This window comes from Agreia sp. Leaf335, assembly GCF_001423605.1.
Taxonomy (GTDB): domain Bacteria; phylum Actinomycetota; class Actinomycetes; order Actinomycetales; family Microbacteriaceae; genus Agreia.
The window spans coordinates 56,936-113,316 of sequence record NZ_LMOQ01000002.1; the positions used below are offsets into that span (position 1 = coordinate 56,936).

Here is a 56,381-nt window from a genome sequence, read left to right on the forward strand (position 1 = left end):
GCGAGCACACTCAAGACGGCGACCAAGTGACGGTGGCAGGTCTGATCACGAGCGTGCAGCACCGCACGGCGCGCAACAGCGGCAACCAATACGGCATGATCCAGATCGAGGACTTCGGCGGCGAGGTCACGGCCATGTTCATGGGCAAGTCCTACCAGGAGTTCGCGCCCGCACTCACGAACGACGCGATCGTCGTCGTTCGTGGTCGCGTCAGCATGCGCGACGACGGTCTCAATCTGCACGCGTTCAGCCTGTTCTCACCCGATCTGGGTCAGGCCGGCGGTTTCGGGCCTGTCGAGATCTCGATGACAGAGGCCAGGGCGACGACAGATACAGTGCAGGCGCTCAACGACGTCCTGATCCGGCATTCCGGAGACACCGAGGTGCGCCTGAAGCTCGTCAAGGGGCAGACGGCGCGCGTCTTCGAGATTCCGTATCCGGTGCGGGTCTCGGCTGATCTCTACGGAGAGTTGAAGTCACTGCTCGGACCGAACTGTCTGGCGTGACGCACGCGCCTGCGGTCTGATCCGCGCTCAGGCGTGATCGCCGAGCAGGCGGTACGCGCGCTCGTGGTAGAGGAGTGCCTCGTCGTCGTCACCGAGGCCACCCTGCTCCACCTGCACGGCGACGACGGCGTTGTTGTGCAGCGGCATCCGTCCGATGATGCGGCCCACCATCCACGCGGTCACGTCGTTCAATACGGCAAGCCCGTGCGGGCCGACGTGCCAGTGGTCGCCCGAGAAACGAAGCGCGTGGTCGCCGGACATGATCTCGGCCACGGGCCTGTTTCGCGCTCCGAGCATGTGGATCGCCACGTAGTCGGTCTCGGCGATCGCTCGCCATGCGCTGGCCGAGCGGGCCATGTTGAAGGTCGCCATCGGAGGCACGGCAGAGAGCGACGACAACGACGTGGCCGTGAAACCGACCGGCGAACCCTCAGGCGAGAGCGCAGTGACGACGGCGACCCCTGCGGCGTGCCGTCGAAACGCCTGTTTGAACGCGAGAAGATCGTCGGGGGTCTGCGGCTGAGAAGATGTGCCCTCGGGGGCGTCCGGCTGCGTTGTATCGGTCACACTGTCCTCCAACTCGACACTGCGTGTGAGCTATTCCCGACGGCGGCCGCCGATGATGATCGGCCAATACAATAGACAGGCCATGATTCAGACGATCGACCTTCGGGGTCACAAGCCTAGCCCTTCAGAACTCATCGACCTCGTGCCTCGGTCGCTTACCGACGTATCGGTAGCGCGGGTCGCAGCGCAGCAGCTGATCGATGACGTCATCGAGAGGGGAGAGCAGGCGATCCTCGACCAGGCCCAGAAATTCGACGGTGTCGCACCGCAGTCGATCCGCGTCGCGCAGTCGGAGATAGACGAGGCGGTGGCCCAGCTCGATCCCGATGTACGCAGTGCCCTCGAGGAGGCGATCGAGCGTGTGCGTCAGGCGACCCGCGCTCAGGTTCCGCCGGCCACGACCACGACCCTGGGCGAGGGTGCCGTCGTCGAGCAGCGCTGGCACCCTGTCGAGCGGGTCGGTCTCTACGTGCCCGGAGGCAAGGCCGTCTATCCGTCGAGCGTGGTGATGAACGTCGTTCCCGCTCAGGTGGCCGGCGTCGCATCGATCGCCCTGGTGTCGCCCGCGCAGAAGGAATTCGGCGGTTCGGTGCATCCGACGATTCTCGGCGCCGCCGGACTCCTGGGCATCACCGAGGTCTACGCGATGGGCGGAGCTGGCGCCATCGGTGCACTCGCCTACGGCATCCCGGCCCTCGACCTCCACCCCGTGCAGGTGATCACCGGTCCGGGCAACGTCTACGTCGCCGCGGCGAAACGCATCGTCGGCGCACGAACGGGAATCGACTCCGAAGCGGGCCCCACAGAAATCCTGGTCATCGCCGATGCGAGCGCCGATGCCGCATTCGTCACGGCCGACCTGGTGAGCCAGGCGGAGCACGACGAACTCGCCGCAGCGGTGCTCGTGACCGATTCTGCCGATCTCGCAGATCAGGTGCGCTCGCTCCTCGACCAGGTCGCACGGTCGACCAGGCACGCCACGAGGGTCGCTGTCGCGCTCGACGGAGTGCAGTCGGCGATCGTGCTCGTCGACGACCTGTCGGCGGCCGCCGAGTTCAGCAACGCCTACGGTCCCGAGCACCTCGAGATCCAGACGACCGATCCCGATACGGTCGTGTCGAACATCCACAACGCCGGAGCCATCTTCATCGGGGCGTATTCGCCGGTGAGTCTCGGCGACTATCTGGCGGGTTCCAACCACGTGCTTCCGACAGGGGGCCAGTCGCGATTCTCCTCCGGCCTCGGTGCGTACACCTTCCTGCGTCCCCAGCAGCTCATCCGCTACGACCGTGCCGCCCTCGGCGAGGTCAAGGATCGTATCCACGCTCTCGCCGAGTCAGAGAACCTCCCGGCGCACGCCGAGGCCGTGGCGGTACGCTTCACCACTCCCGACCGTTAGGCCAGAGACATGTACTGCCCATACTGCCGCTATCCGGATTCGCGAGTCGTCGATTCCCGGACGACCGACGACGGCCTCGCCATCAGGCGACGCCGCCAGTGCCCCGAGTGCGGTCGACGGTTCAGTACGACGGAGACCGCGAGCCTGAACGTCATCAAGCGCAGCGGCGTCGTGGTTCCGTTCAGCCGCGACAAGATCGTGAGCGGAGTCCGCAAGGCGTGTCAGGGGCGACCGGTCACGGATTCCGATCTGGCGATTCTGGCCCAGCGCGTCGAAGAGACCGTGCGGCTCAGTGGGGCTGCCCAGATCGAGGCGAACGACATCGGTCTCGCCATCCTCCAGCCACTTCGTGAACTCGATGAAGTGGCGTATCTGCGCTTCGCCAGTGTCTATCAGGGCTTCGATTCGCTCGAAGACTTCGAAGAAGCCATCACTCTTCTGCGCGTCGAGCACCAGGCGGCCCGGTCGAACGACGACAGCGAAGCCACGGTCGAGTGAGAATGTATGCGCTCCTCTTCGCCCATGTCCTGACCCGGATCGATCCGGAGCGGGCGCATCACCTCGCGTTCACGGTGATCCGCCTCATTCCGCGACTCGGTCTCGGCGGCATTGTCGGTCGTCTCACCGCGTCACGGTCGTCCCACTCGGTACACGCGCTCGGTCTCGAATTCCCCACGCCGTTCGGTCTCGCCGCCGGTTTCGATAAGGACGCCCGCGGCATCCAGGGGCTGGGCGTGCTCGGCTTCGGACACGTGGAGGTGGGCACGATCACGGCCCGTCCTCAGCCCGGCAACGACCGGCCCCGCCTGTTCCGTCTCGTCGCGGATCGCGCGGTCGTCAATCGCATGGGGTTCAACAACGGGGGAGCGGCGGAGGCGTCGCTTCGCGTCGCCCAGGCCACCGGCATCCGCAAGCGGCCCGTCATCGGTGTCAACATCGGAAAGAGCCGCATCGTCGCGGTCGACGATGCGATCGGCGACTACATCTCGAGCACGCGTGCCCTCGCGCCCGTGGCCGATTACCTTGTCGTCAACGTCAGCTCGCCGAACACGCCCGGCCTGCGTGGACTGCAGGAGATCGACAAGCTCGAGCCGCTACTCAGAGCGGTGAAGACAGAGGCCGGTTCGACCCCGCTTCTCGTGAAGATCGCGCCCGACCTCACCGACGACGAGGTGCAGAGAGTCTCGCGACTCGCCGTCGAGCTGGATCTCGATGGCATCATCGCGACGAATACGACGCTGTCTCGGGAGGGCCTTCGAACCACGGAGAAGACCGTCGTCGCAGCGGGAGCCGGGGGACTGTCAGGGGCACCGCTCGCGGCGAGATCGATCGACGTCCTGCGCATCATCCGCTCTGTCGTCCCGGCCGAGCTCTGCGTGATCTCGGTCGGCGGAGTGGAGACGGCCGACGACGTGGTCGAGCGACTGCGCGCCGGTGCGACGTTGGTGCAGGGGTACACGGCATTTCTCTACCGCGGGCCGCTCTGGGCGCGACAGATCAACCGTGGCCTGGATCGGCTGCTGGCAGTCGAGCGGGTCTAGCGGAGTTCGGCTAGCGCAGCGTCGACGCGTCGCAGCCGAGTGGAGTCTGTCTTGGCGGACTCGATCGACAGCGCGATGCGATTCTGGTTCGTGTACGAGAGCGCCTCGAACCGCGCCTTCGTGTCGGGTTCGTCGATGAACACGCGAGCGAGGTCTGCCGGAACGGTCACGGTTCGAGGGGTCGTATCGCGCTCGATCTCGACCTCGACCTGATCGCCCCCAGCAACGTTCGCCGCGGATCGGTTGGCCGCACTCAGCGAGATCATCAAGCGACCTCTGTACGGCGCGACGCTGCTGCGGTACGAGTGCGACCCGAGCGTGACCACGACCGGGATACGTTTCTCCGACCCCAGGGCCGACATGATGTCGGCCGGAACCTCTATGCCGGCGTTGTTGCCGTCTTGGACGATGGTCGTGGTGAACCTCATGGGTTCAGTGTCTGACGTCGGATACCGACCGTCAATGTTCACACGGGATATTTGCCGCGCTTCACCTGAGGCTTGGGCAGGCGCAGGGGACGCAGCTGCAGCGCGCGCATGGCCGCGTACCAGCGAACACCCTTCTCGACCTTTTCTTCGCCGAACTTCGCTTTGAGCTTGCGGGTGACGAGCCAGCCCAGCAGGAGGCTGTCGACGACGACCAGAACGACGAACGCGTACAGGGCCAGCATCAACGCCGTCTGCACCGTGGGGTTCGGCACGAGCGTCGCGAGGATCACGGCGAACATGACGGGGATCATGACCTCGCCGAGGCTGAACCGCGCATCGACGTAATCGCGGACGTAGCGGCGCTGCGGCCCCTTGTCTCGGATCGGCAGGAATTTCTCCTCGCCGTTCGCCATGCCGACGCGGGCTCGGTCGCGGGACTCCTGCAGTTTCGCTCGCGAGGCCTTGCGGGCCTCTTTGTTATCGCCGGCGACGAGGGGACGCTTGTTCGCCGCTTCGCGTTCTTTGCGCGTGGGCGTCGCGTGGCCTTTGCCGCTGAGAGGGGCGTCTTCGAGCGGTGCTTCGAGAGCGGGGGCTTTGTCTTTGGCCACGATGTACGTCCTTGCCGAGAAGTGCAGAAGTATAAAGTTTACCTCTATGACTGAGAACACGGGCACGACGCATTCTGACGAGACCGATCTGCAGGCGGAGGTCCGGCGCATCGTCGAACAGAACATGCCGGGGTCCGTCGCGACTCTGACCGATCTGGTGCGAATCCCGTCGGTGTCATGGGACGCGTTCGATCGTGCCTTCGTCGCCCAGAGTGCTGACGCCGTCGCCTCGCTGCTCGAAGAGACGGGTGCCTTCGACTCGGTGATCGTGTCGCAGGCAGAGACCCCGGAGGGCGCTCTCGGCCAGCCCGCCGTGCTGGCGTCACGCGCGGCGAAGAACGGCCGGCCCACGGTGCTGCTCTACGCTCACCACGACGTCCAGCCTCCCGGCGACGACGCCGATTGGGAGTCCGCCCCGTACGAACCGACCATCCGCGGCGACCGTCTCTACGGTCGCGGCGCATCCGACGACAAAGCGGGCGTCGTGTCGCATATCGCGTCCGTCCGCGCGCTCGTCGAGGCCACGGCGAACGAATTCGACGTGGGACTGGTCGTCTTCATCGAGGGCGAGGAGGAATTCGGTTCACGGTCGTTCTCCGCGTTCCTCGACAAGCACCGCGATCAGCTCGAGGCCGACGTTATCGTCGTCGCGGACTCCGACAACTGGAACATCGACACCCCGGCCATCACGATCAGCCTTCGTGGCAACGTCACCTTCAAGCTCACCGTGCGAACGCTCGAGCACGCGTCGCACTCGGGCATGTTCGGCGGCGCCGCTCCGGATGCGATGCTCGCGACCGTCCGGCTCCTCGCGTCGCTGCATGGCGACGACGGCTCCGTCGCCGTCGATGGACTCGTCGGCACACAGGACGTGACGCCGGACTATCCCGAAAGCCAGCTGGCGCACGAGGCGGGATTCGTGGACGGCGTCACGAGCATCGGCCATGGTTCGATCCTGTCGCGTCTGTGGTTTCAGCCGGCCATCACCGTCACCGGAATCGATGCACCCAGCGTCGCCAACGCATCCAATACGCTCTTGCCGCAGGTGGCCGTGCGCATCAGCTCTCGCATCGCACCGGGTCAAAAGGCGAGCGATGCGTTCGACGCGATCGAGAAGCACCTGCGCGACAACGCCCCCTTCGGGGCCGCGATCGAGATCAGCGATGTCGACCTCGGTGATGCGTTCCTCGTCGATACGAGCGGCTGGGCCGTGCGCGAAGCGAAGACGGCCATGAGAAACGGGTGGGGCGTCGAAGCCGTAGAGACGGGGATCGGTGGATCCATTCCGTTCATCTCCGATCTCGCCCGCGTGTTTCCTGCGGCGCAGATTCTCGTAACAGGAGTCGAAGACCCCGACACCCGGGCGCACAGCCCCAACGAATCCCAGCACCTGGGCGTGCTGAAGCGCGCGATCGTGAGCGAAGCGCTTCTGCTCGCGCGTCTGAACGAGCGAACTCTCGAGCAGCTGGCGGAATGAATTCCGCCCGTGCAGGGTTTGCGTGTTTAGACTGACGAGTAGCGACGTGCGTGTGCGATACATCGCGCATCACGGCGCACGTGCTTTCCCGACTTACTAGGAGCAGCCATGAGCGACACCGTATTGACCCAGACCGAGGCTCCCAGCCACCGCGTGGGCGTCACCGACGCCGCAGCAGAGAAGGTGCGCAGCCTCCTCATTCAGGAGGGTCGTGAAGACCTCCGGCTGCGCGTCGCCGTGCAGCCCGGCGGATGCTCGGGCCTCATCTACCAGCTGTACTTCGACGAACGCCAGCTCGATGGCGATGCCGTCGTCGACTACAACGGTGTCGAGGTGATCGTCGATGAGATGAGCGTTCCCTACCTCGATGGCGCGACCATCGACTTCGAAGACACCATCCAGAAGCAGGGCTTCACGATCGACAACCCCAACGCCGGCGGAAGCTGCGCCTGCGGCGATTCGTTCCACTGATTCTTCGGGCCCGCAGAGGCCCGGAATTACGCTGTTCCGCAAGGGAGTCGCTGTCAAGCGGCTCCCTTTGTGGATTCAGGCGCGCGTGTTATGTCGAGTAGGCTAGAGCACGGTTCTCTACACTTGTCGGTAGTTCCTCCGACAGTCTTCCGAAAGGTAACTGGTGCGCTCTCGACGTCTCCGCCTGGCTGCAATTCCCATTGCTGCCACCCTTGCACTCCTCCTCGCAGGCTGCACTCAGCAGCAGCTGCAGGGATGGCTGCCCACCGAACCCGGCACGACGAACAACGTCGACCGCGTGATCGGACTCTGGGTCACGTCGTGGATCGTGCTCCTCATCGTCGGAGTCATCACCTGGGGCCTGACGCTCTGGGCCGTGATCGTCTACCGTCGTCGCCGCGGACAGACCGGTCTTCCCGCTCAGCTGCGCTACAACATGCCGATCGAGATCTTCTACACGGTCGTCCCTCTTATCCTGGTGCTGGGCTTCTTCGCCTTCACCGCTCGTGACCAGTCGGCCATCGAGGCCAAGTACGACGACCCCGATGTGACGATCGCCGTCTACGGCAAGCAGTGGGCGTGGGACTTCAACTACGTCGACGAAGACGTCTACTCCGCAGGCATCCAGGGCCAGGAAGACCCCGACGACGCCAAGGGCACGCTTGTCGAGTCCGAGATCCCCACGCTCTACCTGCCCGTCGGCAAGAAGATCGAGATCCAGCTCGAGGCTCGCGACGTCATCCACTCCTTCTGGGTCATCGACTTCCTCTACAAGAAAGACATGATCCCCGGCAAGACGAACTACATGTACGTCACGCCGGAGCGAGAGGGAACGTACAGCGGTAAGTGCGCCGAGCTCTGTGGCGAGTATCACTCGCTCATGCTCTTCAACGTCAAGGTCGTCTCTCAAGACGAATACGACGCGTATATCAAGTCTCTGAAGGACGCCGGCTTCAACGGCCAGCTCGGACACGAGTACGACAGAAATCAGAACCTCCCCGGCACGACGTCGCCCCGGGTAGCGGAGTAGGGGAACGCACATGACGACCACAGCCGTAGCGCCGACCACCGGTCAGGCCCTCAACGACGGACAGTCCCGCAGCGCTGAGCGCAAGGGCAACGTCCTGGTCAAGTGGATCACCTCCACCGACCACAAGACCATCGGGTACATGTACCTGATCTCCTCGTTCATCTACTTCTGCCTCGGTGGAGTGATGGCGCTGGTCATCCGTGCTCAGCTCTTCGAGCCCGGGCTCGAGATCCTGCAGACCAAGGACCAGTACAACCAGCTGTTCACCATGCACGGCACGATCATGCTGCTGATGTTCGCGACCCCGCTGTTCGCGGGTTTCGCAAACGTCCTCATGCCGCTGCAGATCGGAGCGCCCGACGTCGCCTTCCCGCGACTGAACGCCTTCGCATACTGGCTCTACAGCTTTGGCAGCCTCATTGCCGTCGCAGGCTTCCTCACCCCCCAGGGTGCGGCCTCGTTCGGATGGTTCGCGTACGCTCCTCTCTCGAGCGAGACGTTCACGCCGGGTGACGGTGGAAACCTCTGGGTCATAGGCCTGGGAATCTCGGGATTCGGAACGATTCTCGGAGCGGTGAACTTCATCACCACCATCATCACGATGCGTGCGCCGGGTATGACCATGTTCCGCATGCCGATCTTCACCTGGAACATCCTCGTAACGTCCATCCTCGTGCTGATGGCGTTCCCGGTTCTCGCGGCCGCTCTGTTCGCTCTCGGTGCCGACCGCATCCTCGGTGCGCATGTCTACGACGCTGCCAACGGGGGAGTGCTGCTCTGGCAGCACCTCTTCTGGTTCTTCGGTCACCCCGAGGTCTACATCATCGCGCTGCCGTTCTTCGGCATCGTGTCGGAAGTGTTCCCAGTCTTCAGTCGCAAGCCGATCTTCGGCTACAAGACGCTGATCTACGCGACGATCTCCATCGCAGCGCTCTCGGTCACCGTCTGGGCTCACCACATGTATGTCACGGGCTCGGTGCTGCTGCCCTTCTTCGCCCTGATGACCATGCTGATCGCGGTTCCCACGGGTGTGAAGATCTTCAACTGGATCGGCACGATGTGGCGAGGTTCCGTCACCTTCGAGACGCCCATGCTGTGGGCCATCGGCTTCCTCATCACGTTCACGTTCGGTGGACTCACCGGCGTCATCCTGGCGTCGCCGCCGCTCGACTTCCATGTCTCGGACTCGTATTTCGTCGTGGCCCACTTCCACTACGTCGTCTTCGGTACCGTCGTCTTCGCCATGTTCAGCGGGTTCTACTTCTGGTGGCCCAAGTGGACCGGCAAGATGCTCAACGAGACCCTGGGCAAGTGGCACTTCTGGATGCTGTTCATCGGCTTCCACACCACATTCCTGATTCAGCACTGGCTCGGCGTTGTGGGTATGCCTCGTCGTTACGCCACGTACTCGCCGCAGGACGGATTCACCTCGATGAACCAGGTCTCGACAGTCGGCGCGTTCCTGCTGGCCGCGTCCCTGGTGCCGTTCTTCCTGAACGTGTACATCACGGCTCGCCGGGCTCCGAAGGTCACGGTCAACGACCCGTGGGGATACTCGCGATCTCTCGAATGGGCCACCTCGTGCCCGCCGCCGCGGCACAACTTCACGTCGATTCCGCGCATCCGCAGCGAGTCTCCCGCATTCGACCTCAACCACCCCGAGGCGGGCATCCCGTTCGGAGTGGGGCCGGCCAAGGACGCGCCAGACGCTCCCACGTATGACACAGCATCCGAGAAGGTGAAGTAACCCATGAGAGCGAACAAGAATCTCTTCTGGATCCTGGCGGTCTTCTGTCTGCTGCTCTCAGCGGTGTACATCTTTTGGCACATCCTCGACCAGGGCAACGTCGAGTGGGTGGGAGCCCTGGGCATCGGCCTCGCGGGTGTTCTCTCCGCCTTCCTCGCGTTCTACCTGGGCCGCGTCTTCAGCGCCCAGGGTGGCGATCTGCCCGAAGACCGACTCGACTCCGACATCGACGATGGTGACCCCGAGATGGGCTTCTACAGCCCCTGGAGCTGGTGGCCTGTCATCCTCGCCGGATCGGCCTCGCTCATGCTGCTGGGCTTCGCGGTGGGAACCTGGATCACCTTCATCGGTGTCGCCCTCGTTCTCGTCGCGATCGTCGGCTGGGTCTACGAGTACTACCGCGGGTACTTCGCCCGCTAGATCCACGCGCGCTTCAGGGCCCGTCTCGTTCATTCGAGACGGGCCCTTTGTGCTGTTCGTGACCGGTCAGTCAGTAGATCGTTCCCATCGCTACGCGCACCTCGGCCAGCGTTGCCTCTGCAGTGGAATTCGCAGCCTCATTTCCGCCACGGAGGATTTTGCTCGCGAGATCAGGATCTTCGGCGAATGCTCGCCGTCGACAAGAGTGCTGAGACACCCGGCCTGCGCTCCGGGTCAAAGGCGATCTTGCGGTCCTGATCTGTGCGGGTGCGACGGATCGCATCGACGGTCTCGTCCGGCGTCATCGAGAGCGAGCTCGAGTTGCCGTAGCTCTTCGACATCTTGCGGCCGTCGAGACCCGGAACCTCCGGCGCCGAGGTGATGAGGGCATCCGGCATGGATAACGCCTGGCCGTAGCGTTCGTTGAACCGTCTGGCGATCACGCGGGTCATCTCGACATGCGGAAGGTTGTCCTTGCCGACCGGCACCAGATTGCCCTTGCAGAACAGGATGTAGGCCGCCTGATGTACCGGGTAGGTCAAGAGTTGAGCCGGCACCGACGAGTGAGTGAAGATCGTGGCCCGCCGAGGATCTATGCCCGCCGCGAGGTAGTCCAATACCGCTCCATACACGTTCTCACGGACGTGAGCCGTTGTGTCGCGGTCGGTGATGACCTGGTAGTCCGCGAGGACCAGGAACATGTCGACGCCGGCCTCCTGCAGTCGAACACGCTCTCTGATCGTGCCGAAGTAGTGCCCGAGATGAAGAGGGCCCGTCGGCCGTTCTCCGGTGACGACGCGAAAGCCCTCGGGTCGCCGCGCTACCGCAGCCGCGATCCCGATCGAGCGTTCTGCTGTTGCGCTGAATGAATCCATCTGTGTCGCCCGACTGTGGGAGCTGCACGAAGTTCTCGCGCCTGTCACGAACTGCGTGCAGCCCGTGAACATACTTCAACCGCCTGCTAGCGCAGCCACCATGCGGAGCAGTCGAAGTTCATAAGAGGAGAAAACCAAAAATCCGCCGGATCGCCTCGAGTGAGACGATCCGGCGGATCAGATTGCGCTACGTCGCAGAGGGGTCAGTGGTGACCGCCGCGCTCGATCTCCTTGGGGCTGACCGGAGCGATGCGGTCTTCGAAGAACCAGCGCGACATGCCTGCGCGGAAGCGCTGGATCGTCGTGATCTTGCCCTGTGCATTCGGGCGGATCATGAGGGGCTGGTAGTCGTTGTAATCCACCAGCTTCCAGCGCTCGTACTCGTCGACGGGCTGGTGCACCTCGATGTACTCGCCACCCGGCAGGCGCACGATGCGTCCGGACTCGAAACCGTGCAGGGCGATCTCGCGGTCCTTCTTCTGCAGGGCGAGGCACACGCGCTTGGTGACCAGGTAACCGATGATCGGGCCGAGGATGAGCAGAGCCTGATTCACGTGGATCACGCCCTCGATCGACAGCTGGAAGTGCGTGGCGATGAGGTCGGAACTCGCAGCACCCCACAGGGCCGCGTAGAACAGAACGCCGGCGACACCGATGGCGGTGCGGGTCGGAGCGTTGCGCGGGCGGTCGAGCAGGTGGTGCTCGCGCTTGTCACCGGTGATCCAGGCCTCGATGAACGGGTAGACGAGAACGGCGACGATCAGACCAGTCAGGATGAGCACCGGGATGATGATGTTGAACGACCAGGTGCGGTCCCAGAGCTCGAATTCGAGTCCCGGCGGAATCAGACGCAGCGCACCGTCGGCGAATCCGATGTACCAGTCAGGCTGCGTACCCGCAGACACCGGCGACGGGTCGTAGGGGCCGTAGTTCCAGATGGGGTTGATCGTGAAGAACGTTCCCATCAGGGCGATGACGCCGAAGACGATGAAGAAGAAGCCACCGGCCTTCGCGGCGAACATCGGGAGGATGGGGGAGCCGACGACGTTGTCCTTCGTCTGGCCCGGACCCGACCACTGGGTGTGCTTGTGTACGACGACGAACACGAGGTGCAGGGCGAGCATGACGGCCAGGATCGCCGGCAGCAACAGGATGTGCAGCGAATACAGGCGTCCGACGATGTCGGTTCCGGGGAACTCTCCGCCGAAGAGCAGGAACGAGATCCAGGTTCCGACAACAGGCAGTCCCTTGATCAGACCGTCGATGATGCGCAGGCCGTTGCCCGAGAGGAGGTCGTCAGGAAGCGAGTATCCGGTGAAGCCTTCTGCCAGAGCGAGGATGAAGAGGATGAAACCGATGACCCAGTTCAACTCGCGGGGCTTGCGGAATGCGCCGGTGAAGTAGATGCGCAGCATGTGGATGCCGATGGCCGCGATGAAGGTCAGGGCTGCCCAGTGGTGGATCTGGCGGATGAGCAGACCACCGCGGACGTCGAACGAGATGTTCAGCGTCGACGACATGGCCGTGGACATCTCGACACCCTTGAGGGGGACGTAGGAGCCGTTGTAGACGACTTCGGCCATCGATGCCTGGAAGAAGAACGTCAGGAACGTTCCCGTCAAGAGGATGACGACGAAGCTGTAGAGGGCGACCTCACCGAGCATGAACGACCAGTGATCAGGGAAGATCTTGCGGCCGAACTCCTTGACGACGCCCGAGATGCTGGTGCGCTCGTCGATGTAGTTAGCGGCTGCCTCGGTGAAGCGGCTCGTGCTGCTCCGCTGCGATGAAGACGATTGTGCGGGTGCCGGGGCAGGTGCTGTCTCCGGCGTGGTCACTGTGCTCATGATGAAGATCGCTCCCAGAAGCTCGGGCCGACGGGTTCGTGGAAATCGCTTTGGGCGATCAGGTAGCCTTCGCCGTCAACGGCGATCGGCAGCTGCGGGAGTGCGCGCTTCGCCGGACCGAAGATGACCTTGCATTCTTCGGTGACGTCGAAAGTCGACTGGTGGCAGGGGCAGAGCAGGTGGTGCGTCTGCTGCTCGTAGAGGGCGACGGGGCACCCGACGTGCGTGCAGATCTTGGAGTACGCGACGATGCCGTCGTACGACCATCCCGTTCGCTCCGCGCTCTCTTTGAGCTTGGAGGGATCGAGACGCATGAGGAGGACAGAGGCCTTCGCCTTCTCTTCGAGACGGTGCTCCGACTCGTTGAGGCCCTCGGGGATCACATGGAATGCGGAGCCGAGCGTGACGTCGGAGGCCTTGATCGGCAATCCAGACGGGTCGAGGGTCAGGCGTGCGCCCTTCTTCCACATCGTGTGCTCGAGCATTTCGACGGGATTCTCGTTCTGAGGACCCCAGCCGCGGAAGAGAACGACCGCGGGAAGGGGGAAGGCGACGAGAGCGCCGAGCAGAGTGTTGCGAACGAGGGTGCGTCGACCGAAGCCCGACTCCTCATTGGCCTGCTTGAAGATCTCCACGGCACGGGCGCGGGTCTCTTCGCTTCCACGAACGGGGTGTCGCTGATCGATGCCCTCGTGATTGGCCATCAGTGCCTTCGACCAGTGCACGGCACCGAATCCCAGACCGAAGAGGGCGAGCACGATGCCGATTCCGAGCATCATCGTGTGCAGGCGCAGAGCGCCCGTGTCGCCGTCTTCGATGGGGAACGCCATGTACGAGGCAATCGCGAAGATGCTTCCGACGATCGACAGGTAGAAGAACGTATAGACCTGACGCTCGGCCGTCTTCTCGGCCTTCGGGTCGGTGTCTGTCACGCGCTGACGGTGAGCCGGGAAGCCTGGGTTCTCGAACGTCTCGGACGGGATGACGGCCGTGCCGGGAGCTGCCGTCTCGTGGGAGACGCCAGTCGACGAAACAGCGGTGATGTCCTTGCCGCTCATATCGTCATGTGCCATGTGATTGCCTTTCGAGCTTTTCTTCGAGGCCGTCCTTTACAGGTCGTCCTCGCCTCGGTGAAGAATGTGTGCGCGGTCGGACCGCTGGTCTAGTTCGACTTCGCGGTGAGCCAGACGGTCAGGGCCACGATGGCGCCCAGTCCGAAGATCCACACGAAGAGTCCCTCGGCCACGGGGCCCAGGCTGCCGAGTTCGTATCCGCCCGGAGACGGGTTCTTCTCGATGTACTTGAGGTACGTGATGACGTCGCGCTTGTCTTCGGGGGAGAGGTTCTTGTCGTTGAAGACCGGCATGTTCTGCGGGCCGGTGACCATGGCCTCGTAGATGTGCACTGCAGCGACTCCGGTGAGTGCGGGCGCGAACTTGCCCTCGGTGAGAGCTCCACCTGCTCCTGCCACGTTGTGGCACATGGCGCAGTTGATGCGGAACAACTCGGCACCGTTGCTGGCGTCTCCGTCGCCGTCGAGGAGGCTCTCGTCGGGAACGGCAGGGCCGGGGGACAGGGACGCGACATATGCGGCCAGCGCCTCGGTGTCCTCGGCGGTGAACTGCGGCGCCTTCTCCATGGCCTGCGGGCCCTGCATCGCCATCGGCATGCGGCCGGTGCCGACCTGGAAGTCGACCGATGCGGCGCCCACGCCGAGGAGGCTGGGACCTGCGCCGGTGCCCTGGAGGTCGAGTCCGTGGCAGCTGGCGCAGTTGGCGGCGAAGAGCTTCTTGCCCTCGTCGATCGTCGTCTGCGAGGCCGTGCTGGTCTCGGCCGTGGCCGTGCTGCTGAAGAGCGCGTAACCACCACCCGTGAACATGAGTCCGATTGCGATCAGGGCAACAGTCGCCAAGGGATGACGTCTGTTTGCCGTGCTGCCTTTTCGGGCCATTCTCTTCACTCTTTTCACAACTCTCTTTGTTCGACCGGTGCTCGGGTGGGCCGGTCGATTATTTCAGCACGTAGATGACGAGGAACAGGCCGATCCAGACCACGTCGACGAAGTGCCAGTAGTACGACACGACGATGGCGCTGGTCGCCTCACGGTGCCCCATGTTCTTGACGGCGAAGATGCGGCCGATCACAAGCAGGAACGCGATGAGTCCGCCGGTCACGTGCAGTCCGTGGAAACCGGTGGTCAGGTAGAAGGCCGACCCGTAGGCGCTGGAGCTCATCGAGATGCCCTCGGAGACGAGGGTCGCGTACTCGAAGATCTGGCCTGACACGAAGATCGCGCCCAGGAGATAGGTGAGGAAGAACCACTCGGTCGTACCCCACTGCGTCGGCTTCCAGCCGGTCGCGCGTGCCTGCAGGCGCTCTGCGGCGAACACGCCTGCCTGGCAGGTGAACGAGCTCGCCACCAGGATGAGGGTGTTCACGAGGGAGAAGGGAACGTTGAGAACGCTCGACTCGCTCTCCCACAGTGGGCCGGACGTACTGCGGAGTGTGAAGTAGATGGCGAAGAGGCCGGCGAAGAACATCACCTCGCTTCCGAGCCACACGATTGTGCCCACTGCCACGACGTTCGGTCGTTGAATCAGCGGGGCACTCGAAGTCTGGGTCAGGGAGCTGCTCGTCACTTCTCCATTATGTCCGATATCAGCACAGGGTTTTTGCATTTGGGTATGAGTCGCGGGGCCCATTGACACCGACTCGGCAGCTGTCCGGCCTTTAGAATCGGCCTATGGCGTACTCAGAGTCCTGGTCCGAAATTCTCTCCACTCTTCTTGCTCGAGACGATCTCTCGGTGTCGGACTCCTCGTGGGCGATGGATCAGATCATGTCGGGTGAGGCATCCGATGCTCAACTCGCCGCCTTTCTCATCGCGTTGCGTGCCAAGGGGGAGACGGTCGATGAGATTGTCGGGTTCCGGGATGCGGTACTCGACCACGCTGTCGGCCTCGACGTCGACCCGATGGCGCTCGACATCGTCGGCACCGGCGGCGACAGGCACGGCACCGTCAACGTCTCGACGATGGCGTCGATCGTGGCTGCTGCTGCCGGCGTTCCTGTCGTGAAGCACGGAAACAGGGCCGCGAGTTCGAAGTCCGGCTCCTCCGACGTGCTCCAAGCGCTGGGCGTCGATCTCGACATCTCCAACGTGCGCACCGCCGAGGTGCTCGACGAGGCGGGAATCACGTTCGCGTTCGCTGCCAAGTTCCATCCCGGCTTCGGCAATGTCGCCAACGTCAGGCGGGAGTTGGGCGTGCCGACGGTCTTCAACTACCTCGGGCCGCTCTGCAATCCGGCCAGGCCCGAGGCATCCGCTGTCGGTGTCGCGCAACTCGACAGGGTGCCGATCTTCGTGGGTGTCTTTCAGACCAGAGGAGCGACGGCGCTCGTCTTCCGAGGCGACGATGGGCTCGACGAGCTGACCACGACGGGCCACAGCCACATCTGGGAGGTCTCGCTCGGGGCTGTGGTGGAGCACGACCTCGACCCCCGAGACCTCGGACTCTCTCGAGCGAAGATCAGCGATCTGCTGGGTGGCGACGCCGAGCACAACGCGGACATCGCGCGGCGGGTTCTGCGGGGGGAGTTGGGGCCGATCCGCGACATCGTGCTGTTGAACGCGGCTGCGGGACTCGTCGCATTCGACCTCGCATCCGATCCGGAGCAGGGACGGCGGTCGATCGTCGAGCGTCTGCGCGAAAAAATGGCCGTGGCCGCCCGGACGATCGATTCCGGTGCGGCGACGGCCACTCTCGACGCGTGGGCCGAAGCCACGCGTCACTGACTCACTGCGTGTCTTCGTCGACCCAGTCGAGGGTCTTCGTGACAGCCTTCTTCCAGTTGCGCAGCAGTCGCTCGCGCTCCGCGACGTCGAGGTTGGGCGTCCAACGCCTGTCTTCCTGCCAGTTGTCGCGCAGTTCATCGAGGGTCGACCAGAAGCCCACAGCGAGGCCGGCCGCGTAGGCCGCGCCGAGCGCCGTGGTCTCTGCGACGACCGGGCGAACGACCGGCACGTCGAGGATGTCGGCCTGGAACTGCATCAGGCGGTCATTGGCGGATGCTCCGCCGTCGACCTTGAGCTCGGTCAGCGGAACCCCCGAGTCGGCGTTGACCGCGTCGAGAACCTCGCGGGTCTGGAACGCGATGGCCTCGATCGCGGCGCGGGCGATGTGGCCCTTGTTCACGTACCGGGTGAGGCCGACCAGCGCGCCACGGGCATCCGAGCGCCAGTGCGGTGCGAAGAGACCCGAGAACGCGGGCACGAAGTATGCGCCGCCGTTGTCGTCGACGGTGTCTGCCAGCGCCTCTACCTCCGGCGCCGACGAGATGATGCCGAGGTTGTCGCGCAGCCACTGGATGAGCGAGCCGGTGACGGCGATGGAGCCTTCGAGTGCGTAGTGGGTCTCGCCGTCGCCGAGCTTGTACCCGATGGTGGTGAGTAGTCCGTTCTCGCTCTTGACGATGTCGGTGCCGGTGTTGAAGATCAGGAAGTTGCCGGTGCCGTAGGTGTTCTTGGCCTCGCCGGATGCCCGCCACGGGAACCTCGCGAAGGAGGCTCGAGTCATGCACGAGGCCGTACACCTCGGAGGAGCTCTTGACCTCCGGAAGCATGGACTTCGGCACGTCGAAGACGGCGAGGATCTCGTCGTCCCACTCCAGGGTCTCGAGGTTCAAGAAGAGCGTGCGACTGGCGTTGGTGACATCGGTGATGTGAACGCCGCCGTCGACCCCGCCGGTCAGATTCCAGGTGACCCAGCTGTCGGTGGTTCCGAACAGCAGGTCGCCGGCTTCTGCTCGTTCCCGGGCGCCCTCGACGTTCTCGAGGATCCAGACGATCTTCGTTCCGGCGAAGTACGTCGAGAGGGGGAGGCCCACCACATCCTTGAACCGGTCTCCACCGCCATCGGCTGAGAGGCGGTCGACGATGGCCTGGGTGCGGGTGTCCTGCCACACGATGGCGTTGTACACGGGTTCGCCCGTGTTCTTGTCCCAGACGACGGCTGTCTCCCGCTGGTTCGTGATGCCGACGGCCTTGATGTTGTGGCGCGTGATGTTCGCCTTCGAGAGGGCCTGCCCGATGACCTCTCTCGTGTTGTCCCAGATCTCCTTCGGGTTGTGCTCGACCCAGCCCGCCTTCGGGAAGATCTGCTCGTGTTCGAGCTGCCCCGTCGATACGATCGACCCGGCGTGATCGAAGACGATCGCTCGGGTACTGGTGGTGCCCTGGTCGATGGCCAGGATGTAATCCGTCATGTCTAACTCCTTCGTTAAATTCTTCGGTCCGGTGCAAGCAGCGGGCCCGGTCACCATGGTGCCCGGGCCCGCTGGGAGGTCACGTGATGATCGGGAGGAGCGGGACAGCCGCGAGACCGGCGAGGACGCCTCCGATGATGGGTCCGACGACCGGGACCCACGAGTAGGACCAGTCGGAGGAGCCTTTGCCCTTGATGGGTAGCAGGGCGTGCGCGATGCGCGGGCCGAGGTCACGGGCCGGGTTGATCGCGTAGCCGGTCGGGCCACCGAGGGATGCGCCGATCGCGATCACGAGGATCGCCACCGGAAGAGCGCCCAGGGCCGCGAGGCCGCCGCCCGGCTCCTGCCGACCGAAACCGATCACCACGAACACCAGGACGAAGGTGCCGATGACCTCGGTGACCAGGTTCCACCCGTAGGAGCGGATGGCGGGACCGGTCGAGAAGACGCCGAGCTTGTTGGCCGCGTCGGGCTCCTCGTCGAAGTGCTGCTTGTAAGCCAGCCACACGAACACGGCACCGATGATCGCACCCAACAGCTGAGCGGCGATGTAGGTGAGGATCGACACGATGTTCACCGGAACACCCGAGCCGAACTCCGTCGCGCCGTTGGCGACGAGCCCCAGGGTGACGGCCGGGTTCAGGTGCGCACCGCTGTTGTACGACACGATCACACCCGAGAACACCGCGAAGCCCCAGCCGATGTTCACCATGAGGAAGCCGCCGTTGAAGCCCTTGTTCTTCACCAGCGCGACGTTCGCGACGACACCACAGCCCAACAGAACCAGCAGAGCGGTGCCTACCAGCTCCGCGAGAAATACAACCCCGAGATTGTCCACATTGACCTTCCTTCACGTGACACCGTCGTCACCTCGTGCAGAGCCCCGCAGCAAGCGGGTGACTACACCATATCTGCACCAATCCGAGGCGCATATGATCTGACGCGCAAAAGTCGAGGCTCTTTCGCCGAACTCGACCGAACAAGTAGATTTGGCTCTGCGAGCTCCGCTCCCGCGCAGCTCCCTGGTCGCAGAGACGCGTTCAGGTCGCACGGCCATCACAGAGGATTGCCACCCATGAAGAAGCTCATCAATGACCCGCGTCGAGTGGTCGAAGAGGCGGTCGCCGGATTCGAAGCGGCCCACGGCGACCTGGTCACCGTGTCGCACGACCCGATCTACATAGCTCGAAAGGACGCGCCGCGACAGGGCAAGGTCGCCCTCGTCAGCGGCGGGGGCAGCGGCCACGAGCCGCTGCACGGCGGGTTCGTCGGATTCGGCATGTTGGATGCCGCCGTGCCCGGTCCGGTCTTCACCTCACCGACCCCCGACCCGATCCTCGCGGCGACAAAGGCCGTCGATGGGGGAGCGGGGGTGCTGCACATCGTCAAGAACTACACCGGTGACGTGCTCAACTTCGAGACCGCCGCTGATCTCGCGGCCGCCGACGGCATAGACGTGCAGACCGTTATCGTCGACGACGATGTCGCCGTCAAGGACTCCCTCTACACGGCCGGACGCCGCGGAGTGGCCGGAACGGTGCTCGTCGAGAAGATCGCGGGTGCGGCTGCAGAGCGGGGCGACGACCTCGCCGCGGTAGCGGCGATCGCCACCAGGGTGAACTCCGTGACCCGCTCCATGGGCGTCGCGCTGACGCCGAGCGTCGTTCCACACGCGGGAGAGCCGAGCTTTGTTCTGGCCGACGATGAGATCGAAATCGGCATCGGCATCCACGGCGAGCCCGGGCGCGAGCGCATCACGATCGAACCGGCCGATGCGATCGTCGATCGGATTCTCGCACCGATCGTCGACGACCTGCCCTTCGCGTCGGGCGACAGGGTTCTGCTCTTCGTGAACGGCCTGGGTGGTACACCACAGGTCGAGCTCTATATCGTCTTCCGGCGCGCGGCCGAGGCCCTCGCGGAGCGGGGTATCACCGTGTCTCGCACCCTGGTCGGCAACTTCGTCACGTCGCTCGAGATGCAAGGCATGAGCATCACCGTGATGAGACTCGATGACGAACTGGAACAGCTGTGGGATGCGCCCGTCGAAACGGCCGCCCTGCGGTGGGGGAGGTAGCAGCATGACGTTGAACACGGAGTGGGCCGTTCGCTGGGTCAGGGAGAGCGCGAAGGTCGTGTCGGAGCACCGGGTGGAGCTGATCACTCTCGATCGCGACATCGGAGATGGTGACCACGGCGAGAATCTCGATCGAGGCTTCTCGGCCGTTCTGCCGAAGCTCGACGATCTGCCCGCGGAAGCGACGCCGGGCGATGTTCTCAAACTCGTCGCGACGACTCTGATATCGACCGTCGGGGGCGCCGCGGGCCCGCTGTACGGAACGGCCTATCTGAAAGCGGCGGGTGCGGTCGCGGGGCAGGAGCACCTCGACGGCGCGGCCGTCGTGGCCATGCTCACGGCTGCTCGAGATGGGATCGTACTGCGAGGCAAGGCCGCGGCCGGCGATAAGACGATGGTGGATGCGTGGAGTCCAGCCGTGGAGGCGGCCGCGTCTGCCTTGAGCGACGGGCTCGACGAAACGGCGATTCTGGATGCGGCTGCCACGGCCGCCGAGGCCGGCGCGCGTGCCACGGAGCCGCTCGTCGCCCATAAGGGAAGGGCGAGCTATCTGGGGGAGCGGGCCATCGGTCACCGCGACCCCGGTGCCCAATCGTCGGCCCTGCTGCTCCGTGTCGCCGCCGACGCGGCGGCGGGCGTCTGACGTGGCGGGAGTCACCGGCAGAGTCGGTCTCGTCTTCGTCTCGCACAGCGAGAAGATCGCCGACGGTCTCGTCGAGTTGGCGGGACAGATGGCCGGAGGAACGGCACTTGCTGCGGCCGGGGGGACCGACGCGGGTGGCATCGGGACGAGCTTCGAGAAGGTCCAGCATGCGATCGCGTCCGTCGACTCCGGTGTGGGCGTCGTCGTTCTGTGCGATCTGGGTTCGGCGATCCTCACGGCGGAGACGGCCAAGGACTTTCTCGACGACGAGGTTCGCGATCGGGTCGTCATCGTGGATGCGCCGCTCGTCGAGGGCGCGGTCGCCGCGGCCGTCGAGGCGGAGGGCGGGGGAGACCTCGAGTCGGTCGTGACCGCCGCACGCTCCGCTATCGAGGCGTTCTCGTCTGACAGCGGCTCCGGGCCCGAGCGCGCCGACAGCGCCGGAGCACCGCCGTCGGCCGACTATTCGCGCATTGTGACGATCATCAACCGCGATGGGCTGCACGCTCGACCCGCGGCCGAGTTCGTGAAGATGGCGAACAGTCTGGGATCTCCCGTGACCGTCAACGGAAAAGATGCGCGGAGCCTTCTCGGGATCATGTCGATGGGTCTCGTCAAGGGCAGCACGGTCGAGCTGAGGACGACGAGCCTGGACGGCCGGGCTGCCGTTGATGCGCTCGCCGAACTGGTGGAGTCCGGCTTCGGCGAGGCGTGAGTCCGTGGAGCCGGTACGGGTCTATTGACATAATGTGCATTATCGGAGCATTGGCGACGGTGGCGAAGCGGGGTGTTTATTCCCAGTGATCGCTTCGTGGGTGATGGATGTGCGAGACGCGAGCAGTTGCGTACTGGTGGCGCCCACACGATCGTCTCCACGATCATCCGGATCTCACTCTGACGCGGATCGGAAGGTCTTCAGGTGAGCATCGGCGCGGGTGAGGCGCTGGACGATCCGGAGTCGTCCTACTCAATCTCTTGACATAATAGATATACGCTCAGGACCCGTCGATGTAGCGGGCCAGATAGTCGCCCGTCAGTGTGGAACGGTGAGACGCGAGGTCGGCCGGCGTGCCCTCGAAGACCACTCGACCGCCGTCGTGGCCGGCTCCCGGCCCGACGTCGATGATCCAGTCGGCATGAGCCATCACGGCCTGATGATGTTCGATGACGATCGCCGTCTTTCCGGCCTCGACGAGACGATCGAGCAGTCCCAGCAATTGTTCGACGTCCGCGAGATGGAGGCCTGTGGTCGGCTCGTCGAGGATATAGACACCGCCCTGCTCGGCCATGTGGGTCGCGAGCTTGAGTCGTTGGCGCTCTCCACCCGACAGCGTGTTCAGTGGTTGTCCGAGGCGGATGTACCCCAGGCCCACATCGGCCAGCCTCGCCAGGACGGCCTGAGCTGCAGGTGTGCGCGACTCCCCCGTCGAGAAGTACTCCAGAGCATCGTCGACGCTCAGTGCGAGCACCTCGCTGATGTCGCGACCCGCCAGTCGGTAGTCGAGCACTGACGCGTCGAATCGCCTGCCCTCGCACACCTCGCACGTCGTCGTGACGGACGCCATCACTCCGAGATCGGTCACGATCACGCCGGAGCCGTTGCAGTTCGGGCACGCGCCCTCGGAATTCGCGCTGAACAGAGCGGGCTTGACGCCATTGGCCTTGGCGAAAGCCTTCCTGATCGGCTCGAGCAGACCCGTGTAGGTCGCCGGATTGCTGCGCCGAGAACCCCGGATGGCTGTCTGATCGACGGAGACGACACCGTCGCGGCCGGCGATCGAGCCGTGGATGAGTGAGCTCTTCCCCGAGCCTGCGACGCCCGTGATCACCGTCAGAACGCCGGTGGGTATGTCGACGTCGACGTTGCGGAGGTTGTGGGTGTCGGCGCTCCGGATCTCGAGGACACCCGACCGGCGGCGCACCTCGGGCTTCACGCGTCGGCGATCGTCGAGGTGGGTGCCCGTGAGGGTTCCACTCCCCCGCAGTCCGTCGACCGAACCCTCGTAACAGACGGTTCCACCGGCCGTTCCCGCTCGGGGCCCGAGGTCGACGACGTGGTCGGCTATCGCGATCGTCTCCGGCTTGTGCTCGACGACGAGGACAGTGTTGCCCTTGTCTCGCAGCTGGGGCAGAAGGCGATTCATGCTCTGGATGTCGTGAGGATGCAGCCCGATAGTCGGCTCGTCGAACACGTAGGTCACATCGGTCAACGAGGAACCCAGGTGGCGGATCATCTTGGTGCGCTGCGCCTCGCCTCCCGAGAGCGTCCCGGCCGGACGGTCGAGTGAGAGATAGCCGAGCCCGATCGCGACGAAAGAGTCGAGCGAGTGCTGCAGCGCCGTCAGCAGCGGCGCGACCGACGGCTCGTCGATCGTGCCCACCCACCGCGCCAGGTCGCTGATCTGCATCGCGCAGGCGTCGGCGATGTTGACGCCGCCGATACGGGACGACCGGGCACCCTCGTTGAGGCGGGTGCCAGTGCATTCCGGGCAGGTTGCGAAGGTGACCGCCCGATCGACGAAAGCGCGGATATGCGGCTGCATCGCTTCGCGATCCTTCGAGAGGAACGACTTCTGCACTTTCGGAACCAGACCCTCGTAGGTCATGTTGATATCGCCGATCTTGACCTTGGTCGGCTCGTGATACAAGAAGTCGTCGAGCTCCTTCTTCGAGTAGTCGCGGATCGGTTTGTCGGCGTCGAGAAACCCGGACCCCGTGAAGATGCGCACTCCCCACCCGTCGGCGGTGTAGCCCGGAATAGTGAGCGCGCCCCCGCTCAGCGACTTCGACGAGTCGTAGAGCTGCGCGAGATCGATGTCATTGACGCGGCCCATGCCCTCGCACCGCGGACACATCCCGCCCGTGACGGTGAAGCTCCGACGCTCCTTCACCTCGCGCACGCCCTTGTCCATGGTGACGGCGCCGGCGCCACTGATAGACGGAACGTTGAAGGCGAAGGCCTGGGGCGGTCCGACATGAGGGTGCCCGAGCCTCGAGAGCACGATCCGCAACAGGGCATTCGTGTCGGTCGCGGTGCCGACGGTCGAACGTGAATTCGCTCCCATCCGCTCCTGATCCACGATGATCGCGGTCGTCACCCCCTCGAGCACGTCGACGTCGGGGCGCGCGAGAGCGGGCATGAGTCCCTGAAGGAACGCGCTGTAGGTCTCGTTGATCATGCGCTGCGACTCGGCGGCCACGGTGCCGAAGACCAGGGAGCTCTTGCCGGATCCCGAGACTCCGGTGAAGACGGTCAGCCGGCGCTTCGGAATGTCGACGTCGATGTTCTTGAGGTTGTTCTCCCGAGCCCCTCGAACCCGTATCAGGTCGTGGTTGTCGGCAGCCAGGCTCATGATCGTCTCCGTCGTCGGGGTTCTCAGCAGGCGGACAATTGACCGCGGAGGATTCGGGCGAGATCGTCGGGCTCGACAGGATCCGTCGTCTTCTCGAGCTCACCCAGACTCCACCAGCGTTGATCGATGATGTCCACCAGTTCCTCGGGAGTCCAATTGCTGGTGTCGAGGTCGAACCGTTCGGTGCGCACCGAGTACCAGACCTCGTGATGCGAGGCCCAGACGCCGGGTGCTCTCTCTGCCACGAAGTCGTGACTCCAGATCGGCGGACCCGGATCCTCGATGACGAGTCCGGTCTCCTCGAAGAGCTCCCTGACCGCGGCTGTCGGATGGTCCTCGCCGACCTCGAGATGGCCACCCGTCGTCAGCCATCGCGACGGATAGCTGTCGACATCGTGCCGGGTCAGCAGAAGCAGAACGTGATCGTACTGGTCGACGAGCAGTACCCGAGACTTGGCATAGACGATGTCGGTCGTCGTCGCGTGCTGAACCATGCCGACCGTCCCCGAGTCAGTCGACGGGCGCGAAGTCGCTGATGTCGCCGACATAGCGCGTGTGGTTCTGCGGGATCGGCTCGACAGCGGCGAGTGCGACCTCGGCGGCGAACTCGCCGACGTTGTAGAGGCGGCCCGCCGACTCTTTGCGGGAACTGATAGCGCCGGGATTGGCTCGTTCGAGGAGCGTCGCGGTGATGGTGCCCTCGATCATGTCGCCGGAGACCACGACGAACTCGATTCCCTTCTCGTCGAGCTCGGGGATCAGAGCGCGCAGCGCGTCCTCACCGGCCCGCTTCGACAGGGCCACGGGGACATATTCCGGCATGGTCTCGGTGGTGTGGATGAAGTGGGCCTGGTGGCTGGTGACGAAGACGACTCTCGAGCCGGGCGCCAGAAGAGGGACTGCGCTGGTCAAGACGTTCAGCTGGGCGTCCCGGTTGAGTGTCATCGCGTAGTCGGCGGCCATTCCGCCTTCCATTCCTCCCGAGGCGTTGAGCACCAGAACGTCGAGTCCCCCGAACTCCGACTGGATGCGCTCGAACAGCTGGGCGACGGAGTCGGGATCGGTGAGATCTGCTCCGACCGTGATCGCCTCTCCCCCGTGTTCCGCGATCTTTGCGGCGAGTTTGAGCGCTCGAGCCTCTTTGTTGCGGAAGTTGATGGCCACTCGGGCGCCGGCGGCAGCGAAGTACGACACGGTGTCAGCACCGATTCCGCGCGATGAGCCGGTGACGAGAACCCGCTTCGCGGCCATGGACTCGGGTTTCAGGGGGTTTGTTGACACGCTCGATACTCCTTTGACTGTGGAACCCGAGACTACCAACTCGCGGTCCTCCCCTCCTGCGTTGCTGGTAGTTTTAAGGCATACACCGACGAGAGGAGTCGTGTACAGATGGTCGAATTCCTGGCGTCCTACGCGTGGACGATCTGGCTGGCCCTGGTGCTGGTCTTTCTCATCGTCGAGATGTTCAGTCTCGAGTTCACATTCCTCATGATCTCGCTGGGTAGCCTCGGCGGCCTCGTCTCGAGTCTGGTCGGCGTTCCGTGGTGGCTCCAGATCATCATCGCCTCCGTTTTGTCGGTGCTCCTCATCTTCACGATCAGACCTCCACTGTTGCGAGCTCTTCGGCGGGGCGGCGACACCACCAAGAGCAATGTGGATGCCTTGATCGGCCTGTACGGGGTCGTCACGACCCGCCTCACCGGCGCGGGCGGGCACGTCAAGCTCTCGAACGGCGACATCTGGACCGCGCGGGTGTCTCCGTCTACAGACTCGGCCGATCTCGATCCAGGTCAGAGGGTGCTCGTCACCGCGATCGATGGGGCGACGGCATTCGTCGTTCCCGCAGAAAGGACCACCCCGTGAACAACTCGGATTCCGCGATCGTCGGGCAGATCGTCGTGATCGCCATCGTCGTCGTTGTCGTCATCTTCGTGCTCGTGATTCTCGCGCGGTCCATCCGCATCATTCCGCAGGCCACCGCGGGTGTGGTCGAGCGACTGGGTGCCTATCACAAGACCCTCGAGCCCGGCCTTCGCGTACTGGTCCCCTTCATCGACCGGCTCCGCCCCCTGATCGATCTTCGCGAGCAGGTCGTCTCGTTTCCCCCGCAACCGGTGATCACCGAAGACAACCTGGTCGTGTCGATCGACACCGTCGTCTTCTTCCAGGTGACCGACGCTCGGGCGGCCACCTACGAGATCGCCAACTACCTCGGCGCAGTCGAGCAACTCGCAACCACGACATTGCGCAATGTCGTCGGCGGGCTGAACCTGGAGCAGGCGCTCACCAGTCGCGACGAGATCAACGGTCAGCTGCGCATCGTCCTCGATGAGGCCACCGGCAAGTGGGGTATCCGCGTGGGCCGAGTGGAACTCAAGGCCATCGATCCCCCACTGTCGATCCAGGACTCGATGGAGAAGCAGATGCGTGCCGAGCGGGAACGTCGCGCCGTCATCCTCACCGCCGAGGGAACGAAGCAGTCGGCCATCCTCGAGGCCGAGGGGCATCGGCAGGGCGAGATCCTGAGGGCAGAGGGCGATGCGCAGGCTGCGGTCCTGCGAGCGAAGGGTGAAGCGGAAGCCATCACCACCGTGTTCGGCGCCATTCATCAGGGCGAGCCGGATCAGCTTCTGCTGGCCTACCAATACCTGCAAACGCTTCCCAAGCTCGCCGAGGGGTCGGCCAACAAGCTGTGGATCATCCCGAGCGAGCTCACCGAGGCGCTCAAGGGAATCGGTCAGGCGTTCGGCGACCGTGCACCGACACCGCCGCAGGACTGACGCGGCCGGCGGGTGGTTCTCCCCCGCTGTCCCTCGGATTCTCGCGCACCGCGGCCTCGCCCTCGACGTTCCCGAGAACACACTCGCCTCGTTCGACGCGGCGTGGGCTCTCGGCGTTCTCTACCTCGAGACCGACGTCCACGTGTCGAAAGACGGCGTCGCCATGATCGCGCACGATCCCCGGCTCGACCGCGTTGCCGGAGTCGACGCAGCCGTCTCCGATCTGACAACCGCGCAGTTGCAAGAGATCGACCTCGGAGCGGGCCAGCGCATGCCGACTCTGCTCGAGGCTCTTCGTGCCTTCCCGGACGCGCGTTTCAACATCGACGTCAAGTCGCCTCAGGCGGGAGCAGCCGTAGCCGGCGCCGTGCTCGCCGCCGAGGCGACCGATCGCGTCTTGATCACGTCGTTCTCGTCGACAAGGCGCGCGGAGGCTGTTCGACTCATCCCGGGCGTAGCCAGCTCGGCCAGTGCTCCGCGGTTCGCCCTCATCCTCGCGCTGGCCAAGCTCGGCCTTCTCGCGATCGCGCCTCGAGCCGTCGTGGCAGTCGATGCAGTGCAGGTGCCGCCGCGGCACGGCCGCCTCGAGATCGCGACGGATCGCGTCGTTCGAGCGCTTCATCGCCGGGGTATCGAGATACACATCTGGACAGTGAACGACCCCGAACAGATGCGGAGACTGCTCGAACTCGGGGTCGACGGAATCGTGACCGATCGACCAGACCTGGCCCTGGAACTGCTTCGTCGTATCCGATCGACGCACGAGGCGCAGCCCCTCGCGTGACCCTGCTTACTCTCTGGGAGAGTTCTGGTAAAGCTCCGGCCGGGAAGAATTGCCCCCGTTCTGGGGTTTATAACGGTGTAAAGCAACGCGAGAAAGGACCACACAATGGCAGATCGCAGCTTGCGCGGAATGAGACTCGGAGGCCAAAGCCTTCAGACCGAAGAAGGCGTCGTCTTCTCCCCGCGCTTGACCCACACGTATCACTGTCCCTCCTGCGGCAAGGACACCGACATGGTGTTCTCCGCAGAGGCCGAAGCTCCCGACACTTGGGAGTGCAAGTACTGCAGCATGGAAGCGACTCGCATGGTCGGGTCAGAGCCCGTCATCGTCGAGCACGCGGAGTCGAAGACGCCGCGCAGCCACTGGGACATGCTGCTGGAGCGACGCACTCGCGCAGAGCTCGAGGAGCTGCTCGAAGAGCGTCTGACCTACCTCCGCGCCCGTCGAGGCCAGAAGGTCAACGCCTAGTCCGCATCCCGGCACGATTCAGCGCCCCGGTCAGCATCAGCTGACGCGGGGCGCTTCTCGTCGTGCCCGACGTGAGCTTCGGGCGGTGAGCAGGGTGAGAGCAAGGCCGGCGAGTCCGAGCCCCGAGACGAGCAGTTCTATACCACCGCCCAGCAGGGTCGCCGGTGTGGTCTGCGTCGCCAACGGCACGTCGGCGATCATGGCACCCGCTTCGTAGGGGCGGATCGACGCGATGGTCGAGCCGTCTGGGGCCACGATGGCCGAGGTCCCGACGGTCGAGATGTTCACGACACTGCGCCCCGTCTCGACGGCGCGCAGCCGCGCTATCGCGAGCTGTTGCAGGTTCTCGTCGGTCTTGCCGAAGTCCGCGTTGTTGGTCTGGGCGAGGATCACCTGCGCCCCGTCGTGCACCATGTCTCGCGCGACCGCGTCGTCGGTGATATCGAAGCAGATCGAGATTCCCGCGATCACACCGTCCACGTCGAAGACGGTGTCGGTCGTGCCCTTGGTGTAGTCGCGGGTGACGAGATCGACCAGGTCGGGGACGATGGCGCGGAAGAAGGCACGAGCGGGCATGTACTCCGCGAACGGCACGGGGTGCCGCTTGTCGTAGTGGTCGACCGATCCCTGGCCGGCCTCCCAGAGCAGGGAGGTGTTGTAGTAGGTGTTCTGAGACGGGTTCGTGATCGTTCCCACGATGAAGGGTGCGTTCATCTTCTCGCTCAGATAATCGAGCTGTTTTGCGGCCTGCTCCGATCGCGCCGGGTCGAGATCCGACCCGTTCTCGGGCCACACGACCATGTCGACCTTCTGATCGATGATCTTCAGGGTCTCAGCTGTCTGATCGCTCAGCACGTCGCCGGCCGCCCGCTGAGAGAACAACGACGCGTCGGTGTTCCCCTGCACTGCGGCGATGCGCGATGAACCGTCGGTCGGTGCGTACCAGGCCGGCACGGCGAGGGTGGCGACGATGGCCGTCGCAGCCCAGAGGATGCGCGTCGTCGCGACAACGGTCGTCGTGCGTGCGACCTCGACGAGAAAAGCGACGAGCCAGACCATGACGAACGAGACGCCCGAGAAGCCGATCCACGCCACGAGCGAGGCGTAGGGGCTCTCGGACTGCGAGAACACGACGCGTCCCCACGAGAATCCGCCCTCGGGCCACACGGCGGTGATCGCCTCGCGAGCGGTCCAGAGCCCGGCGATGACGATGGGCAGCATCACGAGCCGGATGCCGGTTCGCGGCCAGGTGCGCGGGGCACGGCTGTAGACCACGGCGAGTAGTGCGGCCCCGATGGCGAAGAAGAGCGCCTGGAGAATGGCCAGTGCAAGCCAGGGAATGGGGCCCAGATACAGCGTGAGCCAGAAGATGTGCACGCCCCAGAACGAGAATCCTCCCACCAGGCCGATCAGGAACGCACTGAATACCCGGCGTCCGATGACGGACACCAGGATCAAGGCGATGCCCAGGAAGGTGACCGGCCAGAGACCCTTGTCGGGGAAGCCCGTATCGAGAGCGACTCCCCCGGCCGCGGCGGTGAGGAGTGCCAACCAGAACGGCATCAGGGGGCGCACAGGCGTGCGGAGATCGTCGAGCACCGTTCTCAGGCCACCGATGAGTACGCCACGATGCCGCGACGGATCAGGTCGAGAGCATCTCTGGCCGTGCGCGCGACACGCGCATCGGGCTGACCCTGCAGCTGGTCGAGCAGATCGATGGTCTGCTTCGTCCAGCGGACGAAGTCACCCGCCTGCATGTCGGCGTCGGTCAGAACGTCGTCGAGGCGGGCTCCTCGTGCCCACTGGTACATGGCGAGGCTCAGCCCTGTCGAGATGGGAGACCCTTCGGGGAGACGGTGCCGAGCCTCGAGTTCCTGGATCGACTCGAGAATGTGCCGAGTCGATTCGAGAGCCGCTCTGAACGGTCCTCGCGGGAGGAATCGGTCGGCGACGTCGTTCTCTTCTCGTCGGGGCTCGTAGACCAGAGAGCAGGCCATTGCGGCGAGCCCGGCAGCATCCAGGTCTTTCCACGCCTGGCGGCGCAGGCATTCGGCCACCAGCAGGTCTCTCTCACCATAGATGCGCTTGAGTGTGCGCCCGGTCGGCGTCAGAGTCATCTCGCCGTCGGCTTCGGCCGTGAGATAGCCGAGCTCGACGAGGACGTCGGTGACTCGGTCGAAGACCTTGGAGATCGCCCCGGTGCGCGTATTGATCTGCTGTGCGAGGCGATCCGTGTCTTTCTTCAGGCGCCACCACCGTTCGGCCCACCGTGCGTGCTGCTCTCGGTCAGGACACGAGTGCACGGGATGTACCTTGAGTCGACGACGGAGGTCGTTGATCCTCTTCGAACGAGAATCGCGTTCGGCCCTCGACTGAGAATCTGCTCTGCCCGCCCCGGATCGCTCGAGCTCGGTGATCTCGCGCCGCAGGGCGGCGTACTCGGCGAAGTCGCCCCTGTCGCAGGTCATGGAACGCGCGTACCCTGCCAGCGACTCCTCGTGCGAGCGGAGTTTGCGGGCGAGATCGACGACGGCTCTGTCTGCCTGGAACTGTGCGAACGACGACTCGAGGCTGTCTCTGGTGCGCGCCCGTCCGAACTGCTCGATGAGGTTGACCGCCATGTTGTAGGTCGGCCGGAAACTGGAGTTGAGCGGGTAGCTGCGCCGGGACGCGAGAGAGGCGATCGCCTGCGGGTCGAGCCCGTCTCGCCACTGGATGACGGAGTGCCCCTCGACGTCGATTCCGCGGCGACCGGCTCGTCCGGTCAGCTGGGTGTACTCCCCCGGCGTGATCGGAACGCGGGCCTCGCCGTTGAACTTTTCGAGCTTCTCGAGCACGACCGTGCGCGCGGGCATGTTGATGCCCAGAGCCAGCGTCTCGGTGGCGAAGACGACCTTGACGAGCTTTTTCTGAAAGAGCTCTTCGACGACCTCTTTGAAGGCCGGTAGGAGCCCCGCGTGATGCGCGGCCACGCCGCGCTGCAGGCCTTCGAGCCATTCCCAGTATCCGAGCACCGCCAGATCTTCGTCGAGGATCGTGCGACATCTGTCTTCGACGATGTCACGGATCTCGTCGCGCTCGTCGGCGGTGGTGAGCCTGATTCCGGCCCGCAGAACCTGCTTGACGGCCTGATCGCATCCGATTCGGCTGAACACGAAGAAGATCGCCGGCAGCAGATTCTGCCGATCGAGCATGTCGATGACCTCGGGCCTGTCTGCTCGCTCCTGCGCGCCATGCCCGCCCCGATGGTAGGAGCGACCGCCGCGTCTGTCGCGCGAGCCTCGTCGACTCGAGCTCTGCGGCATCGAGTTGCGAGCGATACGCAGAAGCTCGGGATTCACACGATTGGTCGCGGCTTTTCCTGTCGCATCGAACAGGTCGATGAGCTTGCTGCGGACCATCACGTGCTGGTCGAGGGGAACGGGGCGTTCTTCCGAGACGATCACCGATGTCTGGCCTCGAACTGCTTGCAGCCAGTCGCCGAATTCCTCGGCGTTCGACACCGTGGCGCTCAGCGAGACCAGCCGCACCTCGGAGGAGAGGTGGATGATCACTTCCTCCCAGACGGCTCCACGGAATCTGTCCGCGAGGTAGTGCACCTCGTCCATGACGACGTAGGCCAGATCGGTGAGCAGATCGGAGTCGGCGTAGATCATGTTGCGAAGCACCTCGGTGGTCATGACCACGATGCGAGCCGACGCGTTGATGTTCGTGTCGCCCGTGAGGAGGCCTACATTCTCTGCGCCGTATTCGGCCGTGAACTCATGGAACTTCTGGTTGCTCAGCGCCTTGATGGGTGCGGTGTAGAAGACCTTCGCGCGTTTCTGCTGCATCGCGAGGAACAGTGCGAACTCGGCGACGACCGTCTTGCCTGCGCCGGTCGGCGCCGCCACCAGAACGCTGTCCCCGGCCTCGAGAGCGCCGCATGCCTCGATCTGGAACGTGTCGAGGCCGAAGTCCACCCGCTCGGCGAAGGCATCGAGCAGGGGTTTGCCACCGCGTGCCCGGCTGCGCGCGTAGCGTTCGGCCGGCGAGAGGGCTGTGGGGTCGGATTCGGGCATCAGGCGGCCAATTCGCTGTCGAGTCGATCGGCCGCTCGAGCGACGCGCCAGTCATGGATCCACGCGACGCCGTAGGCCGCGAAGAACAGGATGACCATGGGGATGGCGAGAAGGATCATGGCGGTGGGGTCTGCGGCGGGCGTCGCGATGGCGGTGAAGAGAACGATCGCGAGGATCGCGAGGCGCCACGACTTGATGATCGCCGACGCGCTGAGCACGCCGACGAAATTGAGCAGAACGAGAAAAACCGGCAACACGAAGGCGATACCGACGGCGAGGACCAGCTTGAGCACGAAATCGTAATAGCCGCGAGCCGTGATCAGGTTTGTGTCTTCGGAGGGGGCGAAGCTCGCCAAAAGGATGACGATGTGCGGCAGCACGTACCAACCGGCTACGCAGCCCGCGAGAAAAAGCGGGATCGATGCGCCAAGGAAGCCGACGCTGTAGCCCTTCTCTCGCCGGGTGAGTCCGGGTACGAGAAAAGCCCAGATCTGATAGAGCCAGACCGGCGAAGACACCACGAAGCCGATGGTGAGAGCGATCTGCACCTTGAGGTCGAAGGCTCCGCCGATGTTGTCCCAGTTGATGCTGGCGACGCGGCCCTGCTGTTGGCCGACTTCGGTGATGGGCCCTCTGATCGCATCGAGAACGAAGTCAGAGAGGAACCAGCCAGCGATGGCGCCCAGAATGATGCCGATCGCCGCAATGAAGAGTCTCCTGCGTAGCTCGAGGAGATGCGCGCCGAGAGACATGCGTCCCTCGCGGTTGGCACGCCGCTTGGTTCGGGCGGCCACCGTGCCTATGGCTTTGGCTTGAATTCAGGCGAAGCGACGCCCGATGCCTGGTCGGCGACCGGTGCGGCGTGAGCCGAGGTATCGGTCGTACCCGTCGACTCCGACGGCGACGCGTTCTCGTCTTTCATGGTCTTGACCTCGCTGCGGAAGATGCGCATCGACTGACCGAGGCTGCGTGCGAGGCCGGGAAGCTTCGGAGCGCCGAACAGCAGAACGACGACAACGAGGATGATGACGAGATGGGGCCACCCCAGTGCGTTACCGAACATCGGTCCATCCTTCCCAGGCTTGTGGTGCAGTGATCAGTCTACCCCGGTTCATTCGGGTGTCCCTGCGAAGCTGCCGCATGGTGGCACGACGATCTCTTTCGCGATCACGGCGGTTAGCGACGACAGAGTAGCCGTCGAGGATAGCGTTCGGAGGAGTCTCGACCGACAACTCCTCGACGTTCCTCTGCAACAGCTCGACCTTGTCGGTCAGCCGCTCGAGTTCGTCGACGACCGCTACGCCTTTTTTGAAGAGGCGCCAGCCGAAGAACACGAGTGTGCCGACCATGAGGATCGCCAGCGCCAGCCAGATGAGGATCCACGACCACCAGTACATCGTGCCAGCCTACGCGGTCGTGATCGACGTCTCGGGGTGCGCCGGATCGGCATAGGACGCCAGTGCATCCTGTGCCCACCGGCGGGCGGCCTGTCGAGCCTCCGGAGGATCGACGACTCTGGCCACACCGGCCAGGCCCGCGACGAGGCGCGTGAGGCCGTGGAAGTGCGCGACGCGCACTGCTGCTCGACTCATGTCTCCGTGCCGGGTCACTCGTGTGCCCTCGGGAACGAACTCGCCGAGTAGTCCCAGCGCCTCGGGCCTGAACTCGAGGACGACACTCATGTGCTCCCCCGACGTGTCGAAGAGCGAGTCCGAGAGAGGGATGTCGGCGGGCCGATGCTCGATGGCCAGGTCGGTGACGCTCAGCGCGTCGATGCGGTCGAGTCTGAAGGTCCGCACCGAGAGCCGCGAATGGCACCATGCCCGTAGATACCAGTCGTCGTTATCGGAATCGAGACGCAGCGGATCGACGCGCCGGTGCTCCCTCTGTCCGCGGGAATCTCGGTACTCGAACTCCACCTGGACGCCGCGGGCCAGGGCGTCACCGATACGCGCGAACGTCTCGTTCGTCGTCGCCGGTGAGACGATCACCTGACTGGGCGTCTCAGACGCGCCTCTCGCCAGTTTGGCGGCGAGGCTCGAATACGCGGCTGAGTCCACGTTCTCGGGCAGCGCCTGCAGGTACTGCAGTCCGGCGATCAGGGCCGATGCCTCTCGGGCGGAGAAACGGGGTGAGTCGTCGATGGCGACGAGCTGGGTGATGATGATCTCGTTGTCGTCGAATGCGTCCCAGTCGATGTCGAACAGGTCGCCGTGCTGATAGTTGCTGTCGCTTCCGGGCACTCCCGACACCGCGATCAGGAGGACCGCTTCTCGGATCGTCTCGTCCGAGACTCCGAAGTGTCGGGCAGCGTCGTGAACGCTGACCTGGGTCTGCTGGATCAGATAGGGAACGAGCGAGAGAAGGAAGGTCAGCTTGTCTTGGGCGTGGTGAAACCCGCCGGGAGTCGTCTGATCGGCGCTCATACGGCATCCTCGGTATCTGTATGGCTCTCGATGATGGCCGTGAGCCGATCGCGGACGGCGTCGATGAGAACCGGAGGCGAGATCACGACGACCTCGGGTCCGAAGGCCGCGAGATCGTCGGCGAGAAGCGCGAGGTCTGTGTAGTGCAGCGCGATGGTTCCATCGGCGTGCCGGATGCTGCCCAGCCGCTTTCCGAGGCGCGATTCGGCGTCGGTTCCGGCACGGACGGACACGTGCGCGACCTGAGTGCGCCAGATCTCGTCGAGTTCGGCCAGTGCATCGTCGCCGGCCGTCGGGGATGCCGGACGCGGCGCGGGCGTGCGCGTGACGGCCACGGGCCCGACGATTCTCGACAGCAGGAACGTGCGCGGAGCATCGGCCTGCTGATCTGTCGCCTGGAGGTACCAGCGGCCCTGGTGCTGCACGACGGCCGTCGGGGCGACGATTCTCTCTCTGGCGTTCTGCTCCCCCGGCTTGAGGTAGCTGAAACGCACGAGCACGGCCTTGTCGAGGGCGTTGGTGAGCGGAGCGAAGGCGGCGTCTCTGGTGCGGATGCGCGGGGCATAGCCGATGAGCTGCTTGCTCCCCTCGGTTCCCAGCGAGCGCAATTTGAGAAGAGCTCGTCGGGATTCGCCCGAGAGCGACCCCTCTCGCCAGACCATGGCGGCGAGGTTCAGAAGAGTCGTCTCCTCCGGCGTGAACGAGATGTCGGAGGGGAGGTCGTAGTCACCCTTGGCGATGCGGTAGCGCAGAGCCTGGTTGTTGCCGGGATCTGTGGGCGACTCGAGCGTTTCGAGGGGTACGCCCAGTTCTCGAATGTCGTCTTTGTCGCGTTCGAACTGACGCTCGAGGCTTGAATTGTCTCCGCCAGGAACGAACTTCTGCCTGTACCCCTGCACGGCACCCAGGATCTCGGCCTTGGTGAGGCCGATCTCTGTGGATACCAGGGCCAGGACGAGGCTGAAGAGTCGCTCTTCGACAGCGACGGCGGGAACCGAGGAGTCGATCGAGGAGGCGGTTCGCGACTGGTCTGGCACGGAGACTATTTTAGTGCGACGCGAGGGAGCGGTGACCTGAGCCGCTCTCGTCAGGGTGCCGGGTTGGCGCCGAGGATGTCGACGACGTAGACGAGCGTGGATCCCGGGGGGACACCCTGGGTGCCCGTGTCGCCGAAGCCGTCTGCGGGAGGCACGACCACGAGGACCTGCGAGCCGATGGTCTGGCCGACGAGCGCCTTGACGAGCCCGGGTACGACTCCGCCCTTATTCGTCGTGCCGTCGGCCGCGAGCACCTGCGTCGCAGCACCCTTGTCCCAGGTCGACTCGAAGACTGATTTGTCGCTCCACACGACCCCGAGGGACTGGATGACGAGCACGTCGCCCTCGGCCACCTTCGCGCCGGACCCCTTCTTGAGGGTGGTGTACCGCAGATCGCTCGGCACCGTGCCCGAGGGGATGGTGACGCCGGGGCGGCCATCGGGTGCCGTCACGACGCTGGGGAACCCTGCCTGCGCGGGCTCCGCCGACCCGGTGGCCGCGCCGGGGTAGACCGACGTGATGTCGAAGACATAGGCGTCCGAGGTCGCGGCGGCCGGAGCCGCCGAGGGATCGACCGTCGTCTGTGCCGAGGGGATGACGGCCGCGATGCGGTCGCCTGCACGCGCGCAATCGAGCGCGTCGATGAATCCCGCGGGCGTGGCCGTCTTGTCGAGCGTGATCATGAAGGGCGACTGCTGAGAATTCGACGAGTCGGTGCCGCTGGCGATGACCGCCTTGCCCCAGACCACATCGCCGACCTGAGCAGCAGGGCCGGACCCGGCCGTGAGGATCGAGCGCTCGGTGCTCTTCGTCTTCAGCGGAGTGGCGAAATCGAGCGTAGCCTCCCCCGGATCACCGGAGGCCGTGACGGTCTCGGACGCCGCTCCGGGTTGAGCGAGGGGCGTGCAGCCGCCGTCGGCGAGACCCGATCCCGGCGACGCGCACGCCGACAGGGTGGCGAGAAGACCCGCAGACAGAATGAGCGCGATCGACTTGCGCACGGATCCTCTTTTCAGTGGTGGTTGAGCGGACAACAGCTTAGTTTATTCCGCGTCGGCGTCTTGGCTGGGCGACGGCTGTGCGGCGTCGCCGTCTGTGCGGGCCGTCGCCGTCGCCGTCGCCATGCGCACACGCTTGCGGAGACTCTTGGGGCTGATGCCGCGTTCGCCGAGCGCGCCCGGGGTCCACGTCTCCACATCGTCATCGGAGTATTCGCTCTTGGAGGCGCGACGCTTCAGTTCGGGCAACTGGGCTCCCGGAGCCAGGCGTCGTGCGGTGACGAGGAAACCCGTGTGTCCGATCATGCGGTGATCCGGTCTGACGGCGAGGCCCTCGACGTGCCACGACCTGATCATCGTCTCCGAAGGCTGCGGGTCGGTGAACGATCCGGTGCTGCGGATCGTCTCGACGACGCGGGAGAGCTGAGTGACCGTGGCCACATAGCAGAGCACGACTCCCCCGGGCTTCAGAGCGTCGGTCACAGCCGGGATGCACTCCCAGGGCGCGAGCATGTCGAGGACGACGCGGTCCACCGAGTGCTGCTCGTGCTGTTCGGGCAGCGCCTCGCTCAGGTCGCCCAGGGTGATGCTCCAGTTGTCGGGAGCGGAACCGGAGAACGCCGTCACGTTGGCCATGGCCACGTCGGCGAACTCCTCGCGGCGTTCGAACGACGACAACCGCCCCTCCGGACCGATCGCTCGCAGGAGCCACAGAGACAATGCGCCGCTGCCGACGCCGGCCTCCACCACGGTCGCCCCGGGGAAGATGTCGGCCTGGCCGAGGATCTGCGCTGCATCCTTGGGGTAGATGATCGCGGCCCCGCGCGGCATAGACATAACGAAGTCGGTGAGCAGGGGGCGCAGCACGAGATACTCCACGCCCACGGTGTTGGCCACGACGGAGCCGTCGGGCTGCCCGATGATGGCGTCGTGGTCGATGGCTCCGCGGTGGGTGTGGAACTCGGCCCCCGTCGCCAGGGTGATGGAGTTCAGCTTGCCCTTGGGGCCGGTGAGCTGCACGCGTTCGCCGACGCGGAACGGTCCGGAGAATGAATTCACGGTTATGGGTGTCGACTTCCGGTTGTGGGGTGGATGGCGCCAGAGCGCCAGTGGGCTGCCAGCGCCGCACTCACGTCGTCGACGGTGCGGCCCTCGAGTGTCGGCCACAGCACACTGGCCGGGCTGTTCTCCAGAGAGAGCATGTGGGGAACGCCGACGGTGACCGCGCCCGAAGCGGCAGCGCTCGCGACCCCGGGAACGGAGTCCTCGAAGGCAACGCACTCGTCGATGGGGACTCCCAGGAGGCGTGCCGCCTCGAGGTAGGCCTCCGGGTGGGGCTTGCTGTTCTCGACGCTGTCGCCGGAGACGACGACGTCGAAGGCGTCGAAAGGAATGAACGACCTGACGTGCTCGGCCATCACACCGAAAGACATGGTGACCAGGGCGCAGGGAACGGCCGCCTCTCGCAGTGCGGAGAGCAGTTCACGGGCGCCCGGCCGCCACGGCACGCTGATGCTGATGAGCGCCATCACCTCGCGAGTCAGATGGTCGATGATCGCGTCGGCGGCCATGTCGACTCCGTGCTCCTGAAGGAGACGGGCGGTGCGGTCCAAACCTGATCCGACCAGGGTCATCGCGTCTTCGTGGGTCCAGACGCCGCCGAACGTCGCGACGAGCTTCTCCTGCGACTGCATCCAATAGGGCTCGGTATCGACGATCGTTCCGTCCATGTCCCAGAGGACGGCGGCGGGCAGGGGTGTCATCACGTGGATCGAGTCTACGGGGCCCGGGGGCTCGGTCTGGATCGACGGCCTATCCTTGTCAGAACGATCACGAGACGACGAAAAGGGTTCTCCACACGGTGACACAGGGCAATGAATTCCTCAGAGGGCGACTTCTCGTCGTCGCATTCGAGGGCTGGAACGATGCGGGCGAAGCTGCGACGGGAGCGGTTCAGCTGCTGCGTGAGCAGCTCGACGTGGTCACGATCGCCGGTGTCGACGCAGAGGAGTACTTCGATTTCCAGTTCAACAGGCCGGTGGTGTCTCAAGACGATGAGGGCAATCGAGCCCTGATCTGGCCGAGCGCGACCATATACGGTCCGGCGAAAACAGAGGTCGACAACATTCCTCTGGCAGCTGACGCCGAGCTCCGCGTGGGCTCGGACAACACGGGCAATGTGTTTCTGCTCGTGGGTGCGGAGCCCTCGCGCAATTGGAAGAAGTTCACGGTCGAGGTGCTCGATGCTGCCATGACGGCCGGAGTCTCGGGCATCGTGCTGCTCGGGGCCATGCTGGCCGATGTGCCGCACACGCGTCCGATCTCGGTCACGGCCACGAGCGAGAACGCGTCGGTGCGCAGCCAGCTCTCGATCGAGAGATCGACATACGAAGGGCCCGTCGGCATCCTGAGCGTCATCGCCGATGCGGCCGAGGCCCTGGGAATCGCGACGGTCTCGATCTGGGCATCCGTTCCCCACTACGTTCACAACGCGCCGTCTCCCAAGGCGACGCTGGCGCTCATCGACAAACTCGAGGAGCTCGTCGACGTCGTGATCCCCCGCGGCGACCTGGTCGACGAGGCCTCCGCGTGGGAGTCGGGAATTGATGCGCTCGCCGGAGAGGACGACGAGATGGCCTCGTACATCCAGCAGCTCGAACAGGCGCGCGATACCGTCGACTCGCCCGAGGCGAGTGGCGAGGCGATCGCTCAAGAGTTCGAGAAGTACCTTCGTAAAAGAGGCGACGGTCGCCCAGACGAGCCGTGGCGCCCCGGCGCCTGACCGGCGACTAGAGCTGCACTCCCAGGAGTGCGTCCACCGTGCGGGCGACGAGACCGCTCGTCGGGTGCGAGCCCGCCACCCACTCGTCGACCGCCATGAGGGCGGCCGGGGTGTCGAGGTCTGACGACAGTACGGCGCGGAGGCGTGCGAGAAGCGCGGCTTCATCGTCGAAGGCCTCGGACGCCTGCGGCCGGCCCACCGCCTCGCGCCAGCGATCGAGGCGCGCGACCGCCTCCGCGAGGCCGGCGTCGGTCCACTCCCAGTCGTCGCGGTAGTGGTGGGCGAGAACGGCGAGCCGCACCGCCGACGGGTCGATACCGGATGCGCGGAGCCGGGAGACCAGGACGAGATTGCCGAGCGACTTGCTCATCTTCTCGCCCTGATAGGCGACCATGCCCGCGTGCGCGTACACGTCGGCGAATCGCTCGCCGGTGAGAGCCGTGGCGTGGGCCGCCGAGAACTCGTGGTGCGGGAAAACGAGGTCGCTTCCGCCGCCCTGCATGCAGAAGTGCGGGCCGAGTGCATCGAGCGCGATGACGGAGCATTCGATGTGCCATCCGGGGCGGCCCTCGCCGACCGGGCTGGGCCACGAGGGCTCCCCCTCGCGCGCCGCGCGCCACAGCAGGGGGTCGAGTCGATTGCGCTTGCCTGCGCGATCAGGGTCTCCCCCGCGCTCGGCGAAGAACGCAGCCATCGTGACGGCGTCGAGACGGCTTTCGAGTCCGAGGTGCCAGTCTGTGCGTTCGGTGGCCGCATCGATATCGAAGTAGATGTCCTGGCCGCCGGCGACGCGCGCGTCTGGTGTGTCGACCGGGTAGCCGAAGCCGGCGTCGACGAGCCGGCTCACGGCATCCGAGATCGGGTCGACGACCTCGGTCACCGCGACGTAGTCGCGAGGAGGGAGGACTCGGAGCGCAGCCATATCCGTGCGGAAGAGCTCTACCTGGCTCGCGGCGAGGGCGCGCCAGTCGACGCCGGTCGCGTTCGCCCGCTCCAGCAGCGGGTCGTCGACATCCGTGATGTTCTGCACGTAGTCGACCTCAAGGCCCGCGTCGATCCACAGGCGCTGGATGCCGTCGAAGGCCAGGTAGGTCGACGCATGACCCAGGTGGGTGGCGTCATACGGTGTGATGCCGCAGACGTAGAGGCCGATTCGGCCGTCGACGCCTCGGGTCTCGACCAGGGCACCCGTCGAATCGTCGAAGACCCGGGGAACGGGACCTCGTCCGGGAAGTGAGGGGACGAGGGGCCGGGTCCAGGAATGCACTGCAAAAGACTACCGTCGCTCGACGGGTCAGGCCTGCATGGCTCCTGTGCCGAGCAGAACGAGGAGAACGAGTCCCAGACCGATGCGGTACACGACGAAGGGCAGGAAGCTCCGCTTCGAGATGTAGCTCATGAAGAAGGCGATGACGACGAGTCCCACGACGAAGGCGATGACCGTGGCGACGAGCGTCTCGAGAGGACCGAAGACTTCCGGGGTGCAGCTGGCCGTAGCGACCGTGCAGGTCTCCTTCACGGACTTGAACACCTGATAGAGCCCGCTGCCGAAGACGGCGGGGATGGCGAGCAGGAAGGAGTAGCGCGCAGCGGCGGCGCGTTCGTATCCCATGAAGAGTCCGGCCGTGATGGTGCCGCCCGAGCGTGAGACGCCAGGAATGAGAGCGAGTGCCTGGGCGAAACCGAACACGGTCGCGTGGGGAACCGTGAGGTCGTCGAGGCGTCTCTTCTTCGCCCCGACGTAGTCGGCGACGCCGAGCAGGATCCCGAAGACGATGAGCGTGCCCGCCACGATCCAGAGCGAGCGCAGCGTGCTCTCGATCGCGTCTTGGAAGATCAGGCCGAGCACGACGATCGGCACGCTGCCGAGGATGATGAACCAGCCGAGTTTGGCGTCGGGGTCGGATCGGGGAACGCGGCCCGTGAGCGAGAAGAACCACCGGGAGACGATTCGGGAGATGTCGCGCCAGAAGTAGATGACCACCGCGGTCTCGGTGCCCAGTTGGGTGATCGCGGTGAACGCTGCACCCGGATCGTCTCCCGTGCCCAGGAGGCGGCCGACGATCAGCAGATGTGCGCTCGACGAGATCGGCAGGAACTCGGTGAGTCCTTGCACGAGGCCGAGGATGATGGCGTTGAGAAAGTCCACGGACTCCCCTTCGGAATGTGGCGGCGGAATCGGTCGGGAGACCGTGGGAGCCTGGTCAGTAGCGCAGCAGGAGGTCTGTCAGAACCTTCCTGCCAAACACTAATGCGTCGAGCGGGACCCTCTCGTCTACACCGTGGAAGAGGGCGGGGAAGTCGAGCTCCGCCGGCAGTTGCAGAGGGGCGAATCCATATCCCTTGACGCCGATCGTGCTGAGAGCCTTGTTGTCGGTTCCTGCCGAGAGCAGATAGGGAAGCACTTCGGCCTCCGGATCGAACCGGTGGAGGCTGGAGATCATCTGGTCGACGAGGGGGCCGGAGAAGTCGGTCTCGAGTCCGATGTCCTGATGCGAGATCTCCACGTCGACACCGGGACCGGCCAGCTCGCGGAGTCGCGCAATGACATCGTCTTCCTGGCCGGGAAGCACCCGGATGTCGAGCAGCGCCTCGGCACGGTCGGGGATCACATTGTGCTTGTATCCGGCCGTCAAGCCCGTGGGGTTGGCCGTGTTGCGCAGTGAGGCGGAGATGAACCGCGATGCCGTTCCGGTCGCGATGGCGAGTTCGTCGGGCGTGGTCCGAAGGGGATCTTTGCCCAGGATCGCGGCGACGCGCCCCAGGAGTTCCGTCGTCGTCTTGGTGAGGTGCACGGGCCACTCCTGGCTGCCGATCCTCGCGACGGCGGCGGCGAGCCTGGTGATCGCATTGTCCGAGTTGATCTGTGATCCGTGTCCGGCCGTTCCCCGTGCAACGAGTTTCGCCCAGATCAGGGCCTTCTCTCCTGTCTGAACCAGGTAGGCCCGCGTTCCGTCTAGGTCGATCGAGTAGCCTCCGACCTCGCTAATCGCCTCGGTCGCGCCCTCGAAGAGGTCGGGGCGGTTCTTCACGAGGTAATGAGAGCCGAGGACTCCCCCGGCCTCCTCGTCGGCGAAGAAGGCCACCACCAGGTCTCGTGCGGGCCTGCGGCCGGACGACAGGATGTCGTCGAGGGAGGTCAGGATCATGGCGTCCATGTTCTTCATGTCGACCGCTCCGCGACCCCACAGCATGCCGTCGGCGATGACGCCGCCGAATGGATCGACCGACCAGTCGTCGGCGATGGCCGGCACCACGTCGGTGTGTCCGTGCACGACGAGGGCGCCGCGACTCGAGTCCTCACCCTCCACGCGGGCCACCACGCTCGTACGACCTGGCTCGGAATCGATGAGTTCGGCGGTCAAGCCGAGCCTCTCCAGGTGTGCCGCAACGTATTCCGCCGCGTCCGTCTCGCCGTTGGAGCGGCCTTCTCCGAAGTTCGACGTGTCGAAGCGGATGAGGTCACGGGCGATCGAGGCCGTGGCGTCGAGACCGGCCTCAGGGGTGGGGTTCTCGGGCATCGAAGTCATGCTTTCACGGTACCGCAGGGCCTCGACGGACTCGTGGCGTCGAGGGGGTTTCAAACCGTGCTATCGTCTTACCTTGGTTGCACCGAGAACGGAAAGCAGCTCATCCAGTCCGGATGGCGGAAATGGCAGACGCGCTAGCTTGAGGTGCTAGTGCCCGTATAGGGCGTGGGGGTTCAAGTCCCCCTTCGGACACAGAAATAAGAATCACCCCCGACATCTCGTCTAACGCGAGATCTCGGGGGTTTTTTCTGTCTATCGGGTCTGTTTCGCATGAGCGTGACCAAGGCGTGATGATTTTGGTCGCGCGGTGAGGCCAAGAGCATAGTAGGCTGTTCACAGAAGTTGATGTGCCTCGCACGTCCGGGGTGCCTCCGGTGCCCTGCCCGACACTGTTCGGGCCCAATCCTGGGAGACGACGAACACCCCGACGAGTGGCCCCGACAATCGGGACCGAATTATCACTCCAGGAGGAGTTTGCAATGGCTACAGGCACAGTGAAATGGTTCAACGCTGAAAAGGGATTCGGCTTCATCGCCCCCGAAGACGGCAGCCCCGACGTGTTCGCGCACTACTCGGCTATCGCCTCCAGCGGATACCGCTCGCTCGACGAGAACCAGAAGGTCGAATTCGACGTCGCACAGGGCCCCAAGGGTCCCCAGGCTGAGAACATCCGCCCCCTCTAAGTCTTTCCTTATGAGGTCGAGGCGACGTGAAAGCGTCGACTGAGACCACGTAAAGCGAAGCTTGTCAACGAAGGCCCTCCACCCATCCGGGTGGGGGGCCTTCGTCGCGTGTTCGACGTCAAAACGCGACACGCCGAAGTTGCTCCGAGGAATCGGTCGTTGCTCGTGTATGGAGTCGCATTCAATTCGTTGCTAGTGTGAGCGATGTTGTTGTTGTGACGAATGTGACTCACGACGCCATTGCGGCCATTCTGCGAATTCGGGGAAACCATGCTCGTCACCACCACCGCGTCTCTCGGTCGGTCTTCTGCTCGTCGTTCTCACTGGCGTGGTGTTCTTGCTGCGACTGCTGTGGTCGGCATGCTGGCAGTCGGTGCGATCTCCTCGTCGCCGGTCTCCGCCGACAACTATCCGTCGTGGAACGACGTGGTCGCCGCTCGATCGTCGGAGGCAGCCAAAGAGGCGGAGATCTCCCGCATCACGGGCCTCATCGACGGTCTGCAGACTCAGGTAGGCCAAGCCCAGGCCGCAGCGGAGGCTCGTTGGCAAGAGAATCAAACGGCTCAGACCGCGTACAACACGGCGTCAGTCAAGGCCGATCAGCTGGAGTCGAAGGCCACTGCCGCGAAGACCAAGGCGGCCGAGTCCCGCTCGCAGGCAGCGATCCTCGCCGCACAGTTCGCCCGCTCGGGCGGCAACGACCTCTCGTCTCGTCTCTTCGTCGAAGGCGACAAGGCGAGCGACCTGCTCTACCAACTCGGAACGATGTCGAAGCTCAGCGAGTCGACCACCGGCATCTATCAGCAGGCCCAGATCGACCAGAACACAGCGGACTCGCTCAGCGAACAGGCCGACGTGGCGCGCAACGCGTTGGGTGCACTTGCGTCGACAGCCCAGAGCGCACTCGACGAAGCCGTCACTGCTCAGCAGACGGTCGGTGCCGCACTGATCGAGCAGCAGAGCCACGAAGCCGAACTCTCCGTGCAGCTCCAGGCCCTGACCACGAATCTCGACCTCACCGAAGACCAGTACAAGGCGGGCGTGCAGGCTGCGGCGCAGGCCAAGCAGGCAGCCGATGAGGCTGCGCGAGCCGCTGCGGACGCGGAAGCGGCGGCGCCGGCCCCCGCACCGTCCTCGGGCGGTAGCGACGGATCCGCAGGAGGTTCCGCGGGCGGACCCTCAGAGGGATCTTCAGGCGGCGGTGAGCCGAGCGCTCCCGCTCCATCCGCTCCCGTCGTCAACCCTCCGCAGAGCTACAACGGTGACGCTGTCGTGGCCTACGCGGAGCAGTTCGTCGGCGTCGTTCCCTACGGCTGGGGTGCAGACCCCAGCGACAGCTTCGGATGCGACGGGTTGACCCAGTACGTTTACAAGCAGTTCGGCATCGATCTGCCGCGATACGTTCCCACTCAGGCGGCACAGGGCGTGCGCATCTCCTCATCCGACGCCCGGGCGGGCGACGCGGTCGTGTGGAGCGGCCACATCGGCATCTACGACGGCCAGGGTGGAGTCATCCACTCCCCCGACTGGGGTCGTTACGTGACTCACGCGCACTCGCTCTGGGGCAGCTACTACTTCGTCCGCTTCCTCTAAGCGATCGCGAGGATGCCGACCCGAGGGCAGGGTCAGGAGTGGTGGGCGCCCATCCACTTGCGCACCGTGGCGATGCGCGACTGCAGCTGCGTGACGCTCGCCTGAGGAACGGCCGGACCGCCACAGACTCGACGCAGCTCGGCGTGCACCAGGCCGTGGGGCTGGTCTGAGGTCTTGGCCCAGATGCCGACGAGGCTGTTCAGAAGCTTGCGTTGCTCCGCCAGCGTGCGATAGAGAGGCGCGGCGGGTTCGTCTTCGGCCGGCCCGGGAGGCGAGTTCTTGCGACGGTCGGCGGCGTGACGCTGCTGCCTGGCCTGCCGGTGCTGAAGGAGTTCGCGCACCTGATCGGGCTCGAGCAGCCCGGGGATGCCGATGAAGTCGAGCTCCTCGTCGCTGTCGACCGGAGCCTCTGCGCCGAACTCGCTGCCCTCGAACATCACCCGGTCGAACGTCGCGTGCGAGCCAAGGGCCTGGAAGGCGAAGTCGTTCTGCAACGCATCGGAGGCTTTGTCTTGCACGTTGGCCTCGGCGACCATGGCGTCTTCGGGGTTCCACATGTCGCCCTCGGGGTCGCCCGAGTCGCGTCGATCAAGAGCGTGGTCTCGCTCGAGTTCCATCGTTCCGGCCAAAGCCATGAGGCCGGGGACGTTCGGGAGGAAGATGGAGGCGGTCTCACCACGGCGTCGGGCTCGGACGAATCGGCCGATGGCCTGGGCGAAGAACAGCGGCGTCGACGCGCTCGTGGCGTAGACGCCCACGGCGAGCCGAGGAATGTCGACGCCCTCGGACACCATCCGCACGGCGACCATCCACCGTCTCGACGACTTCGAGTACTCCTCGATGCGGCCCGAGGCCTCTTTCTCGTCGGAGAGAACAACGGTGACCGGCTCGCCCGAGATGTTCTCGAGAATGGCGGCATACGCGCGGGCCGTGAACTGATCGGTTGCGATCACCAGGCCGCCGGCATCCGGAATGCCCTGACGCACCTCGGCGAGCCGACGGTTGGCGGCGGCGAGCACAGAGGGGATCCAGTCGCCGGCCGGGTCGAGGGCTGTGCGCCACGCCTGCGACGTGATGTCTTTGGTGTTGCCCTCGCCGAGGCGCGCCTCCATCTCGTCGCCGACCTTGCTGCGCCACCGCATGTGGCCGGCGTAGACCATGAAGAGCACGGGGCGCACGACCCCGTCTTGGAGGGCGCGACCATAGCCGTAGTTGTAGTCGGTCTGCGAGAGCCTGATGCCGTGCTCGTCTTGCAGGTAGCTGACGAACGGGATGGGCGAGGTATCGGAACGGAACGGGGTGCCCGTGAGAGACAACCGTCGGGTTGCAGGAGCGAAGGCCTCACGGATCGCCTCGCCCCAGCTCAGCGCGTCTCCGCCGTGATGAACCTCGTCGAGGATGATGAGACTGCGCGCCGACTCGGTGAGTTCGCGGTGCAGTGCTGGTCTGGCTGCGACCTGAGCGTAGGTGACCGCGACGCCGTGGAAGTGACTTCCGTAGCGGCGATCGCTGTTCTTGAAGCCCGGGGTGAGCCGGATGTGTACGCGGTCGGCGGCGTCTGCCCACTGCTTCTTGAGGTGCTCGGTCGGGGCCACGACGGTGACCCGATCGATGATGCCCCTGTGCAGGAGTTCGCTGGCGAGGCGAAGAGCGAAGGTCGTCTTGCCCGCGCCCGGGGTGGCCGCCGCGAGGAAGTCACGAGGTTGATGGGTGAAGTAGGCCTCGAGAGCCTCGGACTGCCAGGCGCGGAGCTTGGATGCTGTGCCCCAGGCCGCCCGCTCGGGAAAGGACGGGGAGAGATGCTCCGCGGCGCCGCTGCCCACCACGGGCGTGCCGTCGGTGCCCGCGGAATCGACCCGGAGCTCGGGCAGGGGAAGAGGTTCGGGCAGGCTGTTCACGTGCATCCACACTACCCGCAGCTGCCGACACCAGGAACGAATCGAGATGCCTCGGCGACGAAGCGAGAGGAGTACATTGACGAGTGGATTTCTTCGAAGGAGTGCATATGACCGAGCGGCATCCATGGCGTCGATACGTGGCGATCGGAGACTCGTTCACCGAGGGGATCGGTGACCCGGAGCCAGCGAGCCCCGGTGGGTACAGGGGCTGGGCGGACCGTGTGGCCGAGGTCTTGGGTGCCGAGGCCGGAGACGACTTCGCCTACGCGAACCTGGCCATCCGAGGGCGGCTGATGCAGGGAATCCTCGACGAACAGGTCGAACCGGCTCTGGCCCTGCAGCCCGACCTGATCACGATCTCGGCGGGCGGCAATGACATCATCCGCCCCGGAACGGACCCTGATGACATCGCGCGCCGGATGGACGCGGGGATCGAGCGACTGCGGCGCGACAACGCCACCGTCGTGATCTTCACGGGAACGGATGTGGCCTTCTCCCCCGTGTTCCGAGGCATCCGGGGCAAGGTCGCCATCTACAACGAGAATCTTCGTACGATCGCCGCGCGTCACGACTGCATCGTCGCAGACCAGTGGGGCCTGTCGAGCATTCAGGACTCGCGCATGTGGAGTCCGGACCGGCTCCACCTGAACGCTCTCGGTCATCACGAGGTCGCTCGTCTGGTGCTGCAGGCGCTCAATGTCGAGAACGAGCTGCAGTCGGGCGCTCCCGAGCCCCTTCCCCTGGCGACCTGGCGCCAGGCACGCACGGAAGACCTCGTCTGGGCGCGCACGCACTTCGTGCCGTGGGTCATCCGGCGTGTGACGCATCGCTCGAGCGGAGACGGGATCTCGCCGAAGCGGCCCGACGCGGTGCCCATGGGCCTGCCGGCGCCGAAGCCCGACAGCTCCGACTCCGTCGGCTAGCCGAAGACGAGCTCGGGGTGGCCGATCCGCCACCAGAAGCCGGGATCCTGCAGCGTTCCGTCGACACTGAGCGCGACCTGCTCCGTGACGTCGTCGACCGTGTAGCGGATCGTGCCCACGTTCGCCCCGGTTTGCACCGTCACGACGTCTGCGGCGCTGGCGTCGACGTCGACCGGGTCGTCCGACCAGACGAGGGCATCGCTGTCGGATGTCGTGACGATCGGCGCCGTCTCTCCCCACTCCGTCGTATAGCTGCCGACCTCAGTGTTCGCCTTGATGAGGGGCAGCGTGGTGAAGCCCGCCTTCGTGCTGGCGAGGAGAGCCTGGACGGCATCCCGCGCGGCCTGAGAGCTCTCGGCTCCGAGGATCACCCCCACCACGGACTTCGTCTCGTCGCCGACCGTGAACTCGGCGGAGAACAACAGACACGACCCGGCCTCGTCCGTCGTTCCTGTCTTGATGCCGTCGATACCGTCGATACCGAGGAGTTTGTTGCTATTGTCGATCTCCCCGATGACGGGCACCTGATCGATGGCTGTCGACACGATCTTCGCGAGCACGGGGTCGGCGAGAGCGAGCGAGGCGATCGTCATCAGGTCCTTCGTCGAGCTGCGGCTGCCCGGATCGAGGCCTGACGCATCCACGATGGTGGTGTCTGCGAGTCCGTGTGCGGCCGTGAACGAGCGGGCAGCATCGAGGTAGCCTGCGAGCGATCCGAATGCCCAGTTGGTGACCGTCTCGGCGTAGTTGTTCGCCGACTTCAGCAGCATGATCTCGAGTACCTGGCGCTCGCTGAGGGTCTGGCCCTCGTTGACGAGTTCGTAGGAGCCGTCGACCGCGCGCGTCTGTTCGAGGAGCTGCACGTCGGCCGCGGTCATGGTGATCCCCGGCCCGTCGTCGCCCTCGGTGAGAGGATGGGCCTCGAGCACCACCAGTGCCGTGACGACTTTGGTGACGCTCGCGATGGGAACGGGCCCTGTCTGACCGCTCTCGCCCAGGAACTCGCCGGAACCCTCCTCCGCGATGGCTCCCGACCCGATCCCCGGGAGGGCGAGCTGAGCGGGCTCGGCGGCTGGTGGCGTGGGCACGGTCAACTCGAGCTGAGCCGTCGGCAACGGCGCGGCCAATGCGGCGGGCACGTACAGACCGAGGGCGACCGCCACAACGACGAGGATGCCGCCGGCCGAGAAGGCGACGATCCCACGTCGGCGGCGAACGGGGGCAGACGTCGGGGGCATCCGCCAATCCTAGGAGATGCGCAGGCCGAAGGCCGTGCGGGCCGTGCTCACCGGAGCGTGTAGAGAGCCACGGCGCTCGCTGCCGCCACGTTGAGGGAGTCGACGCCATGACTCATCGGAATCGTCACCACCGTGTCGGCCGCGCCCAGCGCCTGCCTCGAGAGTCCGTCTCCTTCGGAGCCGAGCACCAGAGCGAGTTTCTGCGGCGCCGTCGCGGCGAAGTCGTCGAGCGTGACCGCGTCATCGGACAGGGCCAGGGCCGCGATGTGGAAGCCGGCGTCGTGCAGCAGGGGCGTCGTCTCGGACCACTCCGGGAGGCGGGTCCACGGAACCTGGAGCACCGTGCCCATGCTGACTCTGACGCTGCGCCGGTACAGCGGATCGGCGCAGCGCGGTGAGATCAGCACGGCGTCGGCTCCGATTCCGGCGACGGCTCGGAAGATCGCGCCCACATTCGTGTGGTCGGTGATGTCCTCGAGCACGACTATTCGTCGGGCACCCTCGATGACCTCGGCGACCGGTCGCAGTTCGGGCCGATGCATCGCCGCGAGTGCGCCTCTGTGGAGGTTGTATCCCGTGAGGGATTCGAGCGTTGCCGCGTCGCCGACGAAGACCGTGACGTCATCCCAGTCCGCGAGCAGGGGCTCGATGTCGTCGAGCCACTGCTCCTGCAGGAGTACGGAGCGAGGCCGATGGCCTGCCGCGAGGGCCCGAGCGATGACCTTCGACGACTCGGCGATGTACAGGCCCCCGGCGGGCTCGCTGAGACGTCGCAGAACCACATCGGTCAGCCGCGCATAGTCGTCGAGTCCGGGGAGGTCGAGGCTGTCGATCCGCACTGTCTTCACGCTCGGGCACTCCTCGTTCTTCCGCGTGCCGTGTTGTCGCGATCGAGAAAGTCGTATCGGAAACAAAACCGCACTCGGGACTGTTTAGACTTCGAAGAGTAACGCGAAGCGTCCGAGTCCACAGACACGGACGGCAGGAGGTGCAGGTGATCCCGCTGGTCGAATCGACCCCGAGAGCAGACTCACCGGTAGAGATCGATGAGGCTGTGGCTGCCCTCGCGGGGCGGCGCATCGTCGTTCTGACCGGCGCGGGCATGAGTACCGACTCCGGTATCCCGGACTATCGCGGCGAGGGTGCGCCGAAACGCAATCCGATGACGTTCGATCAATTTCGCGAGAGTCATGACTACCGCCGCCGATACTGGGCGGGAAGCCACCTCGGCTGGAAGATGTTCCATGCGGCGCGCCCGAACGCCGGCCATCGTGTTCTGGCCGCGCTCGAAGATGCGGGCGTGGTGTCCGGGGTGATCACCCAGAACGTCGACGGCCTGCACGCGAGGGCCGGATCCACCCACCTCGTCGATCTGCACGGGTCGATGGATCGCGTGCTCTGCCTCAATTGCGGCCAGGCGTTCGCCCGGGCCAGCATCGCGGAGCGGATCTCCGCGGACAACCCGTGGGTTGACGAACCCGACGCGATCACGATGGCACCCGACGGCGACGCCGACGTCACCGACTACTCGTCGTTCGTCGTGCCGGCGTGCTCCGTCTGCCAGGGCATGCTGAAGCCCGATGTGGTCTTCTTCGGCGAGTTCATCCCCACCGAGCGATTCCAGGAGGCTTCTGCGCTCGTCGCCGGTGCCGAGGCGATGCTGATCGCCGGATCGTCGCTCGTCGTGAACTCGGGCATCAGGCTGCTCGAGCAGGCGCGACGTCGGCGCCTGCCCATCGTCATCGTCAACCGGGGCGCGACGAAGGGCGACTCCCGGGCGACGGTCAAACTGGATGCCGGGGCGACCGAGACACTCACCGAGCTGAGTCGCCATCTGCTTTCGGCGAAGGGCACGTGATGACCGAGCTCGTTCTCGTGCGTCACGGCGAGACGGAGTGGAATCTCGCACGTCGAATCCAGGGCCGGACGGACATCCCGATGAACGACACGGGTCGCGCGCAGGCGGCGGCCGCTGCCGAGAGGCTGGCCGACGAACAGTGGCACGCGATCGTGACGAGTCCGCTCGGACGCGCCTTCGAGACGGCGAGCATCATCGCGGAGCGGCTCGGCCTCGGTGAGCCGGAGGTCGACGATCGACTCGTCGAGCGCGCCTACGGCGAGGCCGAGGGGCTGGATGCTGCAACGCTCGCGAGCCGGTTTCCCGGCATGGCAGGCGTTCGGGGCATCGAGCGGCGAAGCGACGTCACGCGGCGAGTTCTTCCCGCGATCGAGAGCATCGCCCTTCAGCGTCCGGGGCAGCGGATCCTCATCGTGACCCACGGTGGCGTCATCGGGTCGCTTGTACGCTACGTGACCGAGAAGGCGCTTCCGCCCGCCGAGGTGCGCATTCCGAACGGATCCGATCACCGCTTCCGCTACGTGGAGGGAACGCTGGTTCTGGATACGTTCAATGGCGTCGCGATCGATCCGCCAGTTCGGCGAGAAGCGCCCATAGTGTCTTCGCTGACGACGTCCAGCTGAACTCCGCCGCCTGAGCGATGCCTGCCTCGGACCGTCGGGTGAATTCGGACTGGTCCTCGAGCGTGCGTACCCGCGCGGCCAGATCGGCGGCATCGCGGGCGTCGAAGTAGAGGCCGGCATCACCGCCGATCTCTTGGAACACGGGGATATCGCTGACGACGATGGGGGTTCCCTGGGCCATGGATTCGACGAGCGGAATACCGAAACCCTCCTCGAGAGAGGCCGTGACGAGCGCCGTCGCGTTGCGCAGGGTGGAGGTGTACTCCTCGTCGCTCGCCCCGTTGTGGAACACCAGCCGCGCGTTCGGCGCGATGGCCTGGAGTCGCCGTCTGTCGGCATCCGACACCCGGCTCATGAGGTGCAGCTCGTAGTCGTCGAGCAGGCCTGCCGCCGCGACGAGGGTCTCGACGTTCTTGTACGGCATGAACGAGCCCATATAGACGAGGTGACGGTGGCGCGTCTCGGCGGGCTCGGGCGACGACACCGCGCCGTCCGCAGCATTTCTGACGACGGTGACCGGCCTGCGGGTCAGCCTGTTGCGGGCGATGAGGTCGCGTGTCGTGCGCGACACGGTGACCACGGCATCCGCCCGCGACAGCAGGTAGCGCTGGGGCCACCACGACAGGTGATACGCGCGCCAGAGCAGGCGGATGGGCCAGGCGAGATCGCGGGGTGGAGTCGGATTCGAGTAGTAGATGAGGTCGTGCACCGTGAGGGCGAGCGCGTAGCGGCGACCGAACGATCCCATCGTCTGCATGGGAGAGAAGACGACATCGGGCTTCAGGGCGTTGACCTGCAGCGCCACGAGGGGCTCGCGAACGCTGGTGGGCGAGCTCGCGAGGTGCCACGGCAGATCGGGGAGCATCTCGAGCTGGCGGATGTCGCTGATCAGCATCACGAGGTCATGCTCGTCGGCGAGCGCGCTGACGAGTCCGGCCGTGTAGCGGCTGATTCCGTCGTGCCTGCCGATGCGCGTGTACCGGCAGTCGACGACGACCCTCATCGGCCACCCGTTTCGTCGCGCAGGAACGCGTCGATCGCGTCGGCCGCCTGCTTGGGCCTCTCGTAGTGCACGAGGTGTCCGACGCCGGTCAGGATCACCAGTCGCGAATCGGCGATCTTCTCGGTGAGGCGATGCTGGGCCTCGACCGGCGTGATGTCGTCGCGATCGGCTGCGATCAGCAGCGTGCGCGTCGTGTTCTCGGACGCGTACTCGGAGACATCGTGCGAGATCGAGGCCTTGAAGGCGTCGAGAACGACCTGTCGGTTCGAGAAGGCACCGAAGTAGAGGTCGTGCTGATTGTGGATCCACCGGCGCAGAGAGCGCGAGCGGGTCTTCGCCATGGTGACGCTCATGATGCGCGTCACGATCGGCGCCTTGAGCACGGCGAATCCGAGGCGCTCGGGCAGCTTGGCGGGGGCCCAGTAGTAGAAGACCGCCAGGCGGGTGAGGATGCCTCGAGGGCCGGACAACGCGGGCGCTGCGATGGGATTGACAAGGACGATGTCATCGACGCGGAGTCCCCGCGCCAGCGCGGCGGACACGATGATCGAGCCGAAGGAGTGACCCAGGACCACCGTGCGTCCGGGCCCTCGCACGCGGTCGACGAGCTCGAGGAGCCATGCCGCATACCCTTCGATATCGTGATCGGTGTCGAGGGGCGTCGACACGCCGAAGCCCGGAAGATCGGCGACAACGGTGCGGTACTGCGGCAGATGGGCGACGACGGGCTCGAGGCCGTGGTGGTCGCCGCGGAAGCCGTGGACCAGGACGATCGTCGTGTCGGAGTCGTGTGGGCCGTAGACCCAGAGTTCCGTCGTGCTGCCGGCGAGTTCTTCGGTGCGCCGCTCGAGAGGGATGGCGTCGAGTCGGGCTGCATAAGGAGAGGGAACAATCATCGTGATCCAGTGTAGGTGCACGCCTAGACTGGGCTGATGCAGCGCGTCGATACGCCCGATACGCGCCCTCGGAAGGACTAGTACGTGAACTTCACCGCCCCCATTCAGTTGCCGGGACTCACGCTCGATCCCCAGTGGTATCGCCGGAGCGTCTTCTATGAGGTGATGGTGAGGTCGTTCGTCGACAGCAACGGCGACGGGGCGGGTGATATCGCCGGGCTCGTCTCGAAGCTCGACTACCTTCAGTGGCTCGGCATCGACGCCCTGTGGCTTCCGCCGTTCTACAACTCGCCGTTGCGCGACGGCGGGTACGACGTCTCCGACTTCACGTCGATTCTTCCGGAGTTCGGAACACTCGACGAGTTCCGCGACCTCGTCACCAAGGCTCACGAGCGCAACATGCGTCTCGTCATGGACTTCCCTCTCAACCACACCTCCGACGCGCACGAGTGGTTCCAGCAGTCCCGCTCGGACCCCGAGGGACCCTACGGGGACTTCTATGTCTGGAGCGACACGGATGAGAAGTACGAGAGCATCCGCATCATCTTCGTCGACACCGAGGAATCGAACTGGACCTTCGACCCGGTGCGTCGCCAGTTCTTCTGGCACCGCTTCTTCTCGCACCAGCCCGACCTCAACTTCGAGAACCCCGCCGTGCACGACGCGATCTTCGACATCGTGCGGTTCTGGCTCGAACTCGGGGTCGATGGGCTGCGCCTCGATGCGATCCCCTATCTCTACGAGTCCGAAGAGGGCAACGGAGAGGGCGAGCCTAAGACTCACGACTTCATCGTGAAGCTGCGCGCCATGGTCGACCAGGACTACCCGGGCCGCGTGCTGATCGCCGAGGCGAACCAGTGGCCGCGCGAGGTCGCCGCCTTCTTCGGCACCGAGGAGGAGCCCGAGTGCCACATGGCCTTCGACTTCCCGGTGATGCCCCGTATCTTCTACTCGCTGCGCTCGCAGAATGCCGACGAGCTGGTGCGCATCCTCTCCGAGACGACGGATGTGCCCGACTCGGCCGCGTGGGGCGTGTTCCTGCGCAACCACGACGAGCTGACGCTCGAGATGGTCTCGGAGGAATACCGCCAGGCGATGTACGGCTGGTACGCCTACGACCCGCGCATGCGCTCGAACATCGGAATCCGGCGGCGCCTCGCTCCCCTGCTCGACAACTCGCGCGCGGAGCTCGAACTGGCGCACGCGCTGCTGTTCGCCCTGAAGGGAAGCCCGTTCCTCTACTACGGCGACGAGATCGGCATGGGCGACAACATCTGGCTCAACGACCGCGATGCCTCCCGCACGCCGATGCAGTGGACTCCGGACCGTAACGCGGGATTCTCCACCGCCGACCCGGGCAAGCTCTACCTGCCGGTCGTGCAGTCGCTCGTCTACAACTACGCTCTGGTCAACGTCGAGTCCCAGCTCGCGCAGTCGCGGTCTCTTCTGCACTGGGTGCGCAACGTCATCCACGTGCGCAAGGCGCATCCGGCGTTCGGGCTCGGCAGTATGCAGGTTCTGCAGACCGACCACGAGTCGGTTCTCGCCTTCGTGCGCACGTATGAGGGCTCGGGTACGCACCTCGGCGACGCGCCGGAGCAGGTGCTGTGCGTGTTCAGCTTCGCCCACAACCCCGTCGCTGTTCACATCCAGCTGCCCGATCAGGCGGGCGGACGTCTCGTCGATCTCTTCGGAGGCGGCGAGTTCCCGACCATCGGCGACGACGGCAGTCTCACCCTCACTCTGGGAACGCAGAGCTTCTTCTGGCTGCAGATCGGCCAGTCGGTCGACCAGCGGTTCTGATCCCCAGGTGGCGCCAGGGTAGCGTCCGAGGTGGCCGGTAGAGTTCGAGTTGTGACAGATTCAGCGCAGCCCGAATTGTTCAGCCTCTCCGACGAGGCGGTTCTCATCGCAGATCCGACCGAGATCGAGGCGGCTGAGGCGGCGCCATGGTGGCACCGCCTCGCCGTCTTCGATCTCGAGACCACTGGCATCGACGTGCAGACGAGTCGCATCGTCACGGCGAACGTGAGCGTGATCGGGGTCGACGGGCATCCGGTCTCGCGACTCGACTGGCTGGCGAATCCCGGAGTCGACATCCCCGAGCAGGCGACAGCAGTGCACGGCATCACCACGCAGACGGCCGTCGCCGACGGACGTCCCGCCGCCATCGTGGTCTACGAGATCATCGAGGCGCTCCGTGCTCTCCTCGCAGACGGCGTGCCCCTGGTGATCTACAACGCGCCCTACGACCTCACCCTGCTGCACCACGAGGCCGTGCGCTACGGCATCGACCCGCTCGAGCTGCCCGGCCCCATCGTCGATCCTCTGGTCATCGACAAGGCGGTCGATCGCTACCGCAAGGGCAAGCGAACCCTCGAGGCAGCGGCCGTGGTCTACGGAGTCGAGCTGCTCGACGCTCATGACGCCGGCGCCGATGCCATTGCCGCGGGTCGGGTTGCGCAGGCTCTGGCGCAGAAGCACGACGCCGTCTCGGCTCTTGCCGTGCACGAGCTGCACGACCGTCAGGTCGACTGGTTTCGAGA

At 65.1% G+C, this 56,381-nt stretch carries 55 protein-coding genes, 1 tRNA gene and 1 pseudogene (2 of these 57 running past the window's edge); 26 read left to right on the plus strand and 31 right to left on the minus strand.

Annotated elements, in window-relative coordinates:
- Positions 1–506, plus strand: the 3' portion of a protein-coding gene (gene dnaE / locus ASF79_RS06300; RefSeq protein WP_055782089.1) for a DNA polymerase III subunit alpha. The gene continues 2,962 nt to the left of window position 1, outside the view; 506 of the gene's 3,468 nt are visible here — the last part of the coding sequence; the start codon falls outside the window, past its left edge; its stop codon occupies positions 504–506.
- Between the two features lie 27 nt (positions 507–533).
- On the opposite strand, the gene ASF79_RS06305 is transcribed toward dnaE, so the two are convergent.
- Positions 534–1,073 carry a flavin reductase family protein gene (locus tag ASF79_RS06305; RefSeq protein ID WP_055781607.1) on the minus strand — a complete coding sequence of 180 codons (540 nt, stop codon included), beginning with the start codon at positions 1,071–1,073 and terminating at the stop codon, positions 534–536.
- Positions 1,074–1,155: 82 nt separating this feature from the next.
- Here ASF79_RS06305 and hisD point away from each other — a divergent pair, with 82 nt between their 5' ends.
- Genes hisD through ASF79_RS06320 form a run of 3 tightly spaced genes read left to right on the plus strand, consistent with a single transcriptional unit; the run spans position 1,156 to position 4,013 of the window.
- Entirely contained in the window at positions 1,156–2,472 is a 1,317-nt protein-coding gene (gene hisD / locus ASF79_RS06310) for a histidinol dehydrogenase (protein ID WP_055782086.1), read from the plus strand.
- A 9-nt stretch (positions 2,473–2,481) separates the two neighbouring features.
- A complete protein-coding gene (gene nrdR / locus ASF79_RS06315; protein WP_055781604.1) occupies positions 2,482–2,970 on the plus strand; it encodes a transcriptional regulator NrdR in 489 nt (162 codons plus the stop codon).
- 2 nt (positions 2,971–2,972) lie between these two features.
- Positions 2,973–4,013 (plus strand): quinone-dependent dihydroorotate dehydrogenase, encoded by a 1,041-nt coding sequence (locus ASF79_RS06320; RefSeq protein ID WP_055781602.1) that lies wholly within the window; start codon positions 2,973–2,975, stop codon positions 4,011–4,013.
- Here ASF79_RS06320 and ASF79_RS06325 read toward each other — a convergent pair.
- Both ASF79_RS06325 and ASF79_RS06330 read right to left on the minus strand, forming a co-directional pair.
- Positions 4,010–4,441: a YdeI/OmpD-associated family protein gene (locus ASF79_RS06325; protein ID WP_055781599.1), complete on the minus strand. Its 432-nt coding sequence runs from the start codon at positions 4,439–4,441 to the stop codon at positions 4,010–4,012. The two genes, ASF79_RS06320 and ASF79_RS06325, sit on opposite strands and share 4 nt — an antisense overlap.
- A 38-nt stretch (positions 4,442–4,479) precedes the next feature.
- A complete protein-coding gene (locus tag ASF79_RS06330) occupies positions 4,480–5,049 on the minus strand; it encodes a DUF3043 domain-containing protein (RefSeq protein WP_055781596.1) in 570 nt (189 codons plus the stop codon).
- A 46-nt stretch (positions 5,050–5,095) separates the two neighbouring features.
- Between ASF79_RS06330 and ASF79_RS06335 the strand changes: the two genes are divergently transcribed.
- The 5 genes from ASF79_RS06335 to ASF79_RS06355 all read left to right on the plus strand — a co-directional run bounded on the left by ASF79_RS06335 (position 5,096) and on the right by ASF79_RS06355 (position 10,194).
- Positions 5,096–6,526, plus strand: coding sequence for a dipeptidase (locus ASF79_RS06335; protein ID WP_055853275.1), 1,431 nt, complete (start codon positions 5,096–5,098; stop codon positions 6,524–6,526).
- A 108-nt stretch (positions 6,527–6,634) separates the two neighbouring features.
- Entirely contained in the window at positions 6,635–6,997 is a 363-nt protein-coding gene (gene erpA, locus ASF79_RS06340; protein WP_044443252.1) for an iron-sulfur cluster insertion protein ErpA, read from the plus strand.
- A gap of 160 nt (positions 6,998–7,157) precedes the next feature.
- Entirely contained in the window at positions 7,158–8,027 is an 870-nt protein-coding gene (ctaC, locus tag ASF79_RS06345) for an aa3-type cytochrome oxidase subunit II (protein ID WP_055781591.1), read from the plus strand.
- 10 nt (positions 8,028–8,037) lie between these two features.
- Entirely contained in the window at positions 8,038–9,774 is a 1,737-nt protein-coding gene (gene ctaD, locus ASF79_RS06350) for an aa3-type cytochrome oxidase subunit I (RefSeq protein WP_055781588.1), read from the plus strand.
- A 3-nt stretch (positions 9,775–9,777) separates the two neighbouring features.
- Positions 9,778–10,194, plus strand: coding sequence for a cytochrome c oxidase subunit 4 (locus ASF79_RS06355; RefSeq protein ID WP_055781585.1), 417 nt, complete (start codon positions 9,778–9,780; stop codon positions 10,192–10,194).
- A gap of 170 nt (positions 10,195–10,364) precedes the next feature.
- On the opposite strand, the gene ASF79_RS06360 is transcribed toward ASF79_RS06355, so the two are convergent.
- From ASF79_RS06360 to ctaE, 5 genes are all read right to left on the minus strand, one after another.
- Positions 10,365–11,069, minus strand: coding sequence for a tryptophan--tRNA ligase (locus ASF79_RS06360; protein ID WP_442853852.1), 705 nt, complete (start codon positions 11,067–11,069; stop codon positions 10,365–10,367).
- A 203-nt stretch (positions 11,070–11,272) separates the two neighbouring features.
- The gene (gene qcrB, locus ASF79_RS06365) at positions 11,273–12,916 is read right to left on the minus strand and encodes a cytochrome bc1 complex cytochrome b subunit (protein ID WP_055853277.1); all 1,644 of its coding nucleotides are present in this window, start codon (positions 12,914–12,916) and stop codon (positions 11,273–11,275) included.
- Entirely contained in the window at positions 12,913–13,989 is a 1,077-nt protein-coding gene (gene qcrA, locus ASF79_RS06370; RefSeq protein WP_055853279.1) for a cytochrome bc1 complex Rieske iron-sulfur subunit, read from the minus strand. Before qcrA ends, qcrB begins: the two co-directional genes overlap by 4 nt.
- A gap of 89 nt (positions 13,990–14,078) precedes the next feature.
- Positions 14,079–14,867: a cytochrome bc1 complex diheme cytochrome c subunit gene (gene qcrC, locus ASF79_RS06375; protein ID WP_055853281.1), complete on the minus strand. Its 789-nt coding sequence runs from the start codon at positions 14,865–14,867 to the stop codon at positions 14,079–14,081.
- Between the two features lie 58 nt (positions 14,868–14,925).
- Complete coding sequence (gene ctaE, locus ASF79_RS06380; protein ID WP_082466303.1) at positions 14,926–15,594, minus strand: aa3-type cytochrome oxidase subunit III; 669 nt, start codon at positions 15,592–15,594, stop codon at positions 14,926–14,928.
- Between the two features lie 65 nt (positions 15,595–15,659).
- Here ctaE and trpD point away from each other — a divergent pair, with 65 nt between their 5' ends.
- A complete protein-coding gene (gene trpD, locus ASF79_RS06385; RefSeq protein WP_055853283.1) occupies positions 15,660–16,712 on the plus strand; it encodes an anthranilate phosphoribosyltransferase in 1,053 nt (350 codons plus the stop codon).
- A 1-nt stretch (position 16,713) separates the two neighbouring features.
- Here trpD and glpK read toward each other — a convergent pair.
- Together glpK and ASF79_RS06395 are read right to left on the minus strand one after the other, a co-directional pair.
- Positions 16,714–18,181 (minus strand): annotated as a pseudogene (gene glpK / locus ASF79_RS06390) (glycerol kinase GlpK).
- A 79-nt stretch (positions 18,182–18,260) separates the two neighbouring features.
- Complete coding sequence (locus ASF79_RS06395) at positions 18,261–19,019, minus strand: MIP/aquaporin family protein (RefSeq protein WP_082495739.1); 759 nt, start codon at positions 19,017–19,019, stop codon at positions 18,261–18,263.
- A 237-nt stretch (positions 19,020–19,256) separates the two neighbouring features.
- Between ASF79_RS06395 and dhaK the strand changes: the two genes are divergently transcribed.
- From dhaK to dhaM, 3 genes are read left to right on the plus strand one after another with little or no spacing between them, the layout of a single operon-like run.
- Positions 19,257–20,258, plus strand: coding sequence for a dihydroxyacetone kinase subunit DhaK (gene dhaK, locus ASF79_RS06400; RefSeq protein WP_055853285.1), 1,002 nt, complete (start codon positions 19,257–19,259; stop codon positions 20,256–20,258).
- 4 nt (positions 20,259–20,262) lie between these two features.
- On the plus strand, positions 20,263–20,901 hold the full coding sequence (dhaL, locus tag ASF79_RS06405; RefSeq protein ID WP_055853287.1) for a dihydroxyacetone kinase subunit DhaL: 639 nt from the start codon (positions 20,263–20,265) through the stop codon (positions 20,899–20,901).
- 1 nt (position 20,902) lies between these two features.
- Complete coding sequence (gene dhaM / locus ASF79_RS06410) at positions 20,903–21,616, plus strand: dihydroxyacetone kinase phosphoryl donor subunit DhaM (protein ID WP_055854498.1); 714 nt, start codon at positions 20,903–20,905, stop codon at positions 21,614–21,616.
- Between the two features lie 280 nt (positions 21,617–21,896).
- Here the strand turns inward: dhaM and ASF79_RS06415 are convergent, their stop codons facing one another.
- Genes ASF79_RS06415 through ASF79_RS06425 form a run of 3 tightly spaced genes read right to left on the minus strand, consistent with a single transcriptional unit; the run spans position 21,897 to position 25,505 of the window.
- Entirely contained in the window at positions 21,897–24,254 is a 2,358-nt protein-coding gene (locus ASF79_RS06415) for an ATP-binding cassette domain-containing protein (protein ID WP_055853289.1), read from the minus strand.
- A gap of 23 nt (positions 24,255–24,277) precedes the next feature.
- Complete coding sequence (locus ASF79_RS06420; protein WP_055853291.1) at positions 24,278–24,748, minus strand: NUDIX hydrolase; 471 nt, start codon at positions 24,746–24,748, stop codon at positions 24,278–24,280.
- 16 nt (positions 24,749–24,764) lie between these two features.
- The gene (locus tag ASF79_RS06425) at positions 24,765–25,505 is read right to left on the minus strand and encodes an SDR family oxidoreductase (protein WP_055853294.1); all 741 of its coding nucleotides are present in this window, start codon (positions 25,503–25,505) and stop codon (positions 24,765–24,767) included.
- Positions 25,506–25,643: 138 nt separating this feature from the next.
- Here ASF79_RS06425 and ASF79_RS06430 point away from each other — a divergent pair, with 138 nt between their 5' ends.
- From ASF79_RS06430 to ASF79_RS06445, 4 genes are all read left to right on the plus strand, one after another.
- Positions 25,644–26,117, plus strand: a complete 474-nt coding sequence (locus ASF79_RS06430) for an NfeD family protein (protein WP_055781551.1) — start codon at positions 25,644–25,646, stop codon at positions 26,115–26,117.
- A complete protein-coding gene (locus ASF79_RS06435) occupies positions 26,114–27,034 on the plus strand; it encodes an SPFH domain-containing protein (protein ID WP_055781548.1) in 921 nt (306 codons plus the stop codon). Before ASF79_RS06430 ends, ASF79_RS06435 begins: the two co-directional genes overlap by 4 nt.
- Complete coding sequence (locus ASF79_RS06440) at positions 27,009–27,818, plus strand: glycerophosphodiester phosphodiesterase family protein (protein ID WP_055853296.1); 810 nt, start codon at positions 27,009–27,011, stop codon at positions 27,816–27,818. Before ASF79_RS06435 ends, ASF79_RS06440 begins: the two co-directional genes overlap by 26 nt.
- Before the next feature lie 105 nt (positions 27,819–27,923).
- A complete protein-coding gene (locus ASF79_RS06445; protein WP_055853299.1) occupies positions 27,924–28,286 on the plus strand; it encodes an RNA polymerase-binding protein RbpA in 363 nt (120 codons plus the stop codon).
- Positions 28,287–28,322: 36 nt separating this feature from the next.
- Here ASF79_RS06445 and lnt read toward each other — a convergent pair whose 3' ends face one another.
- From lnt to ASF79_RS06495, 10 genes are read right to left on the minus strand one after another with little or no spacing between them, the layout of a single operon-like run.
- Entirely contained in the window at positions 28,323–29,885 is a 1,563-nt protein-coding gene (gene lnt, locus ASF79_RS06450; protein ID WP_235500677.1) for an apolipoprotein N-acyltransferase, read from the minus strand.
- 5 nt (positions 29,886–29,890) lie between these two features.
- The gene (locus ASF79_RS06455) at positions 29,891–32,347 is read right to left on the minus strand and encodes a DEAD/DEAH box helicase (protein WP_055853302.1); all 2,457 of its coding nucleotides are present in this window, start codon (positions 32,345–32,347) and stop codon (positions 29,891–29,893) included.
- Positions 32,347–33,099: a twin-arginine translocase subunit TatC gene (gene tatC, locus ASF79_RS06460; RefSeq protein WP_055781536.1), complete on the minus strand. Its 753-nt coding sequence runs from the start codon at positions 33,097–33,099 to the stop codon at positions 32,347–32,349. The genes ASF79_RS06455 and tatC overlap by 1 nt, the downstream gene beginning before the upstream one ends.
- Before the next feature lie 47 nt (positions 33,100–33,146).
- The gene (tatA, locus tag ASF79_RS06465; protein WP_055853304.1) at positions 33,147–33,410 is read right to left on the minus strand and encodes a Sec-independent protein translocase subunit TatA; all 264 of its coding nucleotides are present in this window, start codon (positions 33,408–33,410) and stop codon (positions 33,147–33,149) included.
- Positions 33,400–33,744: a hypothetical protein gene (locus ASF79_RS06470; RefSeq protein WP_055853306.1), complete on the minus strand. Its 345-nt coding sequence runs from the start codon at positions 33,742–33,744 to the stop codon at positions 33,400–33,402. Before ASF79_RS06470 ends, tatA begins: the two co-directional genes overlap by 11 nt.
- Before the next feature lie 9 nt (positions 33,745–33,753).
- Positions 33,754–34,773, minus strand: a complete 1,020-nt coding sequence (locus ASF79_RS06475; protein ID WP_055853308.1) for a helix-turn-helix transcriptional regulator — start codon at positions 34,771–34,773, stop codon at positions 33,754–33,756.
- Positions 34,770–35,810: a helix-turn-helix transcriptional regulator gene (locus tag ASF79_RS06480; protein WP_235500678.1), complete on the minus strand. Its 1,041-nt coding sequence runs from the start codon at positions 35,808–35,810 to the stop codon at positions 34,770–34,772. Before ASF79_RS06480 ends, ASF79_RS06475 begins: the two co-directional genes overlap by 4 nt.
- 50 nt (positions 35,811–35,860) lie before the next feature.
- Positions 35,861–36,811 carry an FKBP-type peptidyl-prolyl cis-trans isomerase gene (locus ASF79_RS06485; protein ID WP_055781526.1) on the minus strand — a complete coding sequence of 317 codons (951 nt, stop codon included), beginning with the start codon at positions 36,809–36,811 and terminating at the stop codon, positions 35,861–35,863.
- Between the two features lie 42 nt (positions 36,812–36,853).
- Complete coding sequence (locus ASF79_RS06490; protein WP_442853853.1) at positions 36,854–37,867, minus strand: tRNA (adenine-N1)-methyltransferase; 1,014 nt, start codon at positions 37,865–37,867, stop codon at positions 36,854–36,856.
- 2 nt (positions 37,868–37,869) lie between these two features.
- Complete coding sequence (locus ASF79_RS06495; RefSeq protein WP_442853861.1) at positions 37,870–38,571, minus strand: HAD family hydrolase; 702 nt, start codon at positions 38,569–38,571, stop codon at positions 37,870–37,872.
- A 98-nt stretch (positions 38,572–38,669) separates the two neighbouring features.
- On the opposite strand from ASF79_RS06495, the gene ASF79_RS06500 reads away from it, so the two are divergent.
- On the plus strand, positions 38,670–39,590 hold the full coding sequence (locus ASF79_RS06500) for a proteasome assembly chaperone family protein (protein ID WP_055781521.1): 921 nt from the start codon (positions 38,670–38,672) through the stop codon (positions 39,588–39,590).
- A 7-nt stretch (positions 39,591–39,597) separates the two neighbouring features.
- Here ASF79_RS06500 and mshC read toward each other — a convergent pair whose 3' ends face one another.
- From mshC to ASF79_RS06515, 3 genes are read right to left on the minus strand one after another with little or no spacing between them, the layout of a single operon-like run.
- Entirely contained in the window at positions 39,598–40,857 is a 1,260-nt protein-coding gene (gene mshC / locus ASF79_RS06505) for a cysteine--1-D-myo-inosityl 2-amino-2-deoxy-alpha-D-glucopyranoside ligase (protein ID WP_055853315.1), read from the minus strand.
- Between the two features lie 27 nt (positions 40,858–40,884).
- Positions 40,885–41,739, minus strand: a complete 855-nt coding sequence (locus ASF79_RS06510; RefSeq protein WP_055853317.1) for an undecaprenyl-diphosphate phosphatase — start codon at positions 41,737–41,739, stop codon at positions 40,885–40,887.
- A gap of 55 nt (positions 41,740–41,794) precedes the next feature.
- The gene (locus ASF79_RS06515) at positions 41,795–43,120 is read right to left on the minus strand and encodes a M20/M25/M40 family metallo-hydrolase (protein WP_055853320.1); all 1,326 of its coding nucleotides are present in this window, start codon (positions 43,118–43,120) and stop codon (positions 41,795–41,797) included.
- Positions 43,121–43,227: 107 nt separating this feature from the next.
- Between ASF79_RS06515 and ASF79_RS06520 the strand changes: the two genes are divergently transcribed.
- From ASF79_RS06520 to ASF79_RS06530, 3 genes are all read left to right on the plus strand, one after another.
- Positions 43,228–43,312, plus strand: a tRNA-Leu gene (locus tag ASF79_RS06520).
- A 287-nt stretch (positions 43,313–43,599) separates the two neighbouring features.
- On the plus strand, positions 43,600–43,803 hold the full coding sequence (locus ASF79_RS06525; RefSeq protein WP_044443312.1) for a cold-shock protein: 204 nt from the start codon (positions 43,600–43,602) through the stop codon (positions 43,801–43,803).
- 360 nt (positions 43,804–44,163) lie between these two features.
- Complete coding sequence (locus tag ASF79_RS06530) at positions 44,164–45,396, plus strand: C40 family peptidase (RefSeq protein WP_162239070.1); 1,233 nt, start codon at positions 44,164–44,166, stop codon at positions 45,394–45,396.
- A 32-nt stretch (positions 45,397–45,428) separates the two neighbouring features.
- Here ASF79_RS06530 and ASF79_RS06535 read toward each other — a convergent pair whose 3' ends face one another.
- Positions 45,429–47,222 carry a DEAD/DEAH box helicase gene (locus ASF79_RS06535; RefSeq protein WP_235500720.1) on the minus strand — a complete coding sequence of 598 codons (1,794 nt, stop codon included), beginning with the start codon at positions 47,220–47,222 and terminating at the stop codon, positions 45,429–45,431.
- A gap of 179 nt (positions 47,223–47,401) precedes the next feature.
- On the opposite strand from ASF79_RS06535, the gene ASF79_RS06540 reads away from it, so the two are divergent.
- Positions 47,402–48,217 carry an SGNH/GDSL hydrolase family protein gene (locus ASF79_RS06540; protein WP_055853323.1) on the plus strand — a complete coding sequence of 272 codons (816 nt, stop codon included), beginning with the start codon at positions 47,402–47,404 and terminating at the stop codon, positions 48,215–48,217.
- Here ASF79_RS06540 and ASF79_RS06545 read toward each other — a convergent pair.
- Together ASF79_RS06545 and ASF79_RS06550 are read right to left on the minus strand one after the other, a co-directional pair.
- Positions 48,214–49,455: a D-alanyl-D-alanine carboxypeptidase family protein gene (locus ASF79_RS06545; RefSeq protein WP_055853325.1), complete on the minus strand. Its 1,242-nt coding sequence runs from the start codon at positions 49,453–49,455 to the stop codon at positions 48,214–48,216. The genes ASF79_RS06540 and ASF79_RS06545 overlap by 4 nt on opposite strands.
- A 47-nt stretch (positions 49,456–49,502) precedes the next feature.
- Positions 49,503–50,303: a TrmH family RNA methyltransferase gene (locus ASF79_RS06550; protein ID WP_055853327.1), complete on the minus strand. Its 801-nt coding sequence runs from the start codon at positions 50,301–50,303 to the stop codon at positions 49,503–49,505.
- Positions 50,304–50,449: 146 nt separating this feature from the next.
- Between ASF79_RS06550 and ASF79_RS06555 the strand changes: the two genes are divergently transcribed.
- Both ASF79_RS06555 and ASF79_RS06560 read left to right on the plus strand, forming a co-directional pair.
- Positions 50,450–51,313, plus strand: a complete 864-nt coding sequence (locus ASF79_RS06555) for a Sir2 family NAD-dependent protein deacetylase (protein WP_442853854.1) — start codon at positions 50,450–50,452, stop codon at positions 51,311–51,313.
- Positions 51,313–51,936 carry a histidine phosphatase family protein gene (locus tag ASF79_RS06560; protein WP_082495807.1) on the plus strand — a complete coding sequence of 208 codons (624 nt, stop codon included), beginning with the start codon at positions 51,313–51,315 and terminating at the stop codon, positions 51,934–51,936. The genes ASF79_RS06555 and ASF79_RS06560 overlap by 1 nt, the downstream gene beginning before the upstream one ends.
- Here the strand turns inward: ASF79_RS06560 and ASF79_RS06565 are convergent.
- Positions 51,863–52,939: a glycosyltransferase family 4 protein gene (locus tag ASF79_RS06565; protein WP_055853329.1), complete on the minus strand. Its 1,077-nt coding sequence runs from the start codon at positions 52,937–52,939 to the stop codon at positions 51,863–51,865. The two genes, ASF79_RS06560 and ASF79_RS06565, sit on opposite strands and share 74 nt — an antisense overlap.
- Positions 52,936–53,835 (minus strand): alpha/beta fold hydrolase, encoded by a 900-nt coding sequence (locus ASF79_RS06570; protein WP_055853331.1) that lies wholly within the window; start codon positions 53,833–53,835, stop codon positions 52,936–52,938. The genes ASF79_RS06565 and ASF79_RS06570 overlap by 4 nt, the downstream gene beginning before the upstream one ends.
- Positions 53,836–53,919: 84 nt before the next feature.
- Here ASF79_RS06570 and treS point away from each other — a divergent pair, with 84 nt between their 5' ends.
- Entirely contained in the window at positions 53,920–55,638 is a 1,719-nt protein-coding gene (treS, locus tag ASF79_RS06575; protein WP_055781495.1) for a maltose alpha-D-glucosyltransferase, read from the plus strand.
- A 51-nt stretch (positions 55,639–55,689) separates the two neighbouring features.
- Positions 55,690–56,381 carry the 5' portion of an exonuclease domain-containing protein gene (locus ASF79_RS06580; protein WP_326942851.1) on the plus strand. The gene runs 82 nt beyond the window's last position, so the window shows 692 of its 774 coding nt (coding positions 1–692); its start codon is at positions 55,690–55,692; its stop codon lies off the right edge, out of view.

Bases quoted from the DNA above. Each gene is read 5' to 3' on its own strand.
- hisD (WP_055782086.1), top strand. From the start codon at position 1,156: ATGATTCAGACGATCGACCTTCGGGGTCACAAGCCTAGCCCTTCAGAA.
- nrdR (WP_055781604.1), top strand. From the start codon at position 2,482: ATGTACTGCCCATACTGCCGCTATCCGGATTCGCGAGTCGTCGATTCC.
- ASF79_RS06320 (WP_055781602.1), top strand. From the start codon at position 2,973: ATGTATGCGCTCCTCTTCGCCCATGTCCTGACCCGGATCGATCCGGAG.
- ASF79_RS06325 (WP_055781599.1), bottom strand. From the start codon at position 4,441: ATGAGGTTCACCACGACCATCGTCCAAGACGGCAACAACGCCGGCATA.
- ASF79_RS06335 (WP_055853275.1), top strand. From the start codon at position 5,096: ATGACTGAGAACACGGGCACGACGCATTCTGACGAGACCGATCTGCAG.
- erpA (WP_044443252.1), top strand. From the start codon at position 6,635: ATGAGCGACACCGTATTGACCCAGACCGAGGCTCCCAGCCACCGCGTG.
- ctaD (WP_055781588.1), top strand. From the start codon at position 8,038: ATGACGACCACAGCCGTAGCGCCGACCACCGGTCAGGCCCTCAACGAC.
- ASF79_RS06355 (WP_055781585.1), top strand. From the start codon at position 9,778: ATGAGAGCGAACAAGAATCTCTTCTGGATCCTGGCGGTCTTCTGTCTG.
- ASF79_RS06360 (WP_442853852.1), bottom strand. From the start codon at position 11,069: ATGGATTCATTCAGCGCAACAGCAGAACGCTCGATCGGGATCGCGGCT.
- qcrB (WP_055853277.1), bottom strand. From the start codon at position 12,916: ATGAGCACAGTGACCACGCCGGAGACAGCACCTGCCCCGGCACCCGCA.
- qcrA (WP_055853279.1), bottom strand. From the start codon at position 13,989: ATGGCACATGACGATATGAGCGGCAAGGACATCACCGCTGTTTCGTCG.
- qcrC (WP_055853281.1), bottom strand. From the start codon at position 14,867: ATGGCCCGAAAAGGCAGCACGGCAAACAGACGTCATCCCTTGGCGACT.
- ctaE (WP_082466303.1), bottom strand. From the start codon at position 15,594: ATGCAAAAACCCTGTGCTGATATCGGACATAATGGAGAAGTGACGAGC.
- trpD (WP_055853283.1), top strand. From the start codon at position 15,660: ATGGCGTACTCAGAGTCCTGGTCCGAAATTCTCTCCACTCTTCTTGCT.
- dhaK (WP_055853285.1), top strand. From the start codon at position 19,257: ATGAAGAAGCTCATCAATGACCCGCGTCGAGTGGTCGAAGAGGCGGTC.
- dhaL (WP_055853287.1), top strand. From the start codon at position 20,263: ATGACGTTGAACACGGAGTGGGCCGTTCGCTGGGTCAGGGAGAGCGCG.
- ASF79_RS06415 (WP_055853289.1), bottom strand. From the start codon at position 24,254: ATGAGCCTGGCTGCCGACAACCACGACCTGATACGGGTTCGAGGGGCT.
- ASF79_RS06420 (WP_055853291.1), bottom strand. From the start codon at position 24,748: ATGGTTCAGCACGCGACGACGACCGACATCGTCTATGCCAAGTCTCGG.
- ASF79_RS06425 (WP_055853294.1), bottom strand. From the start codon at position 25,505: ATGGCCGCGAAGCGGGTTCTCGTCACCGGCTCATCGCGCGGAATCGGT.
- ASF79_RS06430 (WP_055781551.1), top strand. From the start codon at position 25,644: ATGGTCGAATTCCTGGCGTCCTACGCGTGGACGATCTGGCTGGCCCTG.
- ASF79_RS06445 (WP_055853299.1), top strand. From the start codon at position 27,924: ATGGCAGATCGCAGCTTGCGCGGAATGAGACTCGGAGGCCAAAGCCTT.
- ASF79_RS06455 (WP_055853302.1), bottom strand. From the start codon at position 32,347: ATGCCCGAATCCGACCCCACAGCCCTCTCGCCGGCCGAACGCTACGCG.
- tatC (WP_055781536.1), bottom strand. From the start codon at position 33,099: ATGTCTCTCGGCGCGCATCTCCTCGAGCTACGCAGGAGACTCTTCATT.
- tatA (WP_055853304.1), bottom strand. From the start codon at position 33,410: ATGTTCGGTAACGCACTGGGGTGGCCCCATCTCGTCATCATCCTCGTT.
- ASF79_RS06470 (WP_055853306.1), bottom strand. From the start codon at position 33,744: ATGTACTGGTGGTCGTGGATCCTCATCTGGCTGGCGCTGGCGATCCTC.
- ASF79_RS06475 (WP_055853308.1), bottom strand. From the start codon at position 34,773: ATGAGCGCCGATCAGACGACTCCCGGCGGGTTTCACCACGCCCAAGAC.
- ASF79_RS06495 (WP_442853861.1), bottom strand. From the start codon at position 38,571: ATGACACCCCTGCCCGCCGCCGTCCTCTGGGACATGGACGGAACGATC.
- ASF79_RS06515 (WP_055853320.1), bottom strand. From the start codon at position 43,120: ATGACTTCGATGCCCGAGAACCCCACCCCTGAGGCCGGTCTCGACGCC.
- ASF79_RS06525 (WP_044443312.1), top strand. From the start codon at position 43,600: ATGGCTACAGGCACAGTGAAATGGTTCAACGCTGAAAAGGGATTCGGC.
- ASF79_RS06530 (WP_162239070.1), top strand. From the start codon at position 44,164: ATGCTGGCAGTCGGTGCGATCTCCTCGTCGCCGGTCTCCGCCGACAAC.
- ASF79_RS06540 (WP_055853323.1), top strand. From the start codon at position 47,402: ATGACCGAGCGGCATCCATGGCGTCGATACGTGGCGATCGGAGACTCG.
- ASF79_RS06545 (WP_055853325.1), bottom strand. From the start codon at position 49,455: ATGCCCCCGACGTCTGCCCCCGTTCGCCGCCGACGTGGGATCGTCGCC.
- ASF79_RS06560 (WP_082495807.1), top strand. From the start codon at position 51,313: ATGACCGAGCTCGTTCTCGTGCGTCACGGCGAGACGGAGTGGAATCTC.
- ASF79_RS06565 (WP_055853329.1), bottom strand. From the start codon at position 52,939: ATGAGGGTCGTCGTCGACTGCCGGTACACGCGCATCGGCAGGCACGAC.
- ASF79_RS06570 (WP_055853331.1), bottom strand. From the start codon at position 53,835: ATGATTGTTCCCTCTCCTTATGCAGCCCGACTCGACGCCATCCCTCTC.